Origin of the sequence: Acinetobacter sp. 161(2023) (genome assembly GCF_037027805.1) — a bacterium.
Classification (GTDB): domain Bacteria; phylum Pseudomonadota; class Gammaproteobacteria; order Pseudomonadales; family Moraxellaceae; genus Acinetobacter.
This window is the reverse complement of record NZ_JAZEYD010000003.1, coordinates 1-57,671: the sequence shown is the minus strand read 5'-3', so window position 1 is coordinate 57,671 and position 57,671 is coordinate 1. Positions and strand designations below refer to the sequence as shown.

47 protein-coding genes and 2 pseudogenes (1 of these 49 running past the window's edge) are annotated in these 57,671 nt (G+C 39.8%); 28 read left to right on the top strand and 21 right to left on the bottom strand.

The annotated features are described in order from the left end of the window. Together WA249_RS03395 and WA249_RS03390 are read right to left on the bottom strand one after the other, a co-directional pair. Positions 1–658, bottom strand: partial view of an SIR2 family protein gene (locus WA249_RS03395; RefSeq protein ID WP_336166485.1) — the 5' end (the start) only. It extends 1,016 nt beyond the left edge of the window; 658 of the gene's 1,674 nt are visible here — the first part of the coding sequence; its start codon is at positions 656–658; its stop codon lies off the left edge, out of view. A gap of 63 nt (positions 659–721) precedes the next feature. Further along, positions 722–3,619 carry a valine--tRNA ligase gene (locus WA249_RS03390; protein WP_336166484.1) on the bottom strand — a complete coding sequence of 966 codons (2,898 nt, stop codon included), beginning with the start codon at positions 3,617–3,619 and terminating at the stop codon, positions 722–724. 196 nt (positions 3,620–3,815) lie between these two features. Between WA249_RS03390 and WA249_RS03385 the strand changes: the two genes are divergently transcribed. The 3 genes and pseudogenes from WA249_RS03385 to WA249_RS03375 all read left to right on the top strand — a co-directional run bounded on the left by WA249_RS03385 (position 3,816) and on the right by WA249_RS03375 (position 5,809). Then, positions 3,816–4,487: a hypothetical protein gene (locus tag WA249_RS03385; RefSeq protein WP_263032319.1), complete on the top strand. Its 672-nt coding sequence runs from the start codon at positions 3,816–3,818 to the stop codon at positions 4,485–4,487. Between the two features lie 27 nt (positions 4,488–4,514). Then, a pseudogene (locus tag WA249_RS03380) lies at positions 4,515–5,321 on the top strand (SDR family NAD(P)-dependent oxidoreductase). Positions 5,322–5,374: 53 nt separating this feature from the next. Further along, positions 5,375–5,809 carry a nuclear transport factor 2 family protein gene (locus WA249_RS03375; protein ID WP_004789364.1) on the top strand — a complete coding sequence of 145 codons (435 nt, stop codon included), beginning with the start codon at positions 5,375–5,377 and terminating at the stop codon, positions 5,807–5,809. Here the strand turns inward: WA249_RS03375 and WA249_RS03370 are convergent. From WA249_RS03370 to sdsA, 8 genes are all read right to left on the bottom strand, one after another. Continuing rightward, a complete protein-coding gene (locus tag WA249_RS03370) occupies positions 5,806–6,240 on the bottom strand; it encodes a YbjQ family protein (protein WP_336166483.1) in 435 nt (144 codons plus the stop codon). The two genes, WA249_RS03375 and WA249_RS03370, sit on opposite strands and share 4 nt — an antisense overlap. A 7-nt stretch (positions 6,241–6,247) precedes the next feature. Then, complete coding sequence (locus tag WA249_RS03365) at positions 6,248–6,598, bottom strand: YbjQ family protein (RefSeq protein ID WP_336166482.1); 351 nt, start codon at positions 6,596–6,598, stop codon at positions 6,248–6,250. Between the two features lie 109 nt (positions 6,599–6,707). After that, a complete protein-coding gene (gene adeK, locus WA249_RS03360; RefSeq protein ID WP_336166628.1) occupies positions 6,708–8,162 on the bottom strand; it encodes a multidrug efflux RND transporter outer membrane channel subunit AdeK in 1,455 nt (484 codons plus the stop codon). Then, positions 8,162–11,338 (bottom strand): multidrug efflux RND transporter permease subunit AdeJ, encoded by a 3,177-nt coding sequence (gene adeJ / locus WA249_RS03355; RefSeq protein ID WP_336166481.1) that lies wholly within the window; start codon positions 11,336–11,338, stop codon positions 8,162–8,164. The genes adeK and adeJ overlap by 1 nt, the downstream gene beginning before the upstream one ends. A 12-nt stretch (positions 11,339–11,350) precedes the next feature. Next, a complete protein-coding gene (adeI, locus tag WA249_RS03350) occupies positions 11,351–12,601 on the bottom strand; it encodes a multidrug efflux RND transporter periplasmic adaptor subunit AdeI (RefSeq protein ID WP_336166480.1) in 1,251 nt (416 codons plus the stop codon). A gap of 23 nt (positions 12,602–12,624) precedes the next feature. Then, on the bottom strand, positions 12,625–13,251 hold the full coding sequence (locus WA249_RS03345; RefSeq protein WP_336166479.1) for a phosphatase PAP2 family protein: 627 nt from the start codon (positions 13,249–13,251) through the stop codon (positions 12,625–12,627). A gap of 183 nt (positions 13,252–13,434) precedes the next feature. Continuing rightward, complete coding sequence (locus WA249_RS03340; RefSeq protein ID WP_336166478.1) at positions 13,435–15,495, bottom strand: site-specific recombinase; 2,061 nt, start codon at positions 15,493–15,495, stop codon at positions 13,435–13,437. A 14-nt stretch (positions 15,496–15,509) separates the two neighbouring features. Beyond that, complete coding sequence (gene sdsA, locus WA249_RS03335; RefSeq protein ID WP_209735127.1) at positions 15,510–16,487, bottom strand: All-trans-nonaprenyl-diphosphate synthase; 978 nt, start codon at positions 16,485–16,487, stop codon at positions 15,510–15,512. A gap of 443 nt (positions 16,488–16,930) precedes the next feature. On the opposite strand from sdsA, the gene rplU reads away from it, so the two are divergent. The 7 genes from rplU (at position 16,931) to WA249_RS03300 (ending at position 22,716) form a co-directional block, all read left to right on the top strand. Then, a complete protein-coding gene (rplU, locus tag WA249_RS03330) occupies positions 16,931–17,242 on the top strand; it encodes a 50S ribosomal protein L21 (RefSeq protein ID WP_004639133.1) in 312 nt (103 codons plus the stop codon). Between the two features lie 18 nt (positions 17,243–17,260). Beyond that, positions 17,261–17,518, top strand: coding sequence for a 50S ribosomal protein L27 (gene rpmA, locus WA249_RS03325; protein ID WP_002116037.1), 258 nt, complete (start codon positions 17,261–17,263; stop codon positions 17,516–17,518). 240 nt (positions 17,519–17,758) lie between these two features. After that, on the top strand, positions 17,759–18,454 hold the full coding sequence (gene lolA / locus WA249_RS03320) for an outer membrane lipoprotein chaperone LolA (protein ID WP_336166477.1): 696 nt from the start codon (positions 17,759–17,761) through the stop codon (positions 18,452–18,454). A 113-nt stretch (positions 18,455–18,567) separates the two neighbouring features. After that, complete coding sequence (locus WA249_RS03315) at positions 18,568–19,368, top strand: RsiV family protein (protein ID WP_336166476.1); 801 nt, start codon at positions 18,568–18,570, stop codon at positions 19,366–19,368. 118 nt (positions 19,369–19,486) lie between these two features. Further along, complete coding sequence (serS, locus tag WA249_RS03310; protein WP_336166475.1) at positions 19,487–20,758, top strand: serine--tRNA ligase; 1,272 nt, start codon at positions 19,487–19,489, stop codon at positions 20,756–20,758. Between the two features lie 67 nt (positions 20,759–20,825). Beyond that, on the top strand, positions 20,826–22,199 hold the full coding sequence (gene cysG, locus WA249_RS03305; protein ID WP_336166474.1) for a siroheme synthase CysG: 1,374 nt from the start codon (positions 20,826–20,828) through the stop codon (positions 22,197–22,199). 43 nt (positions 22,200–22,242) lie between these two features. Beyond that, on the top strand, positions 22,243–22,716 hold the full coding sequence (locus WA249_RS03300; RefSeq protein ID WP_336166473.1) for a tRNA (cytidine(34)-2'-O)-methyltransferase: 474 nt from the start codon (positions 22,243–22,245) through the stop codon (positions 22,714–22,716). A gap of 66 nt (positions 22,717–22,782) precedes the next feature. On the opposite strand, the gene WA249_RS03295 is transcribed toward WA249_RS03300, so the two are convergent. Beyond that, entirely contained in the window at positions 22,783–23,163 is a 381-nt protein-coding gene (locus WA249_RS03295; protein WP_336166472.1) for a winged helix-turn-helix transcriptional regulator, read from the bottom strand. Between the two features lie 116 nt (positions 23,164–23,279). On the opposite strand from WA249_RS03295, the gene WA249_RS03290 reads away from it, so the two are divergent. Further along, positions 23,280–23,840 carry a flavodoxin family protein gene (locus WA249_RS03290; RefSeq protein WP_336166471.1) on the top strand — a complete coding sequence of 187 codons (561 nt, stop codon included), beginning with the start codon at positions 23,280–23,282 and terminating at the stop codon, positions 23,838–23,840. Between the two features lie 38 nt (positions 23,841–23,878). Here WA249_RS03290 and WA249_RS03285 read toward each other — a convergent pair whose 3' ends face one another. The 6 genes from WA249_RS03285 to rpoD form a co-directional block, all read right to left on the bottom strand. Beyond that, positions 23,879–25,264 carry an APC family permease gene (locus tag WA249_RS03285; RefSeq protein ID WP_336166470.1) on the bottom strand — a complete coding sequence of 462 codons (1,386 nt, stop codon included), beginning with the start codon at positions 25,262–25,264 and terminating at the stop codon, positions 23,879–23,881. Between the two features lie 266 nt (positions 25,265–25,530). Continuing rightward, positions 25,531–26,715, bottom strand: coding sequence for an iron-containing alcohol dehydrogenase (locus WA249_RS03280; protein WP_336166469.1), 1,185 nt, complete (start codon positions 26,713–26,715; stop codon positions 25,531–25,533). A 1-nt stretch (position 26,716) separates the two neighbouring features. Then, on the bottom strand, positions 26,717–27,250 hold the full coding sequence (locus WA249_RS03275; RefSeq protein WP_016137049.1) for a hypothetical protein: 534 nt from the start codon (positions 27,248–27,250) through the stop codon (positions 26,717–26,719). An 81-nt stretch (positions 27,251–27,331) separates the two neighbouring features. After that, the gene (gene lipB / locus WA249_RS03270) at positions 27,332–27,985 is read right to left on the bottom strand and encodes a lipoyl(octanoyl) transferase LipB (protein ID WP_336166468.1); all 654 of its coding nucleotides are present in this window, start codon (positions 27,983–27,985) and stop codon (positions 27,332–27,334) included. 201 nt (positions 27,986–28,186) lie between these two features. After that, positions 28,187–28,474, bottom strand: a complete 288-nt coding sequence (locus WA249_RS03265; protein ID WP_045435226.1) for a YbeD family protein — start codon at positions 28,472–28,474, stop codon at positions 28,187–28,189. A 97-nt stretch (positions 28,475–28,571) separates the two neighbouring features. Continuing rightward, on the bottom strand, positions 28,572–30,455 hold the full coding sequence (gene rpoD / locus WA249_RS03260) for an RNA polymerase sigma factor RpoD (protein ID WP_336166467.1): 1,884 nt from the start codon (positions 30,453–30,455) through the stop codon (positions 28,572–28,574). A gap of 358 nt (positions 30,456–30,813) precedes the next feature. Between rpoD and WA249_RS03255 the strand changes: the two genes are divergently transcribed. Together WA249_RS03255 and WA249_RS03250 are read left to right on the top strand one after the other, a co-directional pair. Then, on the top strand, positions 30,814–31,020 hold the full coding sequence (locus WA249_RS03255) for a PA3496 family putative envelope integrity protein (protein ID WP_016137045.1): 207 nt from the start codon (positions 30,814–30,816) through the stop codon (positions 31,018–31,020). 74 nt (positions 31,021–31,094) lie between these two features. Next, positions 31,095–31,619: a YecA/YgfB family protein gene (locus tag WA249_RS03250; RefSeq protein ID WP_336166466.1), complete on the top strand. Its 525-nt coding sequence runs from the start codon at positions 31,095–31,097 to the stop codon at positions 31,617–31,619. A gap of 295 nt (positions 31,620–31,914) precedes the next feature. Here the strand turns inward: WA249_RS03250 and trhO are convergent, their stop codons facing one another. After that, positions 31,915–32,847, bottom strand: coding sequence for an oxygen-dependent tRNA uridine(34) hydroxylase TrhO (trhO, locus tag WA249_RS03245; protein WP_336166465.1), 933 nt, complete (start codon positions 32,845–32,847; stop codon positions 31,915–31,917). A gap of 111 nt (positions 32,848–32,958) precedes the next feature. On the opposite strand from trhO, the gene WA249_RS03240 reads away from it, so the two are divergent. Next, on the top strand, positions 32,959–33,444 hold the full coding sequence (locus tag WA249_RS03240) for a DUF1289 domain-containing protein (RefSeq protein ID WP_336166464.1): 486 nt from the start codon (positions 32,959–32,961) through the stop codon (positions 33,442–33,444). Between the two features lie 80 nt (positions 33,445–33,524). Here the strand turns inward: WA249_RS03240 and gltA are convergent, their stop codons facing one another. Both gltA and WA249_RS18935 read right to left on the bottom strand, forming a co-directional pair. Then, positions 33,525–34,799 carry a citrate synthase gene (gene gltA / locus WA249_RS03235; RefSeq protein WP_003655451.1) on the bottom strand — a complete coding sequence of 425 codons (1,275 nt, stop codon included), beginning with the start codon at positions 34,797–34,799 and terminating at the stop codon, positions 33,525–33,527. A gap of 364 nt (positions 34,800–35,163) precedes the next feature. Continuing rightward, positions 35,164–35,244, bottom strand: a pseudogene (locus WA249_RS18935) (hypothetical protein); the annotation flags it as partial. A 497-nt stretch (positions 35,245–35,741) separates the two neighbouring features. Between WA249_RS18935 and sdhC the strand changes: the two are divergent. The 10 genes from sdhC to sucD all read left to right on the top strand — a co-directional run bounded on the left by sdhC (position 35,742) and on the right by sucD (position 47,395). Next, on the top strand, positions 35,742–36,143 hold the full coding sequence (gene sdhC / locus WA249_RS03230) for a succinate dehydrogenase, cytochrome b556 subunit (protein ID WP_003655453.1): 402 nt from the start codon (positions 35,742–35,744) through the stop codon (positions 36,141–36,143). Further along, positions 36,143–36,508 (top strand): succinate dehydrogenase, hydrophobic membrane anchor protein, encoded by a 366-nt coding sequence (gene sdhD, locus WA249_RS03225; protein WP_016137039.1) that lies wholly within the window; start codon positions 36,143–36,145, stop codon positions 36,506–36,508. The genes sdhC and sdhD overlap by 1 nt, the downstream gene beginning before the upstream one ends. A gap of 12 nt (positions 36,509–36,520) precedes the next feature. Next, on the top strand, positions 36,521–38,356 hold the full coding sequence (sdhA, locus tag WA249_RS03220; RefSeq protein WP_042897590.1) for a succinate dehydrogenase flavoprotein subunit: 1,836 nt from the start codon (positions 36,521–36,523) through the stop codon (positions 38,354–38,356). 14 nt (positions 38,357–38,370) lie between these two features. Continuing rightward, positions 38,371–39,081 (top strand): succinate dehydrogenase iron-sulfur subunit, encoded by a 711-nt coding sequence (locus WA249_RS03215; protein WP_336166463.1) that lies wholly within the window; start codon positions 38,371–38,373, stop codon positions 39,079–39,081. Between the two features lie 283 nt (positions 39,082–39,364). After that, entirely contained in the window at positions 39,365–39,493 is a 129-nt protein-coding gene (locus tag WA249_RS03210) for a hypothetical protein (RefSeq protein ID WP_002116082.1), read from the top strand. A 157-nt stretch (positions 39,494–39,650) separates the two neighbouring features. After that, the gene (locus WA249_RS03205) at positions 39,651–42,491 is read left to right on the top strand and encodes a 2-oxoglutarate dehydrogenase E1 component (protein ID WP_336166462.1); all 2,841 of its coding nucleotides are present in this window, start codon (positions 39,651–39,653) and stop codon (positions 42,489–42,491) included. Next, the gene (odhB, locus tag WA249_RS03200) at positions 42,491–43,681 is read left to right on the top strand and encodes a 2-oxoglutarate dehydrogenase complex dihydrolipoyllysine-residue succinyltransferase (protein WP_133972066.1); all 1,191 of its coding nucleotides are present in this window, start codon (positions 42,491–42,493) and stop codon (positions 43,679–43,681) included. Before WA249_RS03205 ends, odhB begins: the two co-directional genes overlap by 1 nt. A 61-nt stretch (positions 43,682–43,742) precedes the next feature. Beyond that, positions 43,743–45,176 carry a dihydrolipoyl dehydrogenase gene (gene lpdA, locus WA249_RS03195; protein ID WP_336166461.1) on the top strand — a complete coding sequence of 478 codons (1,434 nt, stop codon included), beginning with the start codon at positions 43,743–43,745 and terminating at the stop codon, positions 45,174–45,176. 147 nt (positions 45,177–45,323) lie between these two features. Next, entirely contained in the window at positions 45,324–46,490 is a 1,167-nt protein-coding gene (gene sucC, locus WA249_RS03190) for an ADP-forming succinate--CoA ligase subunit beta (protein ID WP_003655470.1), read from the top strand. Positions 46,491–46,504: 14 nt separating this feature from the next. Next, complete coding sequence (gene sucD, locus WA249_RS03185) at positions 46,505–47,395, top strand: succinate--CoA ligase subunit alpha (RefSeq protein WP_003655479.1); 891 nt, start codon at positions 46,505–46,507, stop codon at positions 47,393–47,395. Between the two features lie 410 nt (positions 47,396–47,805). Here the strand turns inward: sucD and trpS are convergent, their stop codons facing one another. Beyond that, positions 47,806–48,819 carry a tryptophan--tRNA ligase gene (gene trpS, locus WA249_RS03180; RefSeq protein WP_016137032.1) on the bottom strand — a complete coding sequence of 338 codons (1,014 nt, stop codon included), beginning with the start codon at positions 48,817–48,819 and terminating at the stop codon, positions 47,806–47,808. Positions 48,820–49,025: 206 nt separating this feature from the next. Between trpS and WA249_RS03175 the strand changes: the two genes are divergently transcribed. The 4 genes from WA249_RS03175 to WA249_RS03160 all read left to right on the top strand — a co-directional run. Beyond that, positions 49,026–49,949: a DUF808 domain-containing protein gene (locus tag WA249_RS03175; protein WP_336166460.1), complete on the top strand. Its 924-nt coding sequence runs from the start codon at positions 49,026–49,028 to the stop codon at positions 49,947–49,949. A gap of 29 nt (positions 49,950–49,978) precedes the next feature. Continuing rightward, positions 49,979–50,878, top strand: a complete 900-nt coding sequence (gene ypfJ / locus WA249_RS03170) for a KPN_02809 family neutral zinc metallopeptidase (protein ID WP_336166459.1) — start codon at positions 49,979–49,981, stop codon at positions 50,876–50,878. 243 nt (positions 50,879–51,121) lie between these two features. Beyond that, positions 51,122–52,624 carry a cation:proton antiporter gene (locus WA249_RS03165; protein ID WP_336166458.1) on the top strand — a complete coding sequence of 501 codons (1,503 nt, stop codon included), beginning with the start codon at positions 51,122–51,124 and terminating at the stop codon, positions 52,622–52,624. Positions 52,625–53,081: 457 nt separating this feature from the next. Beyond that, positions 53,082–57,671 (top strand): Ig-like domain-containing protein (locus WA249_RS03160; protein ID WP_336166457.1); only part of this gene is annotated, 4,590 nt, incomplete at its 3' end.

Here is a 57,671-nt window from a genome sequence, read left to right as displayed (position 1 = left end):
TCCCTAAACGATCTTTGATCATCTGGAAGATTTGTCTTATATCAGTATCATCTACACTATACCCAATAAATAATACAGTTTTTGAAATAAATAAATTAGTAATATATGTTGCGATCATTGGGAATTTATTAAGAAAACCATCGTAATCTTCTTCTGTTGCTATTAATCTTGATGGATGGCTTAAATCACCATGAATTTTTAATAAATTCAAATGCTTTGGATTATTATTGATAATTGGTAGCTGTTCTTCATCAATTATTGTTCTACAAAATCGATTACCTAAATGAGTGTAAGATTCTTCTAGTAAATAATCAAAATTTGTTGTAGCAATCAGTTGAAAGGGTAGTTTTGCAAAAGATGTATGCGCTTTATCAGGGTGAATAGCTCCGATTTTTAAAGCTAAAAACATTTTTTCAATAAGTTTAGATCGAGAATATTCATATTCAAAAGCAGAAATAGCATCAATTGGACTACTATAGTTATAATCTACAATATCATCGGCAAAATATTTGCCAAGCTCATTCCAATCTAGGCTAGGTTTTCCATCATCACTTTTTGCATTTCTAGAAAATCCAGCACCAATAATGGGAAATACGTGACCTTCAGTTAGGTCTTCCAGGAAAGGTTTTGGAAAGTATTTAATATATTTTATTGACATATAAGTATAAAGGGCTGAATTATCAGCCCTTTATAGTATAGATTAAATTGTGAACTTTAAAGATTAAAGCGCAGCAATCTGCTCCATATTCGCTTTAACTTTCTCTAACTGAGCAGCAAACTCAGCAAGTTTCGCTTTTTCACCTTCAACAACTGCTGCAGGTGCTTTAGACACAAAGCCTTCGTTTGCAAGTTTGCCCGCGATTTGGTCGTGTTGCTTTTGGATTTTATCTAAGTCTTTTTGCAAGCGAGCAAGCTCAGCTTTAGGGTCAATTAAGCCTTTCATTGGTACAAATACCGATGCATGGCTAACAACGCTAGAGCAAGATAAAGGTGGTTCTTGGTCTTTATTCAAGAACTCAATGCTTTCAACTTTAGCCAAGGCTTTGAACAATGCTTCAATACGAATGATTTGTTCACGTTCAGCATCAGATGTGTTTTGAAGTAATACTGGCAACAAGCGTGCATTACCTAAGCCTAACTCACCACGAATGTTACGTACTGCGCCAATCAAACCTTGAAGCCATTGCATGTCTGCTTCAGCTTGTTCATTGATTTTTGCTTGCTCAGGAATAGGGTATTGAGCAGTCATAATCGTTGGACCGCCTTTACCAAGCATCGGTGCAAGCGTTTGCCAGATTTCTTCTGTCAAATATGGCATTAACGGATGAGCCAAGCGTAATGAAGCTTCCATCACTGCAAGCAATACACGGCGTACTTCAGCTTTACGCTCTTCTGCAACTTCTGGATCATTCAGAACTGGTTTAGTTAATTCAACGTACCAGTCACAGTATTCATTCCAGATAAAGTCATAAATCGCTTGTGCAGCAAGGTCTAAACGATAGGTTGCAAACGCTTGGTGCACAGCAGCTTCTGCTTTTTGCAGACGGCTCATAATCCATTGTTCTGGAAGCTCCCATAGATCAGGACGCGCTTCTTGACCAACAGTTTGACCTTCAACATTCATGAGAACGAAACGAGTTGCGTTCCAGATTTTGTTACAGAAGTTACGGTAGCCTTCAACACGTTTTAAGTCGAACTTGATGTCACGACCAGTGTTTGCAAGGGCACAGAACGTGAAACGAACTGCGTCAGTACCATACGCATTAATACCTTCTGGGAACTCTTTGCGCGTTGATTTTTCAATCTTCGCTGCATCTTTCGGGTTCATTAGGCCAGTCGTACGTTTTGCAACTAAGCTTTCTAAATCAATACCGTCAATCAAGTCTAATGGGTCAAGTACGTTACCTTTAGACTTCGACATTTTTTGACCTTCACCATCACGTACCAAGCCGTGAACATAAACAGTCTTAAATGGAACCTGAGATGAACCATCTTCATTTTTCATGAAGTGCAGGGTCATCATGATCATACGGGCAACCCAGAAGAAAATGATGTCAAAACCAGTCACCAGTACATCTGTTGGGTGGAAGGTTTTTAAGAAATCATTTGCTGCGTCTTGTTTGTTGTCGCCAGTCCAACCTAAGGTTGAGAATGTCCAAAGTGCAGATGAGAACCATGTATCAAGAACGTCTTCGTCTTGTTTAAGTTCAACGTCAGCAGCGAGGTTGTTTTTCGCGCGCACTTCTTGTTCATTACGGCCCACATAGATGTTGCCATTTGCATCGTACCAAGCTGGAATACGGTGACCCCACCAAAGCTGACGTGAAATACACCAGTCTTGAATGTCACGCATCCACGCCATGTACATGTTGCTGTACTGCTCTGGAACAAATTTAATGCGACCATCTTGAACTGCTTCAATTGCAGGCTCAGCAAGCGGAGCAATTTTTACGTACCATTGGTCAGTAAGTAACGGCTCAATGATCACGCCTGAACGGTCACCGCGTGGAGCTTTTAAGTCATACGGTTGGATTTGATCTAACCAACCTTCAGCTTCAGCTTGAGCAACTAATTTTTTACGTGCTGCGAAGCGTTCTAAACCAGCGTATTCCGCAGGTGCAGTAATGGTTTTCGAAATTTGTTCGCCAGCTTTTGCAATATATTCAAACTCACCTAAAACTTCGGCGTTTTTGTTGAAGATATTAATGATTGGCAAGCTATTGCGTTTACCTAGGTCATAGTCATTAAAGTCATGAGCAGGCGTGATTTTTACACAGCCAGTACCGAAGTCTTTCTCAACGTAGTCGTCAGCAACGATCGGGATTAAACGACCAGTAATTGGTAATACAATATTTTTACCAACAAGGTGCGCATAACGCTCATCTTCTGGGTGAACAGCTACAGCCGTATCGCCCAGTAATGTTTCAGGACGAGTCGTTGCAACGACTAAATAGTCTTTGCCGTCTTGAGTTTTAATTGACTTGTCTTCAAAGAAATATTTAAAGTGCCAAAGTGAGCCTTTTTCTTCTTTACTTTCTACTTCAAGGTCAGAAAGAGCGGTTTGAAGTTTAGGGTCCCAGTTTACAAGACGTTTACCACGGTAAATTAAACCGTCTTCGTGCAAACGAACGAATACTTCTTTAACTGCGTTTGATAAACCTTCGTCCATCGTGAAGCGTTCACGTGACCAGTCTACCGAAGAACCTAAGCGACGAATTTGTTTCGTAATTGTGCCGCCAGATTGTTCTTTCCATTCCCAAACTTTTTCGATGAACTTTTCACGGCCCAAGTCATGACGAGTCACGCCTTGTAAACCAAGTTGACGCTCAACAACCATTTGAGTTGCAATACCAGCGTGGTCAGTACCCGGTTGCCACAAAGTGTTTTTGCCCATCATACGGTTATAACGGGTGAGGGCATCCATAATGGCATTGTTAAAGCCATGGCCCATGTGCAAACTACCTGTGACGTTTGGTGGCGGAATCATGATACAGAATGATTCACCGTGACCAGAAGGTTTGAAGTAACCTTGTTCTTCCCACGTTTGGTACCACTTCTTTTCGATCTCGGTTGGATCGTATGTGGTCGCAATATTTTGAGCGGTTTGAGCGTCAGTCATAGTAGCTTAGATCGAATATGCATAAAAAATTGCACCTATTGTAGCAAAAAAATGCCTCGAAATTAATGTGCTGAAAACAGATAAACGGTTTTGTATTTTTTTCAAAAAACGGTAGATTTATGAAAGATGGATCACAATTTAATCGTGTAGACACACGGCACAAAAATTACAAACGAATTGAAAAAGGATGCTACTCATGAGTTATGAAGTTTTTTTGAAAATTTCCGATTCAACTTATACCCAATTCGAGACCATTCGGCAGAAACTGCATGATGGGGTAAGTCAAAGTCAGGCAAAACCTTTAGGCGATGTACTCTCTGATCTTTCTTGTGAAATTATTGAGCAGGTTTTTTCTGTGCTTTTACAGTCAGGAAATGCAACCATGTCTCCAAAACAACAAGCTGAGTCTGAAAAAGTTATTCAGCAGGTTTTAGAGACTTTTCGAAAATATATGCCGTGGTCAGTTTCATTTTTTGGAAATGAGCGTCTTTTACCTTTAGTTGATTACATGACATCTCTGATGAAAGAACAGGGGCAACAAGTTTATATTACCTACCCAGTTACCCTGCAACTCGTACAACAAGCTCAAAACCTTACCCAGCAAATTCGTGACGGTAATATGCAAAGTATTACGGCTGCTTTTGAAACATTAATACAAATTGTAGATTTAGGCGTAACAAGCCTAGTACGTGAGCCTAAAAAGCGTTTAAAATTTAATTTAGTTGTCGATAAAACTCTTAACGGAGTAATCAACATGACGACGCATTTGGGCTATAAACGTTTGGAAAAGTTAGGTACACAGGTCGATCAGACCACAGCAACTCATTATATCAACCACTTTTTGGCCTTCATGCATCAAGCAGCATAATTTAAAAAGATAATAGGAACATAAAGCATGGCCAAACTTGATACTTTGCAAAATAAAGTGGTATGGATTACGGGAGCATCTTCTGGTCTGGGTAAGGCCTTAGCAGGTGAGTTGGCTTTGCAGGGGGCCGAAGTGATTTTGACCTCGCGTCGTTTTGAAGAATTAGAAGAAGTTCGTGTTGGTTTATTGAATCCAGAGCATCATTTGTCAGTGGTTGCCGATATTACTGATGAAAAACAAGTTGAAGCAGCTTACCAGTAAATTTTAAAAGCTAAAGGGCGAATTGACTGGCTCATTAATAATGCGGGCTTAAGCCAACGTGCTTTAATTGAAGATACAACGATGGCAACCGAACGGGCCATTATGGAAGTCGACTATTTCTCACAAGTGGCATTAACCAAAACTGTGCTGCCGACCATGCTAAAACAAAAGTCTGGTCGAGTTGTATTTGTGTCGAGTGTGGCAGGTTTATTAGGAACTCAATACCGTGCAAGCTACTCGGCTGCTAAAGCTGCAATTCATATGTGGGCAAATAGTTTGCGTGCTGAGGTCTCAGATCAAGGCGTTGAAGTTTCAGTTATTTTCCCAGGCTTTGTAAAAACTAACGTCTCTTTTAATGCGTTAAATGGTGCTGGGCAACCTCAAGGTCATCAAGATGAAGCCATCGAGAATGGTTTAGAGGCAGATGTATTTGCAGAGCAATCTGTAAAAGCATTAATGCAAGGCCAAGAATATATTGTTGTTGGTGGAACAAAAGAAAAACTAGGGGTTATGGTTTCTCGGATGTCACCAAAACTTCTTTATAAAATGATTCGGAAAACAAAAGTAAAATAAAAAAGTGATTTTGCCATGCTAAATTGATGGAAAACCCGCATAGAAGGTTCACCATGGATCAAGATTATCACCGTATTTTAGACGTCATTACGCGTTTTCAATTGGTCTTTGACCAGAAAAATTGGGACGCTTTTGATGAGTTATTGGCAGATCAACTTGAGGTGGACTATTTCCAGTTTAGGGGAGAGCCTTTATGTGTCGTGTCTTGTCATGAATATAAAGGTTCTCGGCAGCAAGCTTTATCGCATTTACGGCTACAGCACAATTTGAGTAATCCTTTGATTCGGATTGAACAAGATCAAGCATGGTTAGAATGTAATTATCAAATTTACCGTTTTTCGGAAAATGATTATTTTCATTCGTTTGGTCGTTATTATTTTACTTTGGCAAAACAACAAGAAAGTTGGAAAATTACCGGAATTTGCCAACACTTAACTAAAAATATTGGCAATCCACGCATTCATTTTTCTGCTATGGGGCAGTGCTAATCTTTTACTGCTGTACCATATGCAAATACTTCGACCATTCCTCCCTGCATACCAAGTTCGGTTGTACTCAGCCGAACTCCCATAATATGGTTAGCTCCTGCGGTATAGGCTTGTTGTTTTAAGCGAACAATGGCTTCACGGCGAGCACGCTCAACTACACTTTCATAACTGGTAAGTCTTCCGCCCAAAACATTCTTAATGGATGCCAATACGTATTTAAAGTAGTCATGAGAAATCACGACATTACTACTAATAAAATGGCCTAGCTCATTACTCGTCGAAAAACGATTGGTATCAATTCTGATATGGGCGAATTGCTGTTCTTTTTCTAGAAGTTCATTCAAATGTTTTCGTTCAATATGGCGGCCAAAACCCCAACCAATACTGAAAAGAATCAGAAAAATAACAAGCTGAAAAATAAGATTTTCCATTTTCTACCTATGCACTAAATGGATCTGGTAGATGGGTTGCTTGAGGTTGAACAACCACAGCCGTGCCATATACAAAGAGTTCGGAAGCACCTTGGGCAATATTTGAAGTTGAAAAACGAATACCAACAATTGCATTCGCACCAAGTTGCTGAGCTTTGGCAATCATGCGATCCATGGCTTCTTGGCGGGATTCTTCTAATAATTCGGTGTAGCCTGTAAGTTCACCACCGACAATATTTTTTAAACTTGCCATTAAGTCACGGCCAACATGCTTACTGCGGACTGTACTTCCGTAAACGACATCAAGCTGCTTTAAAATTTGGTGGCCTGGAACACTTTCTAAATTACTTAGTAACATTGTTCTTTATCAATCTAAATTTCTTAAGGTTTCAAGATAAAAAATATTCACATTAGTTGCAATAAAAAAGCCCACCGAAGTGAGCTTTTATAGATAGTTTATTTAAAACTTATTGCTTTTTAAGTTCAGCACTTGATGGTTGATTAACCACTGTATCTGAAGAGTTTGCTTTTAAACCGCCACCTAGAGTTTTGTATAACTCGATTTGGTTGTTTAAGTTAGCTTGTTGAAGCAACAATAAACCTTGTTCTGCTGAATAAGATGAACGCTGTGCATCAAGAACAGTCAAGTAACTGTCAATACCTGCACGGAAGCGGGCATTTGAAAGTGTGTAGTTGCGGTTAGTCGCTTCTACTAGACGTTGTTGAGCTGTTAAACGGTCACCAATGTTGGCACGAGTTGCAAGCGCATCGTTGACTTCGCGGAATGCAGACTGAACTGATTTTTCATAATCAGACAATGCAATTTTCTGATCAGTTTCAGAAATTTTTACATTGGCACGACGTGTACCCCAGTCAAAGATTGGTAAATCTAAGCTTGGGCCAATTGACCATGCAAAGCCACCCGATTTAAATAGATCACTTAAGTCAGTTGATGCATAACCTGCTGATCCAGTTAAGCTAATGGTTGGGAATAAACGTGCTTTTGCAGCACCGATATTCGCACCCGCAGCGCTTAAGCTATATTCAGCTGCTTTTACATCTGGACGGTTATTTAACAGGTCACTCGGTAAGCCAGCAGTGAACACATTTTGTTGAGCAACACGTTTTACAGGTTGTGTTGGTAACAAATTCTGTGTAACTGGTTGACCCACTAATAAGTTCAACAAGTTTTGTGCTTGAGCAATTTGAGTTTTGTAGTTTGCTACATCATTACGCGCAGTTTCTACAGAAATCTGTGCCTGACGTAACGGAACTTCACTGTCGATACCTACATCAAAACGTTTTTTGTTGAGATTGTAAGAATCTTGCTGTGCTTTAAGCGTTTGCTCTGCAAGTCTTAAATTCGCAGTTGCAAACGAATAATTCAACCATGCTTGAGCAACTTGACTGATCAAGCTGATCTGAGTCGAATCACGCGCACTTTGTGTTGAGAGGTAATTATCTAAAGCAGCGTCTTTTAGACTACGAACACGGCCCCAGAAATCAAGCTCATAAGCAGTTACACCTAGGCCTACTTGATAAGTAGAGTAGGGGTTATTCGGATCACGGCTTGGAGAAACCTGACGAATTGCACTACCACTTGCTCCAATTGTTGGAAGCTGGTTGTTCTTGGTAATCTGATACTGTTCTTGAGCACGCTCAATATTGAGCGTTGCTTTACGTAAGTCACGGTTATTCGCAAGAGCTAAGTCAATTACTTCAAGCAAACGCTGGTCAGCAAAGAACTGTTTATAGCCCTGTTCAGCAATAGATGTACTAGAAGCACTGTTATATGCATAGCTCTGTGGAATATCGGTTTTCACGACTGGTTCTGGGCCGCGCATGCTTTGACAAGCTGCCAAAGCAAGCGCAAGTGCAGATACCGCAATGCTACGACCTGAAATAGACCATACTTTTTGCATCACGATTTATGCTCCTGAGTGTTTATGGTTTTTGGTTTGTACTTAAAGATACTACGAATCCACACATAGAATACAGGGATAAAGAAGATACCTAAGAATGTCGCGCTGAGTACGCCACCAAGTACACCGAAGCCTACTGAGTGCTGACTACCTGCACCGGCACCTGTTGAAAGTGCAAGTGGAAGTACACCAAAACCGAAGGCAAGGGTGGTCATGATAATTGGACGTAAACGCATTTTTGCAGCATGTAAGGTTGCATCAAGCAGATCTTCGCCTTTTTCCTGCAATTCTTTTGCGAATTCAACAATCAAGATCGCATTTTTTGCAGAAAGACCGATGACCGCGATCATCGCTACCTGGAAGTAAATGTTATTTGAGAGATTTGGATCTCCTTTAATAATCATGCCCAAGTAAGTCAATACGATTGCACCAATAATACCAAGTGGTACTACAAGTAAAACCGAGAACGGAATAGACCAGCTTTCATATAATGCAGCCAAGCAAAGGAAAACGATTAACAATGAAAGAGCATAAAGGAATGGAGCTTGAGCACCAGACTCACGTTCTTCAAGTGATAAACCTGTCCATTCATAGTCGAAACCTTGTAAGCCCATAGATGGTAACTTAGCAATAATTTCTTCCATCGCTTTCATAGAATCACCAGAGCTCACGCCAGGTGCAGGTGTACCTTGAATGTTAACCGATGATACGCCGTTATAACGTTCAAGACGTGGAGAACCATAGGTCCATTTGCCTGTAGCAAATGCTGAGAATGGAACCATCACACCTTTGTTATTACGTACATACCACTTGTTTAAGTCTTCAGGCATCATACGAGTGTTCGCATCACCTTGAACATAAACTTTCTTCACACGACCACGGTCAACGAAATCGTTAATATATGAACCACCCCATGCAATACGCATTGTATTGTTAATGTCGGCGATGCTAATACCCATGGCACCAGCTTGAGCTTGATCTACATTAATTTGATACTGAGGCGTATCTTCCTGACCATTTGGACGCACACCCATAAGGCGTTTATCTTGTGATGCCAAACCTAAAATCGTATTACGAGCTGCAATGAGTTTCTCATGGCCTTGACCACTTGAATCTTTAAGCTGCAAGTTAAATCCGGCAGTTACACCAAGTTCAGGCATTGCTGGAAGCTGTAACGGCATAACGTATGATGCATCTTTAATGATCATATTTAATGCCATACCACGCTTGATTAATGCACCAATTTGAGCTTCTGGTGATGTACGCTTGCTCCAGTCTTTCAACTTAACGAAGCCAATACCAGCATTTTGACCCACACCCGTGAATGAGAAACCTGAAACGGTGAAAATAGATTCCACTGTATCTTTTTCATTCATGAAGAAATTTGTCATGGTGTCAATTACTTTACCTGTACGGTCAAGCGTTGCATTCGGTGGTAATTGTACAAGTGTCATGACTACGCCCTGATCTTCTTCTGGTAAGAATGAAGATGGGAGTTTTTGGAACAAGAACACCAATAAACCAATCACTACAGCATAGAGTACACCAGAGAAGATTTTGCCTTTAAGCATGCGGCTAACACCATTTTGGTAGCTATGCGACATGCGGTCAAAACCGTTGTTAAATGCTCTGAAGAAACGAGCAAAAATATTATTGCTTGGTTCTTTGTTAGGGTCATGCTGTTTTAAGATGGTTGCACAAAGTGCTGGTGTAAACGTTAATGCTACGATTAACGATAGAACCATTGCAGTTACAAGGGTAATCGAGAACTGACGGTAAATTACACCTGTTGTACCGCCAAAGAACGCCATTGGTACGAATACCGCCGTCAATACACTGGTAATACCCACTAACGCACCAGAAATCTGTTGCATTGATCGTGAAGTTGCCGTAACCGGATCGGTATGCTCTTCACTCATCACACGTTCAACGTTTTCCACTACAACAATAGCATCATCGACCAAAAGACCGATTGCCAATACCATAGCGAACATGGTTAAGGTGTTAATTGAGAAGCCAAAGATATTAATAACTGCAAATGTACCTAATACAACGACTGGAACTGCAAGCGTTGGAATAATCGTTGCACGCCAGTTTTGTAAAAATAGGAACATGACAATGAATACCAAAATCACGGCTTCAATTAGAGTGTGTACAACACTTTCAATTGAAAGACGGATAAATGGAGTGGTGTCATAAGCCAGTTTATCTTGTAAGCCTGTCGGGTAGTTTTTACGTAATTCAGACAAATGTTGTTCAACGGCTGCTGCTGTATCAAGTGCGTTAGCACCTGTTGCAATTTTAATTGCAAGACCAGCAGCTGGTTTACCGTTAAATTTCGAATCGAATTGATAGTTATCTGAACCTAATTCTACACGAGCAACATCTTTTAAACGAACCTCAGCACCTGATGCAGTGTTCTTTAAGAAGATGTTTTTAAACTGTTCCGGTGTTTGCAACAAACTTTGTGCATTCACAGTTGCGTTAAGTACTTGACCTTGTACCGCTGGTGCGCCACCTAACTGACCTACAGCAACTTGCGAGTTTTGTGCTTGTAAAGCAGTCGAAATATCACTAGGGGTGAGTTGATAACTTGTTAATTTAGCCGGATCAAGCCAGATACGCATTGCGTATGAACCACCAAAGACTGTTACCTCACCTACACCAGCAACACGGCTAAGTGGCTCTTTAATTGATGAGTTTACATAGTCTTTAATGTCTGAGTCTGATAGGGTGTTATCTGGTGAATAAAATGCAATAACTTGCAAGAAGCTTGCACCAGATTTTGTAACCGTTACCCCTTGGCGTTGAACGTCTTGAGGTAAAAGAGCTGTTGCAGATTGAAGTTTGTTTTGAACCTGAACCTGCGCAATATCTGGATCAATACCTTGTTCAAAGTTTAATTGAATAGAGGCCTGACCGTTACCCGCACTGTTAGATGAAATATAACGTAAACCATCTAGACCATTCATTTGTTGTTCAATGATCTGGGTTACGGTGTTTTCCACTGTCTGAGCTGATGCACCAGGATAAGTCGCAGCAATTGTAACTGTCGGTGGTGCAATCGTCGGATACTGTGCAATAGGCATTTTTGTGAGCGTGAGAATACCCGCCAACATAATGACTAATGCAATCACCCACGCAAAAATGGGGCGATGAATAAAAAATTGTGCCATTCAATCTACCCCTTATGCATTTGAAGATGCTTTCTGTTCTGCTTGAGGTTTACCTGATTGAGCCGGTTTTGTAGCATTTGGGGCTGCACCTTGAGGGTTCGCTGGTTGAGCTTGGTAAGGTTTTGCTGAAACTGCTTGCCCTTCTTTAACTTTGGCAACGCCGTCAACAATCACTTTATCACCAGCTTTAAGACCGTTAGTCACAATCCAGTTTTGTCCTTGAACACCAGAGGTCTCAACAGGACGACTCTCAACAGCACCTTTAGCATTCACAGTCATTGCCATGGCTTGACCTGTCGGTAAACGGGTAATTGCAGCTTGAGGAATCAGATAAGCATTTGGAACTACACCTTGAACAATTTGTGCAGTGGTATACATACCAGGAAGTAACAGATGGTTCGGGTTCGAGAATACGGCACGTAAAGTAATCGTTCCTGTATCTTGATTTACAGAAGCATCAGAGAAAGCAAGTTGTCCTTCGATTGGATAGCTTGAACCATCTTCGAGTTTCAACTTCACTTTCGTGTTGTTACTGTTGTTTAAACTACCTTTGCTGAGTTGTTGGCGTAAGCGTAATAACTCGGCACTAGACTGGTTAATATCAACATAGATTGGATCTAACTGTTGAATCGTCACTAAAGGAGCAGTTTGGTTTGCAGTGACTAAAGCACCAGCTGTTACAGAAGAACGTCCAGACTGACCAGAAATTGGTGAGCGAATTGTAGAATAACCAAGATCTACATTTGCATTCGTTACTTGAGCTTTCGCGGCAGAAACTTGTGCTTCGGAAACATTCACCTGACCCAGTAAGTCGTCATATTCTTGTCTAGATACAGCATTACTCGAAACAAGTTGCTTATAACGGTTTAGCTTGGTACGTAGCGAAGCGAGATTTGCCTGTTGTTGTAAAAGAGATGCTTTTGCATTTTCAAGCGTTGCACGGTTAGTTCGAGAATCCAGTTCATAAAGAGCCTGACCTTCACGAACATAACTTCCTTCAGCAAACAAGCGTTTTAAAATTACACCACTTGTTTGAGGACGAACTTCAGAAATTTGATATGCTGAAGTACGGCCAGAAAGCTCGACGCTTTGTTCAACACTTTGTGGTTGAGCAACAATAACACCTACCTCAGCAGGCGGCATTTTCTGAGCAGCAGCAGCTTGCTGTTTCTCATTGGAGCCTTTGCCACAACCAACAAGTGCGATACTTGTTGCTAATGCGCAAGCAGTAAGGGCAGGAGCCCAAAGCTTAGCCGACATCATTGTTCCACCTCGTTAGATAAAATCTAAAAATATATTTGTTTTTTACTTAACCTACTTTGTGTTTGTAATAACCAGAGCCAAAGCAGTGCAATCCAAATAAAACCTATGCCCCAACCGGCGAGTACATCTGTTGGAAAATGAACTCCAGCATATATTCTTGAAAGCCCCATGCAGATAAACCAAAGGCAAGAAATCAAAATGATATAAGGAGAGTTAGTGTTGGGCTTATGGCATAACATTATCATTGTCAAACAAGCCAGTGTTGATGCATATAAACTATGTGCACTTGGGAACGATGCACCATAACTTTCGACAATATGATATACCTGTGGGGGTCTTGGGCGGTCAACACACCACTTGAGCAGCCAACCCATGGTGATACTGCCAATAACTCCCACGCTAATGAAAATAACAGTAATATATTTTTTATACCATGCCTGATATATACATACCAGAAAGGATAAAAAACATACAAAAGGCATACCGCCTATCCGTGCCAGAAATATCGTAATAGAATTAAGATAATCTGAACGATATTCACTCAATATTTGAACGCTGAGAAGATCTAAAGATTGAAGTCTCGGTATAAAAAGGCCAAGCACACCTAATCCTAAAAAAATACAACCGATAAAAAGCAACATATAGGGCATATATATACCTTTGCTTATTCAAGCAGTGTCCACTACTGAAAGCCGTTAAAAGTGTACTTGCCAGTACACTTTTTTTCAAGCCTGATAGATCATCGTAAATTCATTTTGAAAAAATTTTAACATTTGGAAAAACAATCACAACAAAATTGACGAAATTCACATTCTGTGTACAAAGCAAAACTGTTAGTGTTCTGCCTTTTTTCCATTATTTGTTGTCGTGTTTTCTTCAAGTTCTAGAGGTTGTTTTGGTGGCCAGAAAAAATCGCTTGGGCGAGTCAGAAAATGGGTCATCACCAGTTTGGCTAAAGGTTTCCATTGTTCGAAGCGAACTCGACGTGCTCGTAGTGCCACAATAATCGTTAAGGTGAAACTCACGAATAAGTTAGTGAGACCAATACACAATACGCCTAGAAAGGACACGATAATCAATCCGATGTCTGGACTGCCGTTAATGGTCATTAAACCTTGAATAAAGTTAGCTGAGGCAAAGGCAATATGACGAATATCTAAAGGTAAACCTAAAATAAACCCTATGGTGCCCATACTTCCTAACATAATCCCGAATAAGAAGTTACCCGCTAAAGCTCCTAAGTTGCGCTCAATATATTCAGCAAAACGGTTTAAGCGATCTTGCCCAAACCAGTTTGCTAAGCGGCGATGCGCTTTTAAGCGTGGACCGACTTTTCGGTAAACGGCCAGGTTGTCGAAGTATCCAGCAATGAGACCCGACAAGAATAAACATACTCCGGCAATCGCTGCATGGGGAACTGCCAAAGAGGTAAAGGGATTTAAGCTGTGCAACAAATAAGTCGCTTTAGTATGAGTTAATAAAGGCTCATCAAGATAGAACTGCCAAGCAAAAGTAATGAGTGCGGCAGTAGGAATCGCAATTGAAATATTGCCTAAAATAGCAATGAATTGTGTGCGAATAATATTAATAATAAGGGCTGCTAACTCTGCAATTTGAGCTGTTTTAGAGCCTTTACGCTGTTGTACTGTTGCAGCGAGGGCCGCAGCAGTCATCGCAGGTTGTTTGGTCGCAACTGTAAAATGCAGAACATGAATTAGAAGGAATCCAAGAGAGTAATTCATACTAAAAGTAAATGCTTGCATGAGCGGAGCCATGGTCATTCTTGCTGCAAGAATTTTTAAAGATGCCATACAGGCGATAATAACGCCCGCTCCAGCGGCAGCTTTATACATGCCCCAGAAACCTTTGGTATCCGTACTTACATAATGTTCACCTGTTCGGCTAGCATTTTCAGTCACTTGAAAGGCAATAAGTTCACTTGTTGTACTTAATAAAGAGCGAACACTTTTTTCACTGTAGTGTGCTTTGGTTAAATCGGAAATAAGATGCCCTAAAGAGACATATTTTCCTTTAGTGTTATCTACGACCAAATAAAGGAGTAATTCAATTCGGTCGAGGCACTGCTCAAGTAATGATAATAAGTAAGTCAAACTTAAGCTGACACCAATTCTTTTGGTGGCACGGCGAATTTTTAAAACCACATCCCGACATTGTTCCAGCATAACAAATGCTTGTGATGCATCCGGAGGGGAAATCACCGCAATTTCATGTTCAGCAAGTTCTTGTTTTTTGTATTTCTCAATAAACTCAATAATTTCACGGTTCTGAACTAAAAATGGCGATTCATATTCAGTTAATTCTGGTTGAGCATTAATAAATTCGGGGTAAAGGCCAATTCCACTAATTCGATAAGATAAAACAGTAATTGCTTTAATCATTTCACTTTGAATGACAAGCTTTTCATCTACATTACTTTGGCTTTGACCAATAAGACCAAATAGGTTTGCCCAATCTTCATCATCAATATTATTGAGCCAGATTTTGTCATTTTCTAAATAGAAAATTCTACCAATTAATATTTTGAGTTGGCTTGCATCTTCAATTAACGGTAAAAAATGTGCTCCGAGTCTTTGCCCTAGTTGGTTCCAGAAACCATCTAAAGACAAAATTCCGCTATCTGCATATAAACTGACTTGTTTATAGCGATTAATTAGACGTAATAAAAAAGTTTGTAGCAGGAAAGGAGCAGTAGGTGTGCGTAATAGGCTTTCAATAAAAGCCTGTATTTTTTGCTTTATCTCATCCGTATCATGAGGATCGGATGGACGAATGGCATTGACTAACTCAATGAGTAGATTCTCGTCAATGACAGCTTGAGAATCCTCAAGCTGTTTCTGTATTTTTAAAAAATGATCTGAAAAATTTATATGCATAGGCAGAATAATATCTATTGTATTCGATGTAATGCAAGCTGAGTTAAGTTAATCAAAGCCTGACGATACGGTGTATCGGGTAGGTTTGATAAAGCTTGCAGTGCTGCTTCTGTTTCTTCTTGGGCACGTTGGTGACAATAATCTAAAGCACCAGACTTCTGTACAATTTCTATGACCTGAGATAATTGGTCCACTCCACCAGTTGCAATGCTGCGACGAATAATCGCATGCTCTTCACCTGTTGAGTGTGCTAATGCAGAAATTAACGGTAAAGTTGGCTTACCTTCCATTAAATCATCACCAATATTTTTACCTAATGTTTCAGCATCTGAAGTGTAGTCTAAAATATCATCAATAATTTGGAATGCATTACCAAAATGACCAGCAAATAATCTTAATGGTTCACGATACGCTTCTTGTCCAGCCAAAATAGCGGCACCTTCTGTAGCCAGTTCAAATAGACGAGACGTTTTACCGTGAATAATTTTTAAATAAGTTTCTTCTGTTGTATCTGGTTGATGCTGTGATTGAAGTTGTAATACTTCACCCTCAGCAATTTCACATGTACCTGTTGAAAAGTCTTTCAATAAAGTCATGTTATTTAAATCGACCAGTAAATCGAAAGCACGTGCAATGAGGAAATCGCCGACTAATACTGCGGTTTGATTGTTCCATGTCGCATTTGCTGTAGGTCGACCACGACGAAGCCCAGATTCATCTACCACATCATCATGAACCAATGTCGCGGTATGCAACATTTCAATGATTGCAGCCAGACGCTGTGCGTTTGCCATATTATCTAAACCACATGCGCGAGCAGCGAGTAAACACATAATTGGGCGCATACGCTTTCCGCCAGCTTCAACCACATGTTTGCTGACAGACATGACTAAACCGACTTTTGAGCTAATTCCTTCATTAATCAAGTGATCCATCGCAGCAAAGTCTGAGGCAACAGGCGCAAGAATGTCTTGCTTGAAATCGATGACCATATGAAGAAAAACCCCGTATTGGTAGATAAGTGGCGTTAGTGTAACAATTAAAGGTGTGTTGCACAGGTGAACAAGTGGCTGATATTAATCATTTCTATTGTCTTTATGCGTTCTTTGTTCTTTATTTAAGCAAAACATGATATTTCCGGCAAAACAATAAATTTAATGACATCAGCATTAATACAACTTGTTCTTGTCGCAATTTGTGTCTGGAACTGTATTTTAATTTTCATTCAGAATCAATGAAAACTGCTAAATTCCAATCTAAGCTGTCTGTTGATTTTGTAAAAATAGGGGAATAGACATCACTGATAACTAGAAAATACTTGTCGTTTGATCAAATTTCACTTAAAATCTGTCGCCTTATATAACCCCAGTGGCGTGCGTTTTAAGATCGATATATCCCTTATCGGCACGACGACACGGGCTAATTGGAGTACATTATGTACGCAGTAATCCAAAGCGGTGGTAAACAGCACCGTGTAGTTGAGGGTGAAACCCTTAAAGTTGAATTATTGAAAGCTGAATCTGGCGCGACTATTACATTTGATGATGTATTAATGGTTGTAAACGGTGACAGCATTCAAATCGGTGCTCCAGTTGTAGCTGGCGCTAAAGTAACTGCAGAAGTGGTTGGCCATGGTCGTCACGACAAAATCCGCATTATCAAAATGCGTCGTCGTAAACATTACCGTAAACAACAAGGTCACCGTCAATGGTTCACTGAGTTGAAAATTACTGGTATTTCAGGCTAATCACGAGGAGTAAGAGACATGGCAACTAAAAAAGCCGGTGGATCGACGAAGAACGGTCGTGATTCAAACCCAAAAATGTTAGGTGTTAAAGTTTACGGCGGTCAAGCTGTAACTGCTGGTAACATCATCGTTCGTCAACGTGGTACTGAGTTCCACGCTGGTGCAAATGTTGGTATGGGCCGTGACCATACTTTATTTGCTACTGCTGACGGCGTAGTAAAATTCGAAGTGAAAGGTCAATTTGGCCGTCGCTACGTAAAAGTTGAAACTGTATAAGTTTTAGCTTCAAAAAAAGCCCACATTTTGTGGGCTTTTTTTATGGGATTTAATTTTATTTATCTTCATCATGATGAATGAAATTCTACAAACAATATGAATAACATAACAAAATATCTTATTTTCTCAATGATTAGCACAGAGTTTGTCGGTTAATATAAGTCTTGAATTAAGAGCTTGCTAAGTTTCAGAACTTTGAAAGATGGCAAGTTGTCTTACAGCAACTAAAAAGGTGATGACATGAATATGCTTCGTAAAACTATGTGTGCTATTACACTCAGCGCGTCAGTGCTTGCTCCTGTAATGAGTACTACAGTGTTTGCTGCGCCTGTAGCAGCACCGGAGCAACAGGCAATTGGGAACCTGGTTAATCAGTTATCAGGATTACAGCGTTTAACAGCCGATTTTGAACAAACAACGAAAGCAAATACAAAAACTGTGGCACAGAAAAAGAGTTTAAGTGCTCAGCATATGAACCAGACATTTAAAGGTTCAATGAAAGTTGAACGTCCGGGGAAATTTTATTGGGAAACTGTGAGTCCGTCTAAACAAACGATTGTAACGAGCGGGAAAACAGTCTGGATTTATGACCCTGATTTACAACAAGCTGTACGTCAAAACTTAGATGATCAGGTTGCAGATACGCCAGCGTTATTACTCTCTGGTAACACCAATCAAATCATGAAGTCTTATCGTGTAACTCAGCCCGATAAATCTAAACTCTATTTCACGTTGTTTCCGAAAAAAGAAGATGGTGCTTTCCAAAGCCTAACGATTAGTTTTGGAGCAAATAAAGCACCTACGCTTATGGTGTTACAAGATTCATTAGGTCAAACTACCTATGTAAACTTTAAGAATGTGAAAGTGAATGCTTCAATTCCAGCATCTATCTTTAACTTTACGCCACCAAAAGGCACAGATATTATTGACCAATAATTAATCCTTATAAAAAAGCTACCTTTCACGGTAGCTTTTTTATATAAGAGAGATAGATACATTTTTTAACCCCGTCTTATTCTTACGCTTTGTATAGTGATAGAGGTAAATTCATGGGGATTATTATGCGACTTTACGATAAAAAAATTATTTGTATTCTTCCATTAATGGCTGCAATGGCAATTGTGAGTGGTTGTCAACCAAAGTCGGCAGCCAAAGAAGAGCAGGCTGCTTCGACTGCAAAAGTTAAAGAAACTAAAGAGGCTGGTGTTCCTGTCATTCAGGCAAAAGTAATCCCAGTAAAATTGCCGAAATCAAAAGTTTGTTTAGAAGATGGTTGTACTGAGTATGACTTTCAAACAGTACAAACCAATCAGAAGTGGATTAATGATTACTTCACTAATCGAATAAAGAAAGCAGATCCGAATGCTTTTGCAAATTTAGCTGATCAGCCTGTCGATGTACCTGAAGGTGAGTCACGTTCGAGTCAAAGTGCAATTTATGTCCGCTATTTAGGGCAAAATTATAATCTTGCAACCTTTGCATTACAGACCTATTCATATTCTGCTGGTGCAGCCCATGGCATGTCACATCAAGAATTCGTGACTTTTGATTTATTAAATAAAAAGCACATTACTGTTGCCGAACTCATTCAGCCAGATGTTGAAAAACAATTAGTTGATGCACTTTTTGATGCGAATACAAATTGGCTTCAAGAGCACAATATCAGCCGTGAAAAACTGCAATTAAGTGATAATTTTTACTATGGCGCAAATGGGATTGTTTTTGTCTATCCGATTTATGAGTTGGCTTCTTATGCTGAAGGAATGTCTGAATTAACGCTGCCGTATTTTGAGGCGAGTAAATTCATTAAACCTGAGTATTTACCGAGTGTGCCAAACTATAAGTTCTAAAATAGGGGATCTATTCTAAGAATTGTGTGAAAGCTATTCGTTATGAAGATGATCACTATATTTTTTAGTGTGAAGGCCTTACACTATAGCCAGTTTTTTACCCATATTATGATTGATTATGATCGACCCTAAGTTACTCAGAAATAATATTGAAGCTGTTAATGCGGCTTTGGCAAAACGTGGTGTTCAATTAGATGTTCAAGAATGGGCTTCTTTAGAAACTCGCCGTAAAGACTTGCAATCAAAAACTGAAAAATTGCAGGCAGAACGTAATGCCGGTGCAAAACAAGTGGGTCAGATTAAAAAATCCGGTGGCGATGCTTCTGAAATCATGGCGCGTATGCAAGCGATTGGTGATGAAATCAAAGCTGCTGAAGTTGCTTTGTCAGAGCTACAAAATGAGATTGAACAAAAAGCGCTTAGCATCCCTAACTTGCCAGATGAATCTGTTCCTGCTGGTAAAAATGAAGATGATAACGTTGAAATCTCAAAATGGGGCACACCTCGTCAGTTTGATTTTGAAATTAAAGATCATACCGATTTAGGCGAGTGGATGGGCGGACTAGAGTTTGAAACCGCTACTAAATTGACTGGTTCACGTTTTAGCGTTTTAAAAGGTTCTTTAGCGCGTCTACAACGTGCTTTAACTCAGTTTATGCTTGATACCCATACTTTAAAGAATGGCTATACAGAAGCTTATGTGCCTTATTTGGTAAATGCTGATTCACTTCGTGGTACTGGTCAGTTACCAAAATTTGAAGAAGATTTGTTCAAACTTCAAGGTGAAAAAGAATATTACCTCATCCCTACAGCAGAAGTTCCAGTTACTAACTTCGTTCGTGACGAGATTATTGATACCGAACGCTTGCCTTTAAAATATGCTGCTCATACGCCTTGTTTCCGTAGTGAAGCTGGTTCTTATGGTCGCGATACTCGTGGTTTAATTCGTCAGCATCAATTTGATAAAGTTGAGATGGTGCAAATCGTTAAACCTGAAACTTCTATGCAGGCACTTGAAGACCTTACTGCACATGCTGAGGGCATTTTGCAGGCACTTGGTTTGCCATACCGCAAAATTTTGCTCTGTGGCGGGGATATGGGCTTCGGTGCGACTAAAACTTACGACTTAGAGGTTTGGGTTCCAAGCCAAAATACTTACCGTGAAATCTCAAGCTGCTCTAATATGGGTGATTTTCAAGCACGCCGAATGAAAGCACGCTACAGAATGGATCAAAAGAAGACTGAATTAGTGCACACATTGAATGGTTCAGGTCTTGCAGTTGGTCGTACTTTGCTTGCAGTAATGGAAAATTACCAACGAGAAGATGGTTCTATCGAGATTCCAGAAGTATTACGCCCATACATGGGTGGTTTAACCTTTATTGACTAAGCTTTGCATCTAAATTGTGCATGGTTTTTGCTTAACCCAAATCAGATGATTAATGTAGAGGTTTAAGGTGGATATTTTTCCAATCTCTTTAAAGTTGCAACAGCAACGTTGTCTGATTGTGGGTGGTGGGCATATCGCTTTGCGCAAAGCAAATCTTTTAGCCAAAGCTGGAGCCGTAATTGATATTATTGCTCCAGCAATTGAAGATCAGCTTTTAGAGTTGGTTCAGGTGACTGGGGGACAGTATTTTGCTGAGACCTTTGCCGAAATTTTTTTAAATACCTCTTACAGATTAGTTATTGCTGCCACTAATGATGCGCAAGTGAACAAAGCTGTTTTTGAGCAATGTGAAGCACGTAATTTACTGGTAAATAGTGTCGATGATATTCCACACTGCCGCTTTATGGTTCCAGCGATTATTGACCGTTCTCCATTGATCATTTCTGTTGCCTCAAATGGTTCATCACCAGTTTTATCGAGACAACTTCGTACTCAAATAGAAACGATTGTTCCACATGGCATGGGGAAATTGGCTGAGTTTTCTGGTCAATGGCGCAAGCAAGTAAAAGAAAAAATTATTAACCCCGATGAGCGTCGAATCTTTTGGGAAAATTTATATGCTAGTCCATTAAAAGAACAAGTTTTTAATGACAATCTAGACGTAGCAAATGATTTAATTCAGCAAGCATTAACAGAATGGACTGCACCTAAAGGTGAAGTTTATTTGGTAGGGGCTGGACCCGGTGATCCTGAGCTACTGACATTAAAAGCATTGCGTCTTATGCAGCAAGCAGATGTCGTAATTTATGATCGTCTAGTTTCTGCACCCATTTTGGAGCTTTGCCGTCGTGATGCGACCAAAATTTATGTCGGTAAAGCGCGTTCAAATCACTCTGTTCCCCAAGATGGTATCAATGCTTTACTGGTTGAATATGCTCAAAAGGGCAAACGTGTTTGTCGTCTAAAGGGTGGTGATCCGTTTATCTTTGGGCGTGGTGGTGAAGAGATTCAAGAGCTATTTGAGGCGAATGTCACTTTCCAAGTTGTGCCGGGTATAACCGCAGCATCAGGCTGTTCAGCTTATGCAGGGATTCCATTAACTCATCGTGACTATGCACAAAGTGTACGTTTCTTGACTGGGCATTTAAAGGAAGGTTCCCCTGAACTCCCTTGGAATGAACTGGTTTATCAAAATCAAACTTTAGTCCTCTATATGGGGTTAGTTGGTTTGGAACGCATTTGTGAGCAACTTATTGCTCATGGTCAACGTGCTGATATGCCTGTAGCCTTAATCTCTAAAGGAACCACACCAGAACAAAAAGTTATTGTTGGAACATTAGCCGATATTGCGACTAAAGTGTCTGAACATCATGTCGTAGCGCCGACTTTAACCATTATTGGTGAAGTGGTAAGTTTACGTGAACAGTTAAAATGGCAATAAGTTCATCTGAATTTATTATTGGTTATTAAAGTCGAGAAAATTTGTGATTCATGTTGTCCTATACGAGCCTGAAATTCCTGCCAATACAGGCAATATCATTCGTTTATGTGCTAATACGGGCGCACAGTTGCATTTAGTCAAACCTTTAGGTTTTGAGTTAGATGATAAAAAACTCAAAAGAGCAGGCCTTGATTATCATGAATGGGCGCGTATGCAAATTTGGGAAGACATTGAACTGTGTCTTGCAGATCTAAAAGCTAAAGGTGTCGAGCACGTTTTTCCACTCACTACGAAAGGTTCTGCAACTCCACATACAGTCGATTTGAATCGGCCTGTGGCTTTACTGATGGGGCCAGAAACACGTGGTTTGCCTGAATATGTCCGCTTAATGTTTCCACAAGAACAGTGGATCCGTTTGCCAATGGCTGAAAACTCAAGAAGTTTAAATTTATCTAATGCAACCGCCGTGATTGTCTATGAAGCTTGGCGTCAGCAAGGTTTTAAAAACTTAGGATAAGTTATCTAATTTTAAGTAAAAATAAGGCCACAGTTGTGGCCTTATTTTATTTAGATTCAACTTTGCTTAATTCTGTTGTAATGCTTTTCCATCATAAGTTATTTGGGCTGCTAAAACTTGCTCAATATTGGTTTCAGCCCATTCCTTTAATTGGAATGCCATTGAAGCTACATTTTGCCCTAAAGAAGTAAGTGAGTAATCAACACGAATTGGAGATGTATTCTGGATTTTGCGCTCGATGAAACCGTCTCTCTCCAGCATTTTTAACTTCTGTGATAAGACTTTAGGGGAAATACCTTGAATATTCTTTTTGAGCAGATTGAAGTGTTGAGTTTCTTCTTCAAGAACGTTTAAAATCAATAAAACCCATTTATCTGCAATTTTTTCAAAAAATAGACGAGCAGGGCAATGTTGTTGAAAAATATTATATTTTAGACATTCATTCATACCATTTACCTATAATTTTTTGAAAAATTACACTAGTTACCAACTAGTAACTAATTGACACCTAGTTTCTAAAATATATCATAAAGTGGAATTTAATAAAACAAAGGTTTGCTCCCATGTCTAACTCTAATATCGCGGTTGTATATTTCTCTGGCTACGGCCATACAAAAGTTGTTGCTGAAACGTTCGCAAACGAGATTAATGCTCAGCTCATTCAGATTGATCAGGAAGGAAATATTACTGATCAAGATTGGCAGACATTAAATGATGCGAAGGGGATTGTTTTTGGTGCTCCGACTTATATGGGTACAGCGCCATGGCAGTTTAAAAAGTTCGCTGATGCAACTTCAAAAGTATGGTTTACACGTGGCTGGCAAGATAAAATATTTGCAGGTTTTACAAACAGCGCGAGCTTAAATGGAGATAAGCAAGTAACTCTTATCCAATTACAAACTTTAGCAGCACAGCATGGTGGCATTTGGGTAAGCCTTGGTTTATTACCAGCCAATACAAAAAACGCAACACGTGAAGATGTAAACAACTTAGGTGGTTCAGTAGGGCTTTTAGTTCAATCGCCTTCAGATGCAAGTGTGGAAGAAATTCCGACAGGTGATCTGGAAACAGCAAAAGTTTATGCTCAACGTGTACAAAGCATTGTGAATAAAATTTACGGTTAATTTGACCATAAAAAAAGGCGCTTAAAGCGCCTTTTTTATTACTCATGCTCGTTATGTTGCGGAGCATTATATTTGAAGCCTTTGGTTTTGTAGGCAAGATAACCTACACCAATAACGGCCCAAGCTAGGCCAATTTGTAAGGCAAGCTTATCAATCTCTAACCACATCATAAACACACTGGCAAAACCAAGCGTTGGTATAACAATATAATTAATGATGTCTTTAAGCGTTTTGTTCTTGCCATCTCTTAATGCATAGCGAGAAATCACAGAGAAATTAACAAAACTAAAAGCAGTTAGGGCACCAAAACTAATTAAGTTAACAATATGTTCAAGATCTAAAAAGCCGGCAGATAAAGCAACTACACCAACAATAAGAATGTTGTAAGTTGGAGTATGCAATTTTGGACTGATATGACCAAATAATTTCTTGTTGATGACTCCGTCTCGTCCCATCACATACATTAAACGTGATACACCCGCATGGGCAGAAATACCGGATGCCATTACAGCGACTACAGCAAAATATAAAACCAAAGTTTTAAACATCAGACTACCAATAGCAGCGACCATTACAGGTTGTGATTCATCTAAAGGTTTAAAGTACGTGTTTGGGTTACTTGGGAAATATAATTGGATGAAGTAAGTGCTTACAATGAAAATAATGCCTGCAAGTAATGCTGTAGAAAAAATAGCTTTTGGTAGCGTTTTTTCTGCATCTTTTGTTTCTTCAGCAAGAGAAGATAAAGCATCAAATCCGGTAAAAGAGAAGCATAGTACGGTCGCGCCAGCAATTAAAGAACTGACAGATGTCATATCGTTCCAAAAAGGAGTTAATGACCATAATACCGCTTTATCTGGATTTAAAGTTCCATCTGCATATACACCTTGGGTAAGTAAAATATATACTTGATAAACAAAATAAAAAATTACGCCAAGCTGAATAACAACAATCGTGCTGTTAAAACGTGCAACGAATCGTGCACCAAATAAATTAATAACAGTCATGAGTGTTGTTAAACCAATCACCCATAACCAGTTATTTACTTCTGGAAAAAGAGCTCTTAGGTAAATATCTGCCAAGATAATATTAACAAGCGGTGACAGTAGATAGTCTAACCAAGAAGACCAACCCACCATAAAGCCAACATTAGGGTGAATTGATTTTTGAGCATACGTATAGGCCGACCCAGAAGAAGGGTAGCGCTTAATCATATGTCCATAACTGATCGATGTTAATAAGATTGCGACTAATGCAAAAATGTAGGAAGTTGGTACATGACCACCACTTCGTTCTGACACTAAACCAAAAGTATCAAATAACGTTAATGGCTGAATGTAAGCTAAACCAATAATAACAATATGCCAAAGCACAAGATTCTTTTGAAGCTTGCCTGTTGGTTTAGTCCCAGATAAATTTGTCAACGGCGTTATCCTCATAATCGTTGATCAAGGATCAGCTTGGTGTTAAGGATCGTTTGAGACGAACGATCCCCCCTACAGAAAAAGATAAAGTGCGCCAATCTATCCTAAATTGATATAAATTGTCAGTACTTTCATCTATTTTTTAGCAAATTTTTTGCCACATATTTCAAATAAAATAATGAATAAAAATTCTTAGTCATAAAAAAGGTCTGATTTAATATATAAATCAGACCTTTATAAGATTTTTTTGAGTTTAACTTATCGAATTACCAAGCTTTTTCTAAGATATCTCGGATATCTTTTAAGCTTGCTTCTTTCGGGTTGTAAATAATTGAGCCATCATTTAGTGCTTTTTCTGCAACTTCATCAAGCTGTGCTTCAGTTACTTTACCTGTTTCACGTAGAGTGCGTGGTAGCTTTGTTAAAGTAAATAGGCGATCACGCATTGCTAAGATTGTCGTAATTGCTCTATCTGCGCGCTGGGTTGCAGGCGTTTGTGCGTAAATATCTGCACCAGCGAGTGGTAATAGTAACTCACCAATTTTCTGACCATTTACTTGTTTATTGTATTCAAGTACGTAAGGTAAGAATAAATTCATGCATAAACCATGGGGCAGGTGAGCAACAGCGCCTAAAGCATGTCCTAAAGAGTGAACTAGGCCGACCATTGAATTAGAAAATGCGATACCCGCCATTGTGGAGGCTTGAGCTAACTCTAAACGGCCTTGAGCATCATTTGGGTTTTCTAAGACATTAAAGAGATTTTCACTGATCTTTTTAATTCCTGCACTTGCATAAGCATCACTCAATGGATTCGCAGCCATACATGTATATGCTTCAACACAATGCGTTAACGCATCCATACCTGTCATTGCAGTTAAATGAGGAGGCAATGTAAGCGTCATGCGTGGATCTAAAATTGCAGCATGTGGCATTAAATAATAAGAAGCGAATGCTAACTTAACATTCTTTTGAGTATCTGAAACCACAGCAACCATGGTTACTTCAGAACCAGTGCCAGAGGTTGTTGGGATCACAAAAAATGGTTTTAATGGTTTCGGTAAGTTATGAGCACCTGCATATTGCAATAAGTCATTTCCACCTTCAGACACCAAAATGTTGGTTGCTTTAGATGTGTCTATAACTGAACCGCCACCTACAGCAATAATCGCATCACATTTGTTTGTGCGATAAGCTTCTGCTGCAAGACGAACAACTTCTAAACTAGAGTCAGGTGGTACATCATCAAAAACATGACCAATAACAGCATCAGTTGTACTAAATGCAGCTTCAATTGGATTTAATAAGCCATTTGCGCGAACACCCTTATCTGTAATGATAAGAGGGCGTTTTGCGCCTAAAGTCGCAAGCTCAAACGGAATATGTTCTAGCGCAGCATTACCAGCAATGACTTTTACAGGACAAAAGAATTCGTAATATGGTTTGGCCATGTTATGCGCTCCGCTTGAAATAGGACTTGGCTACTTTTAAGTAAATATTTGCAGCCTCGTTGAATTTTTCTTTTAGGGTAAGTTCGGTTGGGTATTCTTTGACTGCTAGTGAAGCAACTAATTTAGGTAAAATAAGAGATTCCATTTTATTTAGACAGCGTACTAAGCGGATAGCCGCAGATACATCGCCATCGGCAATCATTCGGTCATTGGCAAATGCCTGAGCGGTACTTTCTTGAAAAGAAAACACTAAAAAGGCATGAGTGACATGTTTGAAGGTAATCGTTAAGTCTGGTTTTTTTTCAGCTCTTTGAAGTAGTTCTAGCTGTTTGTCCTCTGTCACTCGAGCAAAAAATGCTGGTCCATTCGGAAAAACATTCATTGAAAGTACAAAGTGAACAGGAAATTTAGATACTTCCTCTTGTATTTCCGAGTCCACTTGACTTGCCATGACTAAGCCACGACCAATAACATCCATCATGAGCTTAACGTAGGCAAGTTGCAGAGTCGGCTTTACCGCTTTTGTCGAAATCACTCGCGTATCCCTTGTTAAAATTATGCGAAAGCAAATTTAGAGTAATTACTCTAATCTATTTTTATTTCATCGCAAAGCGATTTATTCATATTTGACTTTAAGGTCATTAAAGTACCCAGTGCTATTAATATACTCAATAAATTCCTGACAAAGTTGACCAAATGATGGATAAGGAGTCACTAAATCTTGTATACGTACCATTTCCAAGCCTGCATAGCCACAAGGATTGATGGTCTGGAATCCATCTAAAGCACAGTCCAGATTGAGTGCTAATCCATGGTAACTACGACCACGGCGAATTTTAAAACCTAAGGAACCAATCTTGCGGCCATCTACATATACTCCAGGCGCATCAGGCTTGGCATAAGCTTCAATTCCATACTTTTTCAAAACATCTATCATGAATTGTTCAGCAAAACTGACCAATGTGCGTACGTTCCATTTTAGACGATTAAGATCAAACATGAAGTAAGCGACGAGTTGACCTGGACCATGCCAAGTCACTTGCCCACCACGGTCAGTTTGTACTATAGGAATGTCTGATGAAATTAGGATATGTTCTGGTTTACCAGCTTGGCCTTGAGTTAATACATTATGATGTTGAAGTAACCATAGCTCATCAGGCGTATCTTGATCACGCTCGTTTGTTAAGAGTTTCATGGTTTCAAATTTGCTTTGATAATCTTGTAAATCGTTCCATTGGCGAATGATCAAGTTAGGTTTATCAAGGCTCATCACAATATATTCCTATAAGTTAGTTTATGCGGCCCGTTAATATCTGCAAGATAGAAGCCGAAAACCCTGTAATTTTAAAGGATTTTATAATAGTAGTTCCAAATATTTGTATTGTTTTTTCATTGTTGAATGGCTTAAAAATTTCCAAAAAAATACCACAGTAAGAATGTCTAACTGTGGTATTGATTGAAGAACTTAAAATTAAAGCGCAGTTCTAATCTGCGGACAAGCAGCCAAGTCAGCATAAAGTGCATGAACTTGTTCCAATTCTTCAAAGCGTAATTGTGCTGTTAAAGAATGATACTTGCCGGTGCGAGATTCTTGAACTTTTAGTGTTGTATGGTCGAAGTCTGGAAAATGTTTTACCAAAATATCGAGTACAGCAACACGTAATTCTTCACCCGCATCGCCAATAAGTTTAATTGGATAATCCATCGGAAATACCCAAAGATGTTCTTGTAGTTCGCGAGATGGAGTGCGGTCTAACATAAGTTACCTCATGATTTGAAACGCCTGCATCATCGCAGGCGTTTATAGCTCTTTCTATTAAATGGGGCTTGGTTTTGAAATTTCAAGCCTTCAAAACTTAGTCATTTTCTAAGAAAGAACGTAAGTGTTCAGAACGAGAAGGGTGGCGCAATTTACGCAACGCTTTCGCTTCAATCTGACGAATACGTTCACGTGTTACGTCAAACTGCTTACCCACTTCTTCTAGTGTGTGATCGGTTGGCATATCAATACCAAAACGCATCTTCAATACTTTTGCTTCACGTTCAGTTAAGTTTTCAAGTACTTCGCGTGTTGCTTCTTTTAAGCCTTCTGAAGTCGCAGCATCAATTGGTGAAGTGATGTTTTGATCTTCAATGAAATCACCAAGATGCGAATCTTCATCATCACCGATAGGTGTTTCCATTGAAATCGGTTCTTTGGCAATTTTAAGTACCTTACGAACCTTAACTTCGTCCATTTCTAAACGTTCACCTAATTCTTCAGGTGTCGGTTCGCGGCCCATTTCTTGTAACAATTGACGAGATACACGGTTGATCTTGTTAATCGTTTCAATCATATGTACAGGAATACGAATTGTACGAGCCTGATCGGCAATCGAACGGGTAATCGCCTGACGAATCCACCAAGTTGCATAAGTCGAGAATTTATAACCACGACGATATTCAAACTTGTCTACAGCTTTCATCAAACCAATGTTCCCTTCTTGAATCAAGTCAAGGAACTGTAAACCACGGTTGGTATATTTTTTCGCAATCGAAATTACCAAACGAAGGTTGGCTTCTACCATTTCTTTTTTAGCACGACGCGCTTTCGCTTCGCCAATCGCCATACGCTTAGAAATATCTTTAATTTCAGCAACGCTTAAATTAAGTTCTTTCTCAATATCTGCAATCTTTTGCTGAAATGCTAAAACATCTGGACGAACCTTTTCTAAATGCGCCTTGATTTCAGCAGGAGCTTTAGCAATCTGTTCATCTAACCAAGCTGGATTAGATTCTTGCTTAGGGAAAGATGTACGGAATTGAGTGCGATCCATACGGCCACGACGTACTGCATAACGCATAACTTCACGTTCGTTGGCGCGAATTTGCTCATGTGTACCACGAATCATTTCAGAAATGATGTCAAATAAACGTGGTGTAAATTTAAACATCATGAACACAGTAGCTAAAGCTTCTAATGCTTCCTCAGCTTCTGGGCTGTTACGACCATGTTTCGCAATAATAGCTTTTGTTTTAGTCCATGCAGCTTCAAGTTCATTAAAACGAACTTTTGCAACTTCAGGGTCTGGACCAGATTCACCTTCAGAGTCGTCATCGCTTTCTGACTCTTCATCTTCTTCATCGTCGTCAAGCTTAACTTCTTTTGCTGGCGTAGCTGGCGCTTCTTCTTCCTCAAGTTCTGTTTCTTCTTCTAGAACTTCAGGAATCTCTTCGTCAGTTTCAGGATCAAGATAGCCAGATAAAATATCGGCAAGGCGACGTTCGCCAGTCAAGAAATCATTATATTCTTTTAATACAACTTCAACAGCATTTGGCCAGTACGCAATTGAATTAAGGACATCACGAATCCCTTCTTCAATACGTTTTGCAATGCTGATTTCACCTTCACGGGTTAATAGTTCAACTGTACCCATTTCACGCATGTACATACGTACAGGGTCTGTCGTACGTCCAGGCTCATTTTCAACCGATGCAAGTACGGCAGCAGCTTCTTCTTCAGCAACTTCATCAGCTGTGTCAGTTGACTCACCGAACATGGTATCGTCAGATTCAGGTGCACGCTCGTGTACAGGAATACCAACGTCTTGAAGCATTTGAATAATGTCTTCAATCTGTTCGCTTTCAGTAATCGAGTCCGGCAGATGATCGTTAACCTCAGCGTAAGTTAAGTAACCTTGTTCTTTGCCTCGGCTAATCAGAGCCGCTACTTGAGAAGTAGGGGAATGCATATCGCTCATCTTTGCTTACTCTTCGTTGAATCTGTGGCAGTGAAAAACCGTGCATGATAGCACAATTTACTTGAAATATTTTGGATTTGATCGGTAACCGTTAAATAAAAAATATCTTTGAATTCACGTCTGTTTTTTGAATATTGGGCTAAAATCATTTTTTTCAAGCTTAAATCATAGAAAAGATCATAGAATTTTTTCTTGATCAGAAAAATAGTTCAGTTTTATAAATACACAATTTTTTGGGTGAAAAAAAGTACAAATATGCAGTTTAATGAAAAAAATATAAATAAAACTTGACATGGTTCTGTAAGAGAGATAAATAGCGCCTAGACCCATTCACATTTTTTCATTAGAGGTAGTTTTAGTGTCTTCTACAGATTTTGAACTAGATGATAGCTACGGTGATGATGATGATGTCGGTTTTGATGAGTCATCAGGCAAAATCACTGCGAAAGAATCATTAGAAAAACGTAGATTAATCGATGATCTATTAGCTCAACGCCGTTTAGAGCGTGAGTTGAAAGATTTTGATTATGATTTAGACGATGATGATCTTGATGATGAAGACTAATCAAATCTGAATAGGGCATCGTCAGCTTAAATGCTATGCTATCGTAGATTTCTTTTTTATAGTCAGGTAACACAATGAGTGCGTTAGATTTAGACCAATTAAGTGAATATCTAGATGGAGACCACAATGAGTATGGTCTAGATTTCGCTGCAACTCATGGTTTTCTGTGTGCAATTGCAGTAGGCCCTCAGTTTGACCGTTGGTTAGATGAGCTATTTGATAATAACCATAAGAAGGTTCCTGCTGAAATTATTCAGCAAATCAAGGCGTGGTTAGAGTCAATTCGACAAGATTTAGCAAATGAAAATGGAATTGCATTTCCATTTGAAATTGAAGAAGCTGATGTTGAATCCAGCTTAGGCGACTGGAGTGTGGGATTTGTTGATGCAATGTTCTTAAATGAAGAGGCATGGTTTGCCCCTGAACATGAAGAACAATTAATTGATTTAACTTTACCAATGATGGTATTTAGTGGAATTGATGAAGAAGATCCGCAGATGGAATCTTTCCGTCGCAATGGACAGTTAATGGATGAACTGGCAGAAGAAATTCCAGATAATTTGAATGAATTATACTTGATGTATCATACGCCAAATTAATTTATTAGAAGAAATAGTAAATAACGTCCTTTCTAGGGCGTTTTTTATGCTTTGGCTTTTTAATTGATTAATGAATGAAGCCGTCTTTTTTTAAGATTTTATCTTAAATTTAGAGCTTTAATCAGAATATTGAACGATTTGTTCTCATAATCTGGTGGAGCTTGGTGTTAAAAGTTTTAAAACTAGCTTTCAGTGAATGAATTGGTTTTGAAGGAATACGTAGCCAAAATATTTTTATTATTTAGTATTTCTATAAAAAAGGCATTTAGAAAACTAAATGCCTTTTCATTAAAAATTATAAACGTTTACGCTTTGCAGCTGCAATTTGCGACTGGCGCATACGGAAGCCAGCTTTTTGTTTTTCAGTTGTCTTGTCGATGCAATACACGCAAGAAACACCATGTTCATAACTCGTTAAAGCTGACTCTTCAGGAGTTAATGGCCAACCACAAGCGTGACATTTAATATTTACGCCTTCCTCAACGCCATGAGTTACAGCAGTACGTCCGTCAAATACGAAACATTCGCCTTCCCATAAGCTTTCATCAGCAGGGGTCTCTTCTAAATATTTAAGAATACCGCCCTTAAGGTGGTAAACCTCTGTAAATCCTTCTTGGAGAAGTAAAGAGGTTGATTTCTCACAGCGAATACCACCTGTACAGAACATCGCAATTTTTTTATCTTTATGTTGCTCTAGCTCTTTTTTAACATATTCTGGAAACTCGCGGAATGTCTCAGTTTTAGGGTCGATTGCACCTTTGAAAGTACCCGCCTTATATTCATAATCATTACGCGTATCGATTAAAATTACATCATCACGTGCAATTAAATCATTCCACTCTTTTGGATCAAGGTAGTGGCCCACTAAATCGCGAGGTTTAACTTCAACACCTAAAGTCACAATCTCTTCTTTAAGTTTAATTTTCATTTTACGGAAAGGTTTGTCAGAACTATGGGATTCTTTATATTCCATAGAGGCAAAACCTTCATTGAGTAAAAATTGACAGAGGCTATCAATTGCTACACGGTCGCCCGCAACAGTACCATTAATTCCTTCACCTGCTACAATCAGAGTTCCACAAAGGTTAATTGTTTTCACTAAGTCTAATAGACGTTGCTGAAGATCTGTAGGATCTTGAACTTCTTTAAATTGATATAGTGCGGCAACAACCCAACCTGCGGTCGCTTGCTGTTCTACAGGTGCAAGCTGTTCTACAGTAGCGTTCATGGAAAACTCCAAATGTATTAAGATATAAATTTAAGGCGCATATTTTAGCGCGAAAATGTGTAATAAGCGAGAAAACCATAAAAAGTATATGGTTTATTTAAGGAGTTTGTTTTGAGTAATGATCATCGAATGCTCTCTCTCACCCCATGTGCAGGGCGTTGTTCAACAGTTTTTGGTGATCAGGTTTGCCGTGGTTGTCGCCGTTTTAACCATGAAGTGATTCAATGGAATACTTATACAGCAGAGCAGCGTTTAGCTGTATGGAAGCGTTTAGATGATCAACTGAATCAAATTTTAGTACCGATGTTACCTCATGCGAACTTGCAGCATGTAGAGGGATTTATTTTAAGTAAACGTGTTCGGTTGATGGAAGGGACGAGTAAAGGCCGCAAACTTTATCATGCTTTAAAAATATGTGAGAAAAATAAGCATCTGGCAACAGAAAGTGGTTTGGGTATTTCGGAGCCTCAAGTCAAAACAATATGGGTTGAATTTGAAAGGCGCGTTTTAGCTTTGGCTAAAGCAAGTTATGAGTTGGCTTGGTTAAGAGCTAATGGAATTAGTCATCATCTGTTAAGTGTTTTTGACGAAGAATAAGTTTGTAGATTGAATTGAATATATCTCAATAAAAAAGCTGCCAGAAGGCAGCTTTTTTATCATTAATTTTCTTTCGAATATTAACGTTTGATATCGCGCTGAGTCGGACCAGTATAAAGCTGGCGAGGACGACCGATTTTGTATGGTGCGCTGTGCATTTCTAACCAGTGGCTGATCCAGCCTACTGTACGTGCAAGTGCAAAGATTACCGTAAACATTTCTGTTGGGATACCAATCGCTTTAAGGATGATACCTGAGTAGAAATCTACGTTAGGGTAAAGTTTACGTTCAACAAAGTACGGGTCGTTCAATGCAATGCGTTCAAGTTCCATAGCAAGCGCTAATTGAGGATCATTGATATTTAATGCTGCAAGAACTTCGTCACAAGTTTGTTTCATGACTTTAGCACGTGGGTCGAAGTTTTTGTAAACGCGGTGACCGAAGCCCATGAGTTTAACTTCTTTACGTTTAACTTTTTCCATGAACTCGGCAACGTTTTCTACACTACCGATTTCATCAAGCATCTTAAGAACAGCTTCGTTTGCACCACCGTGAGCAGGTCCCCAAAGCGCAGAAATACCTGAAGAGATACATGCGTATGGATTTGCACCAGTAGAACCAGCAAGACGTACTGTAGATGTCGAAGCATTTTGTTCGTGATCAGCATGAAGCGTGAAGATACGATCCATTGCGCGAGCAAGAACAGGATTTACTTTGTAATCACGGTCAGCAGGGGTAGCAAACATCATGTGTAAGAAGTTTTCCGCGTAATTTAAGTCATTACGTGGATAGATGAATGGTTGACCTACTGTGTATTTGTAACTCCAAGCAGCAAGCGTTGGAATTTTTGCAATTAGACGAATCGCAGTGATTTCACGGTGATTGATGTCTTCAATGTCAAGGTTGTTGTGATAGAACGCAGATAATGCACCAACAACACCAACCATGATTGCCATAGGATGAGCATCACGACGGAAACCATTGAAGAAACGGCTAACTTGGTCGTGAACCATCGTATGAGCGCGAACTTTGGCATCAAATTCTGTTTTTTGTTCAGCAGTTGGAAGCTCGCCATTTAATAGCAAGTAGCAAGTTTCAAGATAGTCTGCTTGAGTTGCTAACTGATCAATTGGGTAACCGCGGTGTAATAAAATACCTTTGTCACCATCAATGAACGTAATTTTAGACTCGCATGCAGCTGTCGCCATAAAACCAGGATCGAAAGTGAAATGACCTTCTTTCAATATGCTGCTGACATCAATTACATCTGGACCTAAAGTGCCACTGTAGATTGGTAATCCAATTTCTTTGCCATCAAGATGTAATACGGCTTTTTTGCCATTTGCTTCAGACATTCAATAGATCTCCTGTCCTGGTGAATGTTGATCTGACCCGAAATCCTAATGTTCTCATGTGCGAATCAGACGGTGTCAAAATTTGCTATAAGATTAGTGAGTACTGAAATTTTGTCAATTATACTTATGGATAAAAAATGACGATCTCACAGAGAGTTAGTCATCAAGACCCGAGCAAAAAAGTCAGTAAAATCACTGCATCGGGATGGTATAATAAGTCAATTCAACAAGAACGTGCAGAAAAAAAATGAAGTATCAGTCTAATTGTAAGCAAATTTTAAAATTAAGATTAAAAATGATAAGTAGGTAGAAAATGCCAATCCAATTAAAAAAATCATAAAACTCATGGTGTAATTTCAAATTTCTACACAAGAAAAACTCTATTTTTATTTAGTTGTAACAAAGAATATTGGTGTTTTTTTAAGTTTAATTGTATAAAAAATAGCTAATTGAACTGCGTTAAAATAATAAAAACTTCTATTTTCAATAAAAATTGCTTTCTCAAATGTATTTTAGCTTGACCGATTTGGGGTGAATGTAAGTACGTTTACTTAATTGAATTGTGGCTTTTATTGAAAATATGAGGAGTTACTAACATTTTTCTATTTATATGATGAATTTATAACTTTATCTTTAGTCTAAAACTTACTTATTTAAAAGAAATTTCAGAAAAAATGAAATTAAATAAAAAGTTATTTTAAACAATAACATGATGGAACTATGTATACCTTTTTAATAGGGTTAATAGGGTGATATCATTGTGAATGATTCTTATTTAATTGTTTTTTGCTTAAATGGGAAAGTGGATTGTTTGTATTTTGATACTTCGCGTTTTATAATTCAGTGTCGTTTATAGGTTAGGCATGAGCTGTGCTTGCCTAACAATGCCAGCTTTCCTTGGAATTAATTCAACAAACTCCGGTCGGAGTTTCTACCTACAGGATGCCCGCTGTGAAAAGCAACAGACCTGTCAATTTGTCCATGGGTCAGGTGTTAGCGGTAAATTTACGCTCACCCGTGGCTATTGCATCAATTTTACACCGTTTATCAGGTGTCATCGTTTTCTTATTAGTACCAGTTCTATTATGGATTTTAGATAAATCATTATCTTCACCAGAAGGATTTGACTACGTTAAAAATGTCGTGTTTGGAAATATCCTTGTACGTTTTATCGTTTGGGTATTTGTAGCCGGCTTATTATTCCACTTTATTGCTGGAGTAAAGCACTTACTTGCAGATTTAGGTTTTGCTGAAGAACTGCAAAGTGGTCGTATTGCAGCGACAATTTCATTGATCTTATCTGTGGTAGCCATTATCGCAGCCTTTGTATGGATTATGTTCTAATGAAAAGTGCTACAGGTTTAACTGGTTCAGGTTCTCGTGATTGGTATATCCAGCGCGTAAGTGCGGTTGTATTAGCAGCCTATACTGTTGTTCTTTTGGGTTGGATTCTCTGCAAAGGCGGATTTGACTATCAACAATGGGCTGGTTTCATGATGACATTACCAATGAAGATTTTCTCTTTATTGGCAATTTTATCACTTATCGCACACGCATGGATTGGGATGTGGCAAGTTTTTACTGACTATGTCACTACTCGTCAAATGGGTCCTTCAGCGAAAGGTTTACGCCTTGTACTGACGACGGCTGTCATTATTGCAGTGTTTGTGTACGCAATCTGGGGTATCCAGATTTTCTGGGCGAATTGATAGGAAGACATCATGGGCGCGATAACCCCTAAAGAAGATTATTCAAATATTCAAAACCTCACTTTCGATGCAGTTATAGTTGGTGGTGGTGGTTCTGGTATGCGTGCATCTTACCAACTTGCTCAAGCAGGTTTGAAAGTTGCAGTACTCACTAAAGTTTTCCCGACACGTTCGCACACTGTAGCTGCTCAAGGTGGTATCGGTGCGTCGTTAGGTAATATGCAAGAAGATAACTGGCATTTCCATTTTTACGATACAGTAAAAGGTTCTGACTGGTTAGGTGACCAAGACGCAATTGAATTTATGTGTCGTGAAGCACCAAAAGTTGTGTATGAACTTGAACACATGGGTATGCCTTTTGACCGTAACGCTGATGGTACAATTTACCAACGTCCGTTCGGTGGTCACTCTGCTAACTATGGTGATAAGCCAGTTCCACGTGCTTGTGCAGCTGCGGACCGTACAGGTCATGCATTATTGCACACGCTTTATCAAAGTAACGTGAAAATGGGTACTCAATTCTTCGTTGAATGGATCGCTCTTGATTTGATCCGTAACGAAGCTGGTGATGTTCTTGGTGTAACAGCGATTGACCAGGAAACTGGTAACATTTCAGTATTCCAAGCAAAAGCAACATTATTTGCTACTGGTGGTGCTGGTCGTGTTTACCGTGCATCAACAAATGCTTATATCAATACTGGTGACGGTCTTGGTATGGCTGCTCGTGCTGGTATTCCATTACAAGATATGGAGTTCTGGCAGTTCCACCCAACGGGTGTTGCGGGCGCTGGTGTATTGTTGACTGAAGGTTGTCGTGGTGAAGGTGCAATCCTTCGTAATAAAGACGGCGAACCGTTCATGGAACGTTATGCACCGACTTTAAAAGACTTGGCTCCACGTGACTTCGTTTCACGTTCTATGGACCAAGAAATTAAAGAGGGTCGTGGTTGTGGTCCAAAAGGTGATTATATCTTACTTGATATGACTCACTTGGGCGCTGAAACAATCATGAAACGTTTACCATCTGTATTTGAGATTGGTAAAAAATTCGCGAACGTTGATATCACAAAAGAAGCGATTCCTGTAGTACCAACAATCCATTATCAAATGGGTGGTATTCCTACGAATATGCATGGTCAGGTATGTTTACCTGAAGTGGGTACAGACAACTACACTAAACCTGTAAAAGGTTTCTATGCAATTGGCGAATGTTCTTGTGTATCAGTACATGGTGCAAACCGTTTAGGTACAAACTCACTTCTTGACTTGGTTGTATTTGGTAAAGCTGCTGGTGAGCACATTATCGATTACGTTACTAAGCATCATGGTGATGAATATGCGCCACTTCCAACAGATGTATTAGGGCAAACATTAGCTCGTGTACGCAAGTTGGATGACTCAACTGCTGGTGAAAATGCTCAAGAAGTTGCTGATGCAATTCGTGATATCGTTCAAGACCATGCAGGTGTATTCCGTACTCAAGCATTGCTTGATAAGGGTGTTAAAGAGATTCTTGCTCTTGAACCACGTGTGCGTAATATCCACTTAAAAGATAAATCTAGAGTATTTAACACTGCACGTGTTGAAGCGCTTGAAGTTGAAAACTTGTATGAAGTTGCAAAAGCAACTCTAATTTCAGCAGCTGCGCGTAAAGAGTGTCGTGGTGCGCATACTGTAGTTGATTACGAATTACCAGCTGATCACCCAACTTATTCATACGGTCGCCGTGATGATGAGTGGATGAAACACACGTTATGGTATTCATCAGATAACCGTTTGGAATATAAGCCAGTGCGCTTCAAACCGTTGACTGTTGATGCAATTCCGCCAGCACCACGTACATTCTAATCGGGAGTATAAAGATGAGTAGAGGTACTCGTACATTCGAAATCTACCGCTATGATCCTGATAAGGATAAAGCGCCGTACATGCAAACTTTCAAACTTGAATTGACTGATAAGCACCGTATGTTGCTTGATGCATTACTTGCATTGAAAGTTCAAGACGAAACGTTAACATTCCGTCGTTCTTGCCGTGAAGGTATTTGTGGTTCGGATGGTGTGAATATCAATGGTAAAAATGGTTTGGCTTGTTTAGAAAACCTAAATGATTTACCAGAGAAAATCGTAATTCGTCCATTACCTGGTTTGCCGGTGGTTAAAGATTTGGTTGTTGATATGAACCAATTCTATGATCAATATGACAAGATTCAGCCATTCTTGATCAATAACCAGCCAGCTCCACCTAAAGAGCGTTTACAGTCTCCAGAAGAGCGTGAACACTTAAACGGTTTGTATGAATGTATTCTTTGTGCATGTTGTTCAACTTCATGTCCATCATTCTGGTGGAATCCTGACAAGTTCTTGGGTCCTTCAGCATTGTTGAATGCATACCGTTTCATTATTGATTCTCGTGATACTGCTACAGCAGACCGTTTGTCTCGTCTTGACGATCCATTCAGTTTGTTCCGTTGTAAAGGTATCATGAACTGTGTGTCAGTATGTCCTAAAGGTCTAAACCCTACAAAAGCTATTGGTCACATCCGTAGCATGTTATTAGATCAAGCGGGTTAATTCTGCACAAACAGAGAACGCACATCCTTGATGTGCGTTTTTTTTTAACTTTATAATGTAAACTTTAGACTTTGGTCGAAAAAGATGAGGTTTTTATATATTGCACCATATATTAAAAGATAAAATCGCATATGTATTTCGCCAATTTATAGGTGGTATGTGTCAAAAAAATCAATCGTTCGTTAAGAACATGATACGATTTGCCACAAAGTTATAGGTGAAAAAAGCGTATACTAGTGAAATTAATTTAAGTAGCACGATCTTAGATCTGTGCTTAATTTTTATGGTTAAAGTCATTTTAGAAAAGTTAATTTTAAAGTTAATTTTTCTAAAAAGATTTGCAAAAAATTGCTCGGTTTTAATCGAGTATAAGGTGAGTGATGATGCCATTGAGGGTGTTGTGATTCATTAATTACCTATGGAGTTTCCTCTCTAGGTAGTATGACGCCCCATGGTCTTAAAGACCTGTTGGGTAAGTAATGCCTTTTTTACCAATTTGGCATTATGCATCATGGGTGTGCTTAAAAGGCAGCCTGTAATATTTTTTGCAATAGGAAATGGGTCCACAAATGCAAGAAGTTGCTGACGCATTGCGTCTTGACACTGAACTTTCCGCTGATAGTGCAGCGTATATTGAAGAACTTTACGAGCAGTACCTGTCTTCCCCAACCTCTGTAGCTGAGGACTGGCGCCAATATTTCGATAAATATCCAAAGGGTGACCAACCACACGGCGCTGTGCGTGAGCAATTCCTATTACTAGGACGTAATGCTAATCGTGTTCAACCTGTTGTACAAAGTAAGGTAAGTACTGAGCATGAACGTCGTCAAATTGGCGTTTTACAACTTATTGCTGCTTATCGTAATCGCGGACATCAAAAAGCTAAGTTAGATCCATTAGGTCTTGCTAAGCGTGAAGATATTCCTGATTTAGATCTTTCAGAACATGGTTTAACCAAATCAGATTTAGACACAGTATTCAACACAGGCAATCTTGAGATTGGCAAAAGTGAAGCAACGCTTGCTGAAATGATTGAAGCAATGGAAGCAATCTATTGTGGTTCAATCGGTGTTGAATATATGCATATCGTGGACACAAAAGAAAAGCGTTGGATTCAACAACGTCTTGAAAGTGTTCGTGGTCAGCTTAATTTTACAAATGATCAAAAGAAAGGGTTCTTGGAGCGTTTAACCGCTGCAGAAGGGCTTGAAAAATTCCTAGGTAATAAATACGTTGGTGCGAAACGCTTTGGTGTAGAAGGTGGTGAATCTTTTATTCCTATGGTGAATGAAATCATTCAACGTGCTGGTGCTGTTGGTTGTAAAGAAGTTGTTATTGGTATGCCACACCGTGGCCGTTTAAACCTTCTTGTTAATATTATGGGTAAAAACCCTGCAGACTTGTTTGGCGAGTTTGAAGGTAAAGCTATTCATAAGAAAGGTTCTGGCGACGTTAAATACCATCAAGGTTTCTCAAGTAATGTAATGACTCCTGGTGGCGAAGTTCACTTGGCATTAGCATTTAACCCATCTCACTTGGAAATCGTTGGTCCTGTAGTTGAAGGTTCTGTACGTGCACGTCAAGTGCGTCGTAGAGACATCGGCGGTGATGATGTATTACCAGTCATTGTTCATGGTGACGCTGCATTTGCAGGTCAAGGTGTGAACATGGAAACCTTCCAGATGTCACAAACTCGTGGCTATACGGTTGGTGGTACTGTACACATTATCGTGAACAACCAAGTTGGTTTTACAACTTCTGATCCACGTGATGCGCGCTCTACTGAATATTGTACTGACGTTGCAAAAATGATTCAGACGCCAATCTTCCATGTGAATGGCGATGATCCTGAAGCAGTAATCTTTGCTACTCAATTAGCACATGATTTCCGTCATGAATTCCGTAAAGACGTTGTACTTGACTTGTTCTGTTACCGTCGTCGTGGTCATAACGAAGCAGATGAGCCGTCTGGTACACAACCATTGATGTATCAAGTGATTGCTAAAAAAGCAACAACTCGTACACTCTATTCAGATCAGCTTGTTCAACAAAAAGTAATTGATCGTGCTGAAGCAGACCAAATGGTTGAAGATTACCGTGCAGATTTAGAAGCCGGAAACCATGTGGCAAACGCTTTGGTGCTTGAACCAAATACAAAAATGTTTGTTGATTGGACACCTTATTTGGGCCATGACTATACAGACGATTGGGATACTTCATTTGACTTAAATCGCTTAAAAGAATTAGGCGAAGGCATGAGCAAACTTCCGGAAGGATTTGTTATGCAGCGTCAAGTGCAAAAAGTAATTGAAGATCGTGTGAAAATGCAAACTGGTGAAATTGCATTGAACTGGGGTGCTGCTGAAACTTTAGCTTACGCAACCTTGATCGATGAAGATTACCTTGTTCGTATTACTGGTGAAGACGTTGGGCGTGGTACATTCTCACACCGTCATGCAAAATTGCATAATCAGGTAGATGGTTCAACGTATATTCCACTTTGCAATGTCAAAGAAAACCAGCCTCGTTTTGCGATTTACGACTCTTTATTATCTGAAGAAGCTGTTCTTGCATTTGAATATGGTTATGCAACTACAATTCCTAAGAGCTTAATTATTTGGGAAGCGCAATTTGGTGACTTCGTAAACTGTGCTCAGGTTGTAATTGACCAGTTTATTGCTTCTGGCGAGACTAAGTGGGAACGAGTTTGTGGTTTAACAATGTTGTTACCACACGGTTTCGAAGGTCAAGGTCCAGAGCACTCATCAGCTCGTTTAGAACGTTTCTTACAGTTATGTGCTGAAGATAACATGCAAGTGATCACTCCAACGACACCTGCACAGATTTTCCATGCATTACGTCGTCAAGCTGTACGCCCAATTCGTAAGCCATTGATTGTAATGTCACCGAAATCTTTACTTCGTCATAAACTTGCAACCTCAACTTTAGATGAGCTTGCAAATGGTTCATTCCAAACTGTAATTGATGAAGTTGATCAAATTAACAAGTCTGATGTAACTCGTCTTGTACTTTGTGGTGGTAAAGTTTATTACGACTTACTCGAAAAACGTCGTGAACAAAACTTAACTAACGTCGCAATCGTACGTATTGAACAGTTATATCCATACCCAGAACAACGTCTTGCAGAAATCTTGGCTGCATATCCAAACGTGAAAGAACTTGTTTGGACACAAGAAGAGCCGAAGAACCAAGGCGCTTGGTTATTTATCGCACCGCGTTTATACGACGATATCTTAAAATCTGGCAAACAAATCCGTATCAGTTTTGCAGGTCGTGAAGCTTCTGCTGCACCAGCTTGTGGCTCACCGTACTTGCATGCAAAACAACAAGCTCAGCTAATTAATGATGCATTGGCAATCGAAGCTGAACAATCAGGAGATTCTCAATAATGGCAACCGAAATTAAAGCACCGGTATTCCCAGAGTCTGTTGCAGATGGAACCATCGCAACTTGGCATAAAAAGGTGGGTGAACCTGTATCACGTGATGAAGTAATCTGTGATATTGAAACCGACAAAGTTGTTTTAGAAGTGGTTGCTCCTGCAGATGGTAGCTTAGTTGCAATCATTAAAGGTGAAGGCGATACAGTTCTTTCTGACGAAGTGATTGCTCAGTTTGAAGCTGGTGCTGGTGCAGCTGCTGCTCCTGCAGTAGAGCAAGCAGTTGCTCAAACTCAAGCTGGTGCAGCTCCTGTTGTTGAGCGCACTGAAGCTGTATCTGGTCAAGCTCCTGCAGTTCGTAAAGCTTTGTCTGAAACTGGCATTGCTGCTGCTGACGTACAAGGTACTGGTCGTGGTGGTCGTATCACTAAAGAAGATGTGACTAATCATCAAGCTAAACCAGCTGCTAACGTTACTCCGTTAAGCGTAGCTGTTGGTGAGCGTATCGAAAAACGCGTTCCAATGACTCGTTTACGTAAGCGTGTAGCTGAGCGTCTTCTTTCTGCAACTCAAGAAACTGCAATGTTAACTACATTTAACGAAGTTAACATGAAGCCAATCATGGAATTGCGTAAGCAATATAAAGATGCGTTTGAAAAACGCCATGGTGCTCGTTTAGGCTTCATGTCATTCTTTGTTAAAGCTGTAACTGAAGCACTTAAGCGCTATCCTGCGGTAAATGCTTCAATTGATGGCGATGATATTGTTTATCATGGTTACTATGATATCGGTGTTGCAGTATCTTCTGATCGTGGTCTTGTTGTTCCAGTATTACGTGATACTGATCGTATGAGCTATGCAGAAGTTGAAGCAGGTATTGGTGCTTATGCTGCTAAAGCGCGCGATGGTAAATTATCTATCGAAGAAATGACTGGTGGTACTTTCACTATTACTAACGGTGGTACTTTCGGTTCATTACTTTCAACTCCAATTTTGAATCAGCCGCAAACTGGTATCTTGGGTATGCACAAAATCCAAGAGCGTCCTATGGCTGTAAATGGTCAAGTTGAAATCTTGCCAATGATGTATTTAGCGCTTTCTTATGACCACCGTATGATCGATGGTAAAGAAGCAGTAGGTTTCTTGGTAGCAATCAAAGAATTGTTAGAAGAACCAGCTAAACTCATCCTTGATCTTTAATTTCTTCGAATAATATTACCGAGATAGAGTGATCCTCTATCTCGGACCATGGAGATAAACAATGTCTCAACAATTTGATCTTGTTGTTATTGGCGGTGGTCCTGGTGGTTATGAAGCTGCAATTCGTGCTGCTCAACTAGGTTTTAAAGTCGCTTGTATCGAAAAACGTATTCACAACGGTAAGCCATCTTTAGGTGGTACATGCTTAAACGTAGGTTGTATCCCTTCTAAAGCATTACTTGACTCTTCACATCGTTATGAAGATACAGTGCATCACTTAGCTGATCACGGTATTACTACAGGTGAAGTGAATTTTGATCTTGCTAAGCTTCTTGCTCGTAAAGACAAAATTGTTGACCAATTAACTGGTGGTATCGATCAATTGCTTAAAGGCAATGGTATTGAGTGGTTAAAAGGTACTGGTAAATTACTTGCTGGTAAAAAAGTTGAGTTTGTTTCACACGAAGGTGAGACTCAAGTTTTAGAACCTAAATACGTGATTCTTGCGTCTGGTTCTGTACCTGTAAATATTCCAGTAGCTCCTGTAGATCAAGATATTATTGTTGATTCAACTGGCGCATTAAACTTCCCAGAAGTACCTAAACGTTTAGGTGTTATTGGTGCTGGTGTAATCGGTTTAGAACTTGGTTCTGTTTGGCGTCGTCTTGGTGCTGAAGTTGTTGTATTTGAAGCAATGGATGCATTTTTACCAATGGCTGATAAAGCTTTGGCAAAAGACTACCAAAAACTTTTAACTAAGCAAGGTCTTGATATTCGTATTGGCGCTAAAGTTGCTGGTACTGAAGTTAATGGTCGCGAAGTGACTGTTAAATACACTCAAGGTGGCGAAGAAAAAACTCAGACTTTTGACAAATTAATCGTTTGTGTAGGCCGTAAAGCTTATGCAGAAGGTTTGTTGGCAGATGATTCAGGCATTAAATTGACTGAACGTGGTCTAGTTGAAGTAAATGATTTCTGTGCAACTTCTGTAGAAGGTGTATATGCAATTGGTGACTTGGTTCGCGGTCCAATGCTTGCTCATAAAGCAATGGAAGAAGGTGTAATGGCTGTTGAGCGTATCCACGGTCATGCAGCTCAAGTGAACTATGACACAATCATTTCTGTTATCTATACGCATCCGGAAGCGGCATGGGTTGGTTTAACTGAAGAACAAGCTAAAGAAAAAGGTCATGAAGTTAAAACTGGTCAATTCGGTTTTGCTGTAAATGGTCGTGCTTTAGCAGCGGGTGAAGGTGCTGGTTTCGTTAAGTTTGTTGCTGATGCAAAAACTGACCGTTTATTAGGTATGCATGTTATTGGACCTGCTGCATCTGATATCGTACACCAAGGTATGATCGCACTTGAATTTGTATCTTCTGTTGAAGATCTTCAGTTAATGACATTTGGTCATCCAACATTCTCTGAAGTTGTTCATGAAGCTGCACTTGCTGTAGATGGTCGTGCAATTCACGCGATTCAACGTAAGCGTAAATAAAATAAAGAGCGGTTCTCCGCTCTTTTTCACATTTGATGGTGTGATTAAAAAAACATCAAGGTGATAGAGGTAGACAGCAATTTGCATATACAACATGAGAATGTTGCGCAAATTGAAGACAACAAACAAAGTTAAGTAGGTAACTAAATGAACTTACATGAGTATCAAGCTAAAGCGTTATTGAAAGAATATGGTATGCCGGTACAAGAAGGTATCTTGGCAACCAATGCAGACGAAGCAGTTGCTGCATTCGAACAGCTTGGTGGTAAATTCGCGGTAATGAAAGCGCAAGTTCATGCTGGTGGTCGCGGTAAGGCTGGTGGCGTTAAAGTTGCAAAATCTAAAGAAGATGTTATCGAGTTTGCAAATAACATTATTGGTACTCGTCTTGTAACGTATCAAACTGATGCAAATGGTCAACCAGTAAACAGCATCATTGTTGCTGAAGACGTATACCCAGTTGAGCGTGAGCTTTACTTGGGCGCGGTTGTAGACCGTTCTAGCCGTCGTATTACTTTCATGGCTTCTACAGAAGGTGGTGTAGAAATCGAGAAAGTTGCAGAAGAAACTCCAGAAAAAATTATCAAAGTTGAAGTTGATCCATTAGTTGGCTTACAACCATTCCAAGCGCGTGAAGTTGCGTTTGCTTTAGGTTTGAAAGACAAGCAAATCAGCCAATTTGTTAAAATTATGGCTGCTGCTTACCAAGCATTTGTAGAAAATGACTTTGCATTATTCGAAATTAACCCACTTTCAGTTCGTGAAAATGGCGATATTTTATGTGTAGATGCAAAAGTTGGTATCGACTCTAACGCGCTTTACCGTTTACCTAAAGTTGCTGCTTTACGTGACAAATCTCAAGAGAATGAGCGTGAATTAAAAGCATCTGAATTTGATCTTAACTATGTTGCTTTAGAAGGTAACATCGGTTGTATGGTTAACGGTGCTGGTCTTGCAATGGCAACTATGGACATCATTAAACTTTATGGTGGTCAGCCTGCAAACTTCCTTGACGTTGGTGGCGGTGCGACTAAAGAGCGCGTAATCGAAGCGTTCAAAATCATCCTTGCTGATACATCTGTACAAGGTGTTTTAATTAACATCTTTGGTGGTATCGTACGTTGTGACATGATTGCTGAAGCGATTATTGCAGCGGTTCAAGAAGTAAACGTAACTGTTCCAGTTGTTGTTCGTTTAGAAGGTAACAACGCTGAGTTAGGTGCTAAATTACTTGACGAATCTGGTTTGAAATTAATTTCTGCGAACGGCTTGTCTGATGCCGCAGAAAAAGTTGTAGCTGCAGTTAAAGCGTAAGGGGAGTATCAATCATGAGCGTATTAATTAATAAAGACACTAAAGTATTGGTACAAGGTTTTACTGGTAAAAACGGTACTTTCCACTCTGCACAAGCTTTAGACTACGGTACAAAAGTTGTTGGTGGTGTTACTCCAGGTAAAGGTGGTACTACTCACCTTGACCTACCAGTATTCAACACAATGAAAGAAGCTGTACGTGAAACAAATGCAGATGCATCTGTAATTTATGTACCAGCTCCATTCGTTTTAGACTCTATCGTTGAAGCGGTTGATTCAGGTGTTGGCCTAATCGTTGTGATCACTGAAGGTGTTCCAACAATTGACATGCTTAAAGCAAAACGCTACTTAGAAACTAACGGTAACGGTACTCGTTTAGTTGGTCCTAACTGCCCAGGTGTGATCACTCCAGGCGAATGTAAGATTGGTATTATGCCTGGTCACATTCACCAACCAGGTCGTATTGGTATCATCTCACGTTCAGGTACATTGACTTATGAAGCTGTTGCTCAAACAACTAAGCTTGGTTTAGGTCAGTCTACTTGTATCGGTATTGGTGGTGACCCAATCCCAGGTATGAACCAAATCGAAGCTCTTCAATTGTTCCAAGACGACCCAGATACTGATGCTATCATCATGATCGGTGAGATCGGTGGTACAGCTGAAGAAGAAGCTGCTGAATTCATCAAATCTAACGTGACTAAGCCTGTAGTAGGTTACATTGCTGGTGTAACTGCACCTAAAGGTAAGCGTATGGGTCACGCTGGCGCGATCATTTCTGGTGGTCAAGGTACAGCTGAAGAGAAATTCGCTGCGTTTGAACGCGCTGGAATGGCCTACACTCGTAGCCCAGCTGAGCTTGGTTCAACAATGTTGCAAGTTTTAAAAGAGAAAGGTTTAGCTTAATCGCTTTATCCTGAATCTTAAAAAACACCGCATCTGAAAATGATGCGGTGTTTTTTTTATCTATTAAATAAAAATAAATAATCAAAAAATAAAATTTCTAAAGAAAACAAAATATTTAAGCAAAAAAATACGCAATGATTGGGGTGATCATTGCGTAGAACAACGAATCTGTAAAAACAGTTTCGGTTTAAGGAGAAATGTCGTGAGGTTCATATAATATAACCTACACCATGAATATTAGAGATAGTTAAGAAATTCTTCATCGCTATTAGCGTTAATAAGTGTTACTTCACGTTAATAGGGTAAAAGCATGTGAATGGCAGCGTATACATTAGTAATTCTAAAAAATTAATGCTATGGATTAAAGAAGCATAAAAAAAGCCCCGAAGGGCTTTTAGTTTTTAAGAGAATTAGAATTTAAATAATCCTAAACCATCTTTAACTTCATCTAAGGTTTGTTGAGTAATAAGACGACACTTATCTGTACCTTGACGTAAAACATCCATAATGTAGTCAGGATCTTTAGCAAGTTCTTCACGACGTTCACGAATAGGGCTGATTAATTCCTTCAAAACACCTTCAAGACGTTTCTTAACAGTACCATCACCAAGACCACCACGGCGATAATGTGCTTTTAGTTCTTCAACTTCTTCTTTATTTGGATCAAATGCATCTAAGTAAGTAAATACAATATTTCCTTCCACCTGACCTGGATCTTCAATACGAAGATGATTTGGGTCGGTATACATTGCGTTTACAGCTTTTTTGATGTCTTTATCAGAAGCATTTAAAACAATGGTATTACCTAATGATTTAGACATTTTTGCCTTGCCATCAAAACCAGGTAAACGTGCCATATTTGAAAGCAAAGCTTTACATTCAGGTAAAAGGTCTTGGCCAATTTGACGGTTTATTCGACGTACGATTTCATTGGTTTGTTCAATCATTGGAATTTGATCTTCACCCACTGGAACCACAGTCGCTTTGAAAGCAGTAATGTCAGCTGCTTGAGCAACAGGGTAGCAGAGGAAACCAGCTGGAATGTCACGCTCAAAACCGCGCATTTGAATCTCAGACTTAATGGTCGGGTTACGTTCTAAGCGTGCAACCGTCACAAAGTTAAGATAGAGCATGGTGAGCTCATTCAGTGCTGGCAAGCATGATTGTACGCAAATCGTGGTTTTTGTTGGATCAATACCTACAGCTAAATAATCTAGAGCAACTTCCAAAATATTACGACGGACTTTATCTGGGTTATCTGCATTGTCTGTTAATGCTTGAGCATCTGCTAATAAGAGATGTTGATGGTGGCTATCCTGTAAACCTACACGTGAACGCAAAGAACCGACAAAATGCCCAAGATGAAGTTGTCCGGTTGGGCGGTCGCCTGTCAAAATAATTGGACGCTGATCAACATTACTCATTATTTATTCCACTATCGTATTGGCTTAATCAGGGATAGTAAGCCCTGTAATATAAAAGATTGGCATTATTGTACGGGAAATAAAAAAAATTCGTCAGCAATTGGTTAAACTTTCTTAAAATAATAATGTGAATTTATTCAGTAAAATTACAGAAATTAGAAAGTTTCATCTTACAATAGCTAAATAAATACAAACTTGGATAAGAAATGGCAAGTGGCTTACTTTTATTACTAGATGATATTGCAACAATTTTAGATGATGTCGCTTTAATGAGCAAAATGGCAGCAAAGAAAACTGCCGGTGTCTTAGGTGATGATTTGGCTTTAAATGCGCAACAGGTAACAGGTGTGCGAGCAGATCGTGAATTACCTATTGTGTGGAAAGTCGCGAAAGGTTCCTTAGTTAATAAGCTTATTTTAGTACCTTTAGCATTATTAATTAGTGTTATAGCGCCTTGGCTGATTAACCCGTTATTGATGCTAGGTGGTTTATTTTTATGTTATGAAGGCGTGGAAAAAGTTCTTCATACGATTATGCATAAAAAGCCCTCTACATCAGAAGAAGCAAAGGCAGAATTTGATAGTGAAGGATTAGATTTAGCAAATTTTGAAAAAGAAAAAGTAAAAGGAGCCATTCGAACAGACTTTATTTTATCTGCCGAAATTGTCGTGATTACTCTCGGTACTGTGGCTACAGCGACTTTAATGACGAAGGTAAGTGTTCTTAGCATTATTGCAGTCGTCATGACAATTGGCGTTTATGGCTTAGTTGGCATGATTGTTAAGATTGATGATTTGGGATTATATTTAACGAAGCAAACTGCCTCATTTAAGCAAACTATAGGTCGAGGTTTATTAGCTTTTGCACCTATTTTGATGAAATTACTTTCGATCGTGGGCACTATTGCAATGTTTTTGGTAGGGGGAGGGATTATTAATCATACTATTCCTTTATTACATCATTTAACTGAAAATACAGTGGACCATGTTGAGACTATCCCAGCGGTAGGAAATATCATTGGTGCTTTAACACCAACATTAATGAACTTTGCGATTGGAATGATTGCTGGTGCAATTGTTCTATTAATTATGAGTTTAATACAGAAAATGTGGCCAAAAGCTTCTGGTTAATCAGGTCATTTAAAAAGAAGAGGGACGTTATGCGTTGGAGAGATCGTAGAGTCAGTACCAATGTTGAGGACCGTCGAGGTGGGGGCGGTGTTAAAGCTGGTGGTATTAGTATTATTGGTTTAGTCGTAGCATTTGTCGCATGGAAATTTTTTGGCGTTGATCCACAAATGGCTTATCAGGCAACGCAGCAAGTTACTGCTTCACAGCAGTCAAATGCAACTACACCGCAAAGTTTAACACCTGAGCAAAAAGAAGCCTCAGATTTTGTTGGGACAGTATTAGCAGATACAGAAGATACGTGGACGCCTATATTTAAACAGCTAGGCAAAACCTATACCCCCCCAAAGTTGGTTTTATTTAGCGGAAGAATTCAGTCAGGTTGTGGTACAGCTCAATCTGCAATGGGACCCTTTTATTGTCCGGCTGATCAGAAGGTTTATATCGATACCCAATTTTTTAAAGATATGCGTGAGCAAATGGGTATATCGGGTGAGCAAAATAAAACAGAGCTTTCTCGCCAAGATCAGGCAGGAGATTTTGCCCAAGCCTATGTTGTTGCGCATGAAGTAGGTCACCACGTTCAAACTTTGCTTGGTATTTCTTCTCAAGTGCAACAAGCTCGTTCACAAGCCAGTCAAAGAGAAGGTAACCAATTATCCGTACGTCAAGAATTACAAGCTGACTGTTTAGCGGGTATATGGGCAAATCATAATCAGCAACGTACTCAGTTTTTAGAATCCGGAGATGTTGAAGAGGCGATGGATGCAGCTCAAAAAATTGGAGATGATTATTTACAGAAGCGCTCTACTGGTCAGGTTGTTCCAGATAGCTTTACGCATGGTAGTAGTGAACAGCGAATGCACTGGTTCCAAGTTGGTTTAAAAACTGGCGATATTAACCAATGTGATACTTTTAACAATCCAGTTTAAGATTTTATAGGATGAGTCTTGTTAAACATATTTAAGAAGCTCATCCGTTTTTCTTTAGATCATAACTATAAATAATGTTAAGAAATTTAACAGAGTGGTAGATTGTTCATTCAATTCGTTAAACTTGTGTCCTAATTTCTGTTTTTTATGATTATGGCATTTTTGATGCCAGTTTTTTTATTAAGTTTGGTCGATCTAACAAAGTTTCTCTTATTTGGTCGTTGACCCAGAAGAAGGGTATTCATGGGTAATTTTTTTCTACTACAAGCATTCACAGTGGTTTTTGCGCTATCAATTGCAACCACAATCTTTAATAAGCGCATTTTAGGCTTTCCACAGGCTATTGGTGTACCACTGGTCTCAGCAATTTTTGTCTTTATCTTGCAATGGGGCGCAAGCCTACTAAATGGTAATCAGTTTATTACTATTAATATTCATAATATTGAAGAAGCAGTACGCCATATCGATTTTTATGATTTTTTAATTAATGGTGTCATCTGTTTTATTCTAACTTCTTCAGCCCTTAAATTTAAAATTTCTGATTTAAGAAGTTACTGGAAGCAAATTAGTATTTTGGCCACCATTGCATTGGTCATTTGCGCTGTTTTATTTGGTGGATTGCTCTACGGGTTTCAACTATTGGTTGGATATCACGTGCCAATTTTGGTGCTGTTACTTTTAGGTGCGGCTTTAGGCGCAACAGACCCTATTGGTATTAAGGGTGTACTTAGTTCGATACGTGCACCGCATCATTTGATTGTTAAGCTAGAAGGTGAGTCACTATTTAATGATGCAATGTGTATTGCATTATTTATGACTTTGCTCAATGTTTTACAGGGTGAACATTTCTCATTGATGGCGACATTAGAAGCTTTACTCTATGAAATTGTTGTTGCTGTCGGGATTGGTTGGGCATTTGGGGTGGGGGTGTTACGTCTATTACGTGGTAAACATGAAATGGAGTCCCTGATTTTAACCACAGCTTTGCTTGCGAGTGGAGCATATTTGGTTGCTTTGTTTGCCCATGCATCAGCACCGATTGCCTGTGTAATTGGTGGTTTGATTGTTGGAAACAAATGGAAAGAGATACGCGAAGAGCGCGAGATTCAAGAAGTTAATCATTTTTGGCATACTGTAGAAGGAATTATCAACTCATTCCTGTTTACTTTAATTGGTCTAGAGTTATTTATTCTTGATTTAAACTTTAGCCTGATTTTAGGTGGTATTGTTGCCTTCTTTATTCTACATATCTCTCGTTTTGCAGCCAACTTCATGGCTTTTGCCTTTTTCCCGAACATGCGGAAAATGAAAAGTTATAACGGTAGTTTAACCATTTTATCTTGGGGTGGGGTGCGAGGGGGGATTTCACTTGCATTGATTTTGGCAGTTGCCAATATTCCAGCCTTAAGTCCATATAGCAGTATCCTGATTGGTTATACGTTTATTAGTGTATTGTTATCAGGCATCGTATGTGGTCTAGGCCTACCAGCTGTGATGAATGCTTTTTATTATAATCCTAATGAAGAAACTGAAGGCTTAAAAGGTTTATATCAAAGATTGTGTCATAAGATGAATCGGAGAGGCTTTCAATATATTGTTGGAGAGGATGCGCTAGGTAGAGAAACGATTACCGTTTTTAATCCAGATATTCTGGTAGACCAAAAAACTGAAGATGGAATTGCAACAATGCATGACCCAAATAAGTTACAAGAAGTAAAACGATTTGAGAGTCCGGATAATTTCTAAATATTTGCAGTTTTAAATTTTATAAGATATTTAAAAATTAGGTTTTAGTGTAATAGTGAAATATTACCTAAAGCCTTTTTTTTCTATATATATCATTAATAATATATTTTATTTTATTAAGATATCAATGGTTGTTATATAAATATTTTAATTAAATGAAATTTCAACAAATGGTCAAGAGTTAAATAAGAAATTTGTTTTATATATAAAACATTTAAAGAAATTTTCCATTAAATTAACACAAGATAAACTTAAAGAAGACTTATATATAATTTGTATTAATTAAAATTTTTTCTATAGGTACTTTAGTATTTGTTTTTTTTATTTTAAAGTGGTTAATGTAAAAATGATCACATTACTTAAGGTTTTTAAGTTGTAGGTCAAAAACTTAAAAATATTAAGTAAAAAGAATTATACATAAAATCATTTAAATCAATAATATAAAAGGAATACAGATATGCCTGAAATACAAATTATTGCCAAGGATAGTCACGACACCTTGTCAACCATCAAGGGAACTTCTGCAAAACTTTCAGAAGCTTCAGTCGTATTGGTAAAAGTGGCTGCCAGTGATGTATTGGTAGTCAATAGGGAGGGAACCAATGCAGTCATTCGCCTTAAAAACGGTGAGACTATTGTTATTGAAGGCTTTTTTAGTGGAACAGCTGAGCCTAAAGATAACAGCCTTGTTTTTCAAGACGAAAATGGACAGTTAATCTGGGCAAAATTCAAAGATGCTGAAAATGATGCAGACGCCGATGCAGATGCTGATGCCGACAGTGATGTTGAGCCACAAGCACTTTTAGGTGAAGATTTACCAGCAGCTCTACCGGCAGAAGCTCCACAGGCATTAGTGTCTGATGTTATTTATCAGCCTATTTCTTCAATTCAACCATTACTTTATCATGATGCTAGTGTGAACCCATGGTTATGGGCTGCTATTCCATTAGTTGCAGGCGGTATTATTGCTGCCGCATCAAATAATAGTAGCAATAAGGATTCTTCAACACCAGCAGATACTACGCCACCAAATACAAATGGCGTTACTTTCTCTGTTAATCCTATAACTTCAGATAATGTAATTAATTCAACTGAAGCTGCTGGTAATGTTACGCTTACAGGTAGCTTAAAAAATATTCCAGCAGATGCTGCAAATACCGTCGTTACAGTAGTTGTGAATGGAGTAACTTACACTGCAACTGTAGATAAAGTAGCTGGTATATGGAGTGTAAGTGTACCGGGTAGCGGTTTAGTTGCTGATGCAGATAAAACAATTGATGCAAAAGTTACCTTTACCGATGCAGCTGGTAACAGTAGCAATATTACTGAGTCAAAAACTTATACTGTCGATACGACAGCACCAAATGCGCCAGTTATTGATCCTATTAATGCAAAAGACCCAATAACAGGAACTGCTGAAGCAGGTTCAACTGTAAAAGTAACCTTCCCGGATGGTACAACAACAACTGTAGTTGCAGGTCCTGATGGTAAATGGACCGTGCCAAACCCGGGTGACTTGACCAATGGTCAAACGGTGACAGCAACAGCGACAGATCCAGCAGGTAATCCATCAACACCTTCAACTGGCACTGTAGATACAGTTGCACCAACAGTCACTGTGACGACTACATTAACCAATGACAGTACTCCAGCTTTAACTGGTACGGTGAATGATTCAACTGCGAAAGTCGTGGTGACAGTGGATGGTGTGAACTATCCAGCGACCAATAATGGTAATGGTACCTGGACGCTTGCAGACAATACGCTTCCAGCGTTGACGGATGGTCCACATACCGTGACTGTGACAGCGACAGACCCCGCTGGTAATGTGGGTACAACAAATGTAGTAGTTACAGTTGATACGACAGCACCAAATGTACCAGTGCTTAATCCAGTTAATGCAACTGATCCTGTGACAGGTACAGCAGAAGCAGGTTCAACTGTAAAAGTAACCTTCCCTGATGGTACAACAACAACTGTGGTGGTCGGCCCTAATGGTCAATGGAGCGTGCCAAACCCAGGCGACTTGACTAATGGTCAAACTGTTACGGCAGTCGCAACAGACCCTGCAGGTAATACTTCATTGCCAGGTAGCGGTATCGTTTCTGCAGACATTACTCCACCAGTTGTTGCGTTTAATAACACATTAACCAATGACAGCACACCGCCATTGACTGGTACGGTGAATGATCCAACTGCGAAAGTGGTGGTGACTGTAGATGGTGTGAACTATCCAGCGGTGAACAATGGTAACGGTACTTGGACACTTGCAGACAATACGCTGCCAGCGTTAACAGATGGTCCACATACGGTAACTGTAACTGCAACCGACCCTGCAGGTAATGTGAGTACAGGCACTGGCGTATTGACGGTTGATACCACAGCACCAACTGCGCCGTTAATTGACCCGATCAATGCAACTAACCCAATTACAGGTACAGCGGAAGCAGGTTCAACTGTAAAAGTAACCTTCCCTGATGGTACAACAACAACTGTAGTTGCAGGCCCTACGGGTCAATGGACAGTGCCAAACCCGGGTGACTTGACCAATGGTCAAACTGTTACCGCAGTGGCAACAGATCCAGCAGGTAATCCATCAACTCCTTCAACAGGCATTGTAGATGCAGTTGCACCAACAGTCACTGTGACGACTACATTAACCAATGACAGCACACCGCCATTGGCCGGTACTGTGAACGATCCAACTGCGAAAGTAGTGGTGACTGTGGATGGTGTGAACTACCCAGCGACCAATAATGGTAACGGGACCTGGACGCTTGCAGATAATACGCTGCCAGCGTTGACGGATGGTCCACATACCGTGACTGTAACTGCAACCGACCCTGCAGGTAATGTGGGTACAACAAATGTAGTGGTGACAGTCGATACGACAGCACCAAATGTACCAGTGCTTAATCCAGTTAATGCAACTGATCCTGTGACAGGTACAGCGGAAGCAGGTTCAACTGTAAAAGTAATTTTCCCGGATGGTACAACAACAACTGTGGTGGTCGGCCCTAATGGTCAATGGACAGTGCCAAACCCAGGTGACTTGACCAATGGTCAAACGGTGACAGCAACAGCGACTGATCCAGCAGGTAATACTTCATTGCCAGGTAGCGGTATCGTTTCTGCAGACATTACTCCGCCAGTTGTTGTATTTAATAACGCATTAACCAATGACAGTACTCCAGCTTTAACTGGTACGGTGAATGATCCAACTGCGAAAGTAGTGGTGACAGTGGATGGTGTGAACTATCCAGCGGTGAATAATGGTAATGGGACTTGGACACTTGCAGACAATACGCTTCCAGCGTTGACGGATGGTCCACATACGGTGACTGTGACAGCTACAGACCCTGCTGGTAATGTGGGTACAGGTACTGGAGTCTTGACGGTTGATACGACAGCACCAAATGCACCAGTACTTAATCCAGTTAATGCAACTGATCCTGTGACAGGTACAGCGGAAGCAGGTTCAACTGTAAAAGTAACTTTCCCGGATGGTACAACAACAACTGTGGTGGTAGGTCCTAACGGTCAATGGACCGTGCCAAACCCGGGTGACTTGACCAATGGTCAAACTGTTACCGCAGTCGCAACAGACCCAGCTGGTAATACTTCATTGCCAGGTAGCGGTATCGTTTCTGCAGACATTACTCCACCAGTTGTTGCATTTAATAACGCATTAACTAATGACAGTACTCCAGCTTTAACTGGTACTGTGAATGATCCAGCTGCGAAAGTGGTGGTGACTGTAGATGGTGTGAACTATCCAGCAGTGAACAATGGTAATGGAACCTGGACACTTGCAGACAATACGCTGCCAGCGTTGACAGACGGTCCACATACGGTAACTGTAACTGCAACCGACCCTGCAGGTAATGTGGGTACAGGCACTGGTGTATTGACGGTTGATACCACAGCACCAACTGCGCCGTTAATTGACCCGATTAATGCAACTAACCCAATTACAGGTATAGCGGAAGCAGGTTCAACTGTAAAAGTAACCTTCCCGGATGGTACAACAACAACTGTAGTTGCAGGTCCTGATGGTAAATGGACAGTGCCAAACCCAGGTGACTTGACCAATGGTCAAACGGTGACAGCAACAGCGACTGACCCTGCAGGCAACCCATCGTTACCTGGTACAGGTATTGTAGATGCAGTTGCACCAACAGTGGCTATAACGACTACATTAACCAATGACAGCACACCGCCATTGACTGGTACGGTGAACGATCCGACTGCGAAAGTGGTGGTGACTGTAGATGGTGTGAACTATCCAGGAGTGAACAATGGTAATGGTACCTGGACACTTGCAGACAATACGCTTCCAGGGTTGACGGATGGTCCACATACGGTAACCGTGACTGCAACAGACCCTGCAGGTAATGTGGGTACTACGACTGGGGTGTTGACGGTTGATACGACAGCGCCGACTGTTACTTTGAGTGATGTATTAACTAATGACAGTACACCGCCATTAACTGGTACAGTGAATGATCCGACTGCGAAAGTGGTGGTGGCTGTAGATGGTGTGAACTATCTAGCAACTAATAATGGTAACGGTACCTGGACCCTTGCAGACAATACACTTCCGGTGTTGACGAATGGTCCACATAACGTGACCGTGACTGCAACTGACCCTGCAGGTAATGTCGGAACAACGACTGGGGTATTGACTGTAGATACCACAGCAGCGAACTTACTTGGTCCGATTACAGTACCAGATGACTTAAACAGTGATGGCATCATCAATGCAGCAGAACTTGGCACAGACGGCAGCATTAATGCACGTGTGGCGTTGGGTCCTGATGCAGTGTTGGGTACTGTCGTAACTGTTAACGGCACGAATCACACAGTGAATGCGGTTGATCTAAGCAATGGCTATATCACAGCAACAATTCCTGTGACTGCAGATGGCCCAATCACCATCCATGCACAAGCAGTGGATGCGCAAGGCCATATCAGCAGCCCGGCAAATGTTATAGTGACGGTTGATACCACAGCGCCAGCTGCACCGGTGATTGATCCAATCAATGCA

Bases quoted from the DNA above. Each gene is read 5' to 3' on its own strand.
- WA249_RS03390 (WP_336166484.1), bottom strand. From the start codon at position 3,619: ATGACTGACGCTCAAACCGCTCAAAATATTGCGACCACATACGATCCA.
- WA249_RS03385 (WP_263032319.1), top strand. From the start codon at position 3,816: ATGAGTTATGAAGTTTTTTTGAAAATTTCCGATTCAACTTATACCCAA.
- WA249_RS03375 (WP_004789364.1), top strand. From the start codon at position 5,375: ATGGATCAAGATTATCACCGTATTTTAGACGTCATTACGCGTTTTCAA.
- WA249_RS03370 (WP_336166483.1), bottom strand. From the start codon at position 6,240: ATGGAAAATCTTATTTTTCAGCTTGTTATTTTTCTGATTCTTTTCAGT.
- WA249_RS03365 (WP_336166482.1), bottom strand. From the start codon at position 6,598: ATGTTACTAAGTAATTTAGAAAGTGTTCCAGGCCACCAAATTTTAAAG.
- adeK (WP_336166628.1), bottom strand. From the start codon at position 8,162: ATGCAAAAAGTATGGTCTATTTCAGGTCGTAGCATTGCGGTATCTGCA.
- adeJ (WP_336166481.1), bottom strand. From the start codon at position 11,338: ATGGCACAATTTTTTATTCATCGCCCCATTTTTGCGTGGGTGATTGCA.
- adeI (WP_336166480.1), bottom strand. From the start codon at position 12,601: ATGATGTCGGCTAAGCTTTGGGCTCCTGCCCTTACTGCTTGCGCATTA.
- WA249_RS03345 (WP_336166479.1), bottom strand. From the start codon at position 13,251: ATGCCCTATATGTTGCTTTTTATCGGTTGTATTTTTTTAGGATTAGGT.
- WA249_RS03340 (WP_336166478.1), bottom strand. From the start codon at position 15,495: ATGCATATAAATTTTTCAGATCATTTTTTAAAAATACAGAAACAGCTT.
- sdsA (WP_209735127.1), bottom strand. From the start codon at position 16,487: ATGGTCATCGATTTCAAGCAAGACATTCTTGCGCCTGTTGCCTCAGAC.
- rplU (WP_004639133.1), top strand. From the start codon at position 16,931: ATGTACGCAGTAATCCAAAGCGGTGGTAAACAGCACCGTGTAGTTGAG.
- rpmA (WP_002116037.1), top strand. From the start codon at position 17,261: ATGGCAACTAAAAAAGCCGGTGGATCGACGAAGAACGGTCGTGATTCA.
- lolA (WP_336166477.1), top strand. From the start codon at position 17,759: ATGAATATGCTTCGTAAAACTATGTGTGCTATTACACTCAGCGCGTCA.
- WA249_RS03315 (WP_336166476.1), top strand. From the start codon at position 18,568: ATGGGGATTATTATGCGACTTTACGATAAAAAAATTATTTGTATTCTT.
- serS (WP_336166475.1), top strand. From the start codon at position 19,487: ATGATCGACCCTAAGTTACTCAGAAATAATATTGAAGCTGTTAATGCG.
- WA249_RS03295 (WP_336166472.1), bottom strand. From the start codon at position 23,163: ATGAATGAATGTCTAAAATATAATATTTTTCAACAACATTGCCCTGCT.
- WA249_RS03290 (WP_336166471.1), top strand. From the start codon at position 23,280: ATGTCTAACTCTAATATCGCGGTTGTATATTTCTCTGGCTACGGCCAT.
- WA249_RS03280 (WP_336166469.1), bottom strand. From the start codon at position 26,715: ATGGCCAAACCATATTACGAATTCTTTTGTCCTGTAAAAGTCATTGCT.
- lipB (WP_336166468.1), bottom strand. From the start codon at position 27,985: ATGAGCCTTGATAAACCTAACTTGATCATTCGCCAATGGAACGATTTA.
- WA249_RS03265 (WP_045435226.1), bottom strand. From the start codon at position 28,474: ATGTTAGACCGCACTCCATCTCGCGAACTACAAGAACATCTTTGGGTA.
- rpoD (WP_336166467.1), bottom strand. From the start codon at position 30,455: ATGAGCGATATGCATTCCCCTACTTCTCAAGTAGCGGCTCTGATTAGC.
- WA249_RS03250 (WP_336166466.1), top strand. From the start codon at position 31,095: ATGAGTGCGTTAGATTTAGACCAATTAAGTGAATATCTAGATGGAGAC.
- trhO (WP_336166465.1), bottom strand. From the start codon at position 32,847: ATGAACGCTACTGTAGAACAGCTTGCACCTGTAGAACAGCAAGCGACC.
- gltA (WP_003655451.1), bottom strand. From the start codon at position 34,799: ATGTCTGAAGCAAATGGCAAAAAAGCCGTATTACATCTTGATGGCAAA.
- sdhC (WP_003655453.1), top strand. From the start codon at position 35,742: ATGCCCGCTGTGAAAAGCAACAGACCTGTCAATTTGTCCATGGGTCAG.
- sdhD (WP_016137039.1), top strand. From the start codon at position 36,143: ATGAAAAGTGCTACAGGTTTAACTGGTTCAGGTTCTCGTGATTGGTAT.
- sdhA (WP_042897590.1), top strand. From the start codon at position 36,521: ATGGGCGCGATAACCCCTAAAGAAGATTATTCAAATATTCAAAACCTC.
- WA249_RS03215 (WP_336166463.1), top strand. From the start codon at position 38,371: ATGAGTAGAGGTACTCGTACATTCGAAATCTACCGCTATGATCCTGAT.
- WA249_RS03210 (WP_002116082.1), top strand. From the start codon at position 39,365: ATGGTTAAAGTCATTTTAGAAAAGTTAATTTTAAAGTTAATTTTTCTA.
- WA249_RS03205 (WP_336166462.1), top strand. From the start codon at position 39,651: ATGCAAGAAGTTGCTGACGCATTGCGTCTTGACACTGAACTTTCCGCT.
- odhB (WP_133972066.1), top strand. From the start codon at position 42,491: ATGGCAACCGAAATTAAAGCACCGGTATTCCCAGAGTCTGTTGCAGAT.
- lpdA (WP_336166461.1), top strand. From the start codon at position 43,743: ATGTCTCAACAATTTGATCTTGTTGTTATTGGCGGTGGTCCTGGTGGT.
- sucC (WP_003655470.1), top strand. From the start codon at position 45,324: ATGAACTTACATGAGTATCAAGCTAAAGCGTTATTGAAAGAATATGGT.
- sucD (WP_003655479.1), top strand. From the start codon at position 46,505: ATGAGCGTATTAATTAATAAAGACACTAAAGTATTGGTACAAGGTTTT.
- trpS (WP_016137032.1), bottom strand. From the start codon at position 48,819: ATGAGTAATGTTGATCAGCGTCCAATTATTTTGACAGGCGACCGCCCA.
- WA249_RS03175 (WP_336166460.1), top strand. From the start codon at position 49,026: ATGGCAAGTGGCTTACTTTTATTACTAGATGATATTGCAACAATTTTA.
- ypfJ (WP_336166459.1), top strand. From the start codon at position 49,979: ATGCGTTGGAGAGATCGTAGAGTCAGTACCAATGTTGAGGACCGTCGA.
- WA249_RS03165 (WP_336166458.1), top strand. From the start codon at position 51,122: ATGGGTAATTTTTTTCTACTACAAGCATTCACAGTGGTTTTTGCGCTA.